General features: G+C 42.4%; 48 protein-coding genes, 1 tRNA gene, 1 other RNA gene and 1 CRISPR repeat array (2 of these 51 running past the window's edge). Of the genes, 9 read left to right on the plus strand and 41 right to left on the minus strand.

Annotation, left to right across the window (positions count from 1 at the left end):
• From JNG37_RS00745 to JNG37_RS00760, 4 genes are all read right to left on the minus strand, one after another.
• Positions 1–554, minus strand: partial view of an amino acid ABC transporter permease gene (locus JNG37_RS00745; protein WP_158454587.1) — the 5' portion only. The gene continues 88 nt to the left of window position 1, outside the view; the window shows 554 of its 642 coding nt (coding positions 1–554); it begins with the start codon at positions 552–554; its stop codon lies off the left edge, out of view.
• Positions 555–699: 145 nt separating this feature from the next.
• Complete coding sequence (glmS, locus tag JNG37_RS00750) at positions 700–2,514, minus strand: glutamine--fructose-6-phosphate transaminase (isomerizing) (RefSeq protein ID WP_158454585.1); 1,815 nt, start codon at positions 2,512–2,514, stop codon at positions 700–702.
• Between the two features lie 187 nt (positions 2,515–2,701).
• Positions 2,702–3,247 (minus strand): signal peptidase I, encoded by a 546-nt coding sequence (gene lepB / locus JNG37_RS00755; RefSeq protein WP_158454583.1) that lies wholly within the window; start codon positions 3,245–3,247, stop codon positions 2,702–2,704.
• Between the two features lie 66 nt (positions 3,248–3,313).
• Positions 3,314–3,931: a DUF459 domain-containing protein gene (locus tag JNG37_RS00760; protein ID WP_158454581.1), complete on the minus strand. Its 618-nt coding sequence runs from the start codon at positions 3,929–3,931 to the stop codon at positions 3,314–3,316.
• A 76-nt stretch (positions 3,932–4,007) separates the two neighbouring features.
• Here JNG37_RS00760 and JNG37_RS00765 point away from each other — a divergent pair, with 76 nt between their 5' ends.
• Positions 4,008–5,123, plus strand: coding sequence for an NAD(P)/FAD-dependent oxidoreductase (locus JNG37_RS00765; RefSeq protein WP_158454579.1), 1,116 nt, complete (start codon positions 4,008–4,010; stop codon positions 5,121–5,123).
• Between the two features lie 98 nt (positions 5,124–5,221).
• Here JNG37_RS00765 and pyk read toward each other — a convergent pair whose 3' ends face one another.
• The 3 genes from pyk to JNG37_RS00780 form a co-directional block, all read right to left on the minus strand.
• Positions 5,222–6,727 (minus strand): pyruvate kinase, encoded by a 1,506-nt coding sequence (gene pyk / locus JNG37_RS00770; RefSeq protein ID WP_158454577.1) that lies wholly within the window; start codon positions 6,725–6,727, stop codon positions 5,222–5,224.
• 63 nt (positions 6,728–6,790) lie between these two features.
• Positions 6,791–7,801 (minus strand): 6-phosphofructokinase, encoded by a 1,011-nt coding sequence (gene pfkA, locus JNG37_RS00775; RefSeq protein WP_158454575.1) that lies wholly within the window; start codon positions 7,799–7,801, stop codon positions 6,791–6,793.
• Positions 7,802–7,882: 81 nt separating this feature from the next.
• Positions 7,883–10,993, minus strand: coding sequence for a DNA polymerase III subunit alpha (locus tag JNG37_RS00780; RefSeq protein WP_158455312.1), 3,111 nt, complete (start codon positions 10,991–10,993; stop codon positions 7,883–7,885).
• A gap of 147 nt (positions 10,994–11,140) precedes the next feature.
• Between JNG37_RS00780 and JNG37_RS00785 the strand changes: the two genes are divergently transcribed.
• The 3 genes from JNG37_RS00785 to JNG37_RS00795 are packed head-to-tail and all read left to right on the plus strand — an operon-like array spanning position 11,141 to position 13,001.
• Entirely contained in the window at positions 11,141–11,515 is a 375-nt protein-coding gene (locus JNG37_RS00785) for a GntR family transcriptional regulator (RefSeq protein WP_158454573.1), read from the plus strand.
• The gene (locus tag JNG37_RS00790; RefSeq protein ID WP_158454571.1) at positions 11,508–12,218 is read left to right on the plus strand and encodes an ABC transporter ATP-binding protein; all 711 of its coding nucleotides are present in this window, start codon (positions 11,508–11,510) and stop codon (positions 12,216–12,218) included. The genes JNG37_RS00785 and JNG37_RS00790 overlap by 8 nt, the downstream gene beginning before the upstream one ends.
• Before the next feature lie 15 nt (positions 12,219–12,233).
• Entirely contained in the window at positions 12,234–13,001 is a 768-nt protein-coding gene (locus JNG37_RS00795; RefSeq protein ID WP_158454569.1) for an ABC transporter permease, read from the plus strand.
• A gap of 42 nt (positions 13,002–13,043) precedes the next feature.
• Here JNG37_RS00795 and add read toward each other — a convergent pair whose 3' ends face one another.
• From add to ssrA, 3 genes are all read right to left on the minus strand, one after another.
• Positions 13,044–14,060, minus strand: a complete 1,017-nt coding sequence (gene add / locus JNG37_RS00800; RefSeq protein ID WP_158454566.1) for an adenosine deaminase — start codon at positions 14,058–14,060, stop codon at positions 13,044–13,046.
• 118 nt (positions 14,061–14,178) lie between these two features.
• Positions 14,179–14,266: transfer RNA gene (locus JNG37_RS00805), tRNA-Ser, on the minus strand.
• 2 nt (positions 14,267–14,268) lie between these two features.
• Positions 14,269–14,616, minus strand: a transfer-messenger RNA (tmRNA) gene (ssrA, locus tag JNG37_RS00810).
• Positions 14,617–14,722: 106 nt separating this feature from the next.
• Between ssrA and JNG37_RS00815 the strand changes: the two genes are divergently transcribed.
• On the plus strand, positions 14,723–15,316 hold the full coding sequence (locus JNG37_RS00815) for a TVP38/TMEM64 family protein (protein ID WP_158454563.1): 594 nt from the start codon (positions 14,723–14,725) through the stop codon (positions 15,314–15,316).
• 29 nt (positions 15,317–15,345) lie between these two features.
• Here JNG37_RS00815 and JNG37_RS00820 read toward each other — a convergent pair whose 3' ends face one another.
• From JNG37_RS00820 to dnaG, 10 genes are all read right to left on the minus strand, one after another.
• The gene (locus tag JNG37_RS00820) at positions 15,346–16,617 is read right to left on the minus strand and encodes a transglutaminase domain-containing protein (RefSeq protein WP_158454559.1); all 1,272 of its coding nucleotides are present in this window, start codon (positions 16,615–16,617) and stop codon (positions 15,346–15,348) included.
• Between the two features lie 37 nt (positions 16,618–16,654).
• A complete protein-coding gene (aguB, locus tag JNG37_RS00825; RefSeq protein ID WP_158454556.1) occupies positions 16,655–17,530 on the minus strand; it encodes an N-carbamoylputrescine amidase in 876 nt (291 codons plus the stop codon).
• 106 nt (positions 17,531–17,636) lie between these two features.
• Positions 17,637–18,740, minus strand: coding sequence for an agmatine deiminase (gene aguA / locus JNG37_RS00830; protein WP_158454553.1), 1,104 nt, complete (start codon positions 18,738–18,740; stop codon positions 17,637–17,639).
• Positions 18,737–19,864, minus strand: a complete 1,128-nt coding sequence (gene nspC, locus JNG37_RS00835) for a carboxynorspermidine decarboxylase (protein WP_158454549.1) — start codon at positions 19,862–19,864, stop codon at positions 18,737–18,739. Before nspC ends, aguA begins: the two co-directional genes overlap by 4 nt.
• Entirely contained in the window at positions 19,865–21,124 is a 1,260-nt protein-coding gene (locus tag JNG37_RS00840; protein ID WP_158454546.1) for a saccharopine dehydrogenase family protein, read from the minus strand. It abuts the gene before it with no gap.
• The gene (speE, locus tag JNG37_RS00845; protein ID WP_044687998.1) at positions 21,124–21,981 is read right to left on the minus strand and encodes a polyamine aminopropyltransferase; all 858 of its coding nucleotides are present in this window, start codon (positions 21,979–21,981) and stop codon (positions 21,124–21,126) included. The genes JNG37_RS00840 and speE overlap by 1 nt, the downstream gene beginning before the upstream one ends.
• A gap of 2 nt (positions 21,982–21,983) precedes the next feature.
• Positions 21,984–23,432, minus strand: a complete 1,449-nt coding sequence (locus JNG37_RS00850) for an aminotransferase class I/II-fold pyridoxal phosphate-dependent enzyme (RefSeq protein WP_158454543.1) — start codon at positions 23,430–23,432, stop codon at positions 21,984–21,986.
• A gap of 520 nt (positions 23,433–23,952) precedes the next feature.
• Positions 23,953–24,276 (minus strand): metal-sulfur cluster assembly factor, encoded by a 324-nt coding sequence (locus JNG37_RS00855; protein WP_158454540.1) that lies wholly within the window; start codon positions 24,274–24,276, stop codon positions 23,953–23,955.
• A gap of 633 nt (positions 24,277–24,909) precedes the next feature.
• On the minus strand, positions 24,910–26,028 hold the full coding sequence (gene rpoD / locus JNG37_RS00860) for an RNA polymerase sigma factor RpoD (RefSeq protein ID WP_158454537.1): 1,119 nt from the start codon (positions 26,026–26,028) through the stop codon (positions 24,910–24,912).
• 2 nt (positions 26,029–26,030) lie between these two features.
• On the minus strand, positions 26,031–27,818 hold the full coding sequence (gene dnaG / locus JNG37_RS00865; protein ID WP_158454534.1) for a DNA primase: 1,788 nt from the start codon (positions 27,816–27,818) through the stop codon (positions 26,031–26,033).
• Between the two features lie 176 nt (positions 27,819–27,994).
• Between dnaG and mscL the strand changes: the two genes are divergently transcribed.
• The gene (gene mscL, locus JNG37_RS00870) at positions 27,995–28,354 is read left to right on the plus strand and encodes a large conductance mechanosensitive channel protein MscL (protein ID WP_105108426.1); all 360 of its coding nucleotides are present in this window, start codon (positions 27,995–27,997) and stop codon (positions 28,352–28,354) included.
• A gap of 87 nt (positions 28,355–28,441) precedes the next feature.
• On the opposite strand, the gene galE is transcribed toward mscL, so the two are convergent.
• The 7 genes from galE to hemW form a co-directional block, all read right to left on the minus strand.
• On the minus strand, positions 28,442–29,455 hold the full coding sequence (gene galE, locus JNG37_RS00875) for a UDP-glucose 4-epimerase GalE (RefSeq protein ID WP_158454531.1): 1,014 nt from the start codon (positions 29,453–29,455) through the stop codon (positions 28,442–28,444).
• A 104-nt stretch (positions 29,456–29,559) separates the two neighbouring features.
• A complete protein-coding gene (gene rpsU, locus JNG37_RS00880; RefSeq protein ID WP_000048054.1) occupies positions 29,560–29,736 on the minus strand; it encodes a 30S ribosomal protein S21 in 177 nt (58 codons plus the stop codon).
• 81 nt (positions 29,737–29,817) lie between these two features.
• Complete coding sequence (locus JNG37_RS00885) at positions 29,818–30,444, minus strand: TIGR01906 family membrane protein (RefSeq protein WP_158454529.1); 627 nt, start codon at positions 30,442–30,444, stop codon at positions 29,818–29,820.
• Entirely contained in the window at positions 30,434–31,207 is a 774-nt protein-coding gene (locus JNG37_RS00890; RefSeq protein ID WP_158454527.1) for a TIGR01457 family HAD-type hydrolase, read from the minus strand. Before JNG37_RS00890 ends, JNG37_RS00885 begins: the two co-directional genes overlap by 11 nt.
• A gap of 9 nt (positions 31,208–31,216) precedes the next feature.
• A complete protein-coding gene (locus tag JNG37_RS00895) occupies positions 31,217–31,834 on the minus strand; it encodes an NUDIX hydrolase N-terminal domain-containing protein (RefSeq protein ID WP_158454525.1) in 618 nt (205 codons plus the stop codon).
• Positions 31,821–32,561: an acyl-ACP thioesterase domain-containing protein gene (locus JNG37_RS00900; RefSeq protein ID WP_158454523.1), complete on the minus strand. Its 741-nt coding sequence runs from the start codon at positions 32,559–32,561 to the stop codon at positions 31,821–31,823. Before JNG37_RS00900 ends, JNG37_RS00895 begins: the two co-directional genes overlap by 14 nt.
• A 124-nt stretch (positions 32,562–32,685) precedes the next feature.
• A complete protein-coding gene (hemW, locus tag JNG37_RS00905) occupies positions 32,686–33,813 on the minus strand; it encodes a radical SAM family heme chaperone HemW (RefSeq protein WP_158454521.1) in 1,128 nt (375 codons plus the stop codon).
• 196 nt (positions 33,814–34,009) lie between these two features.
• Between hemW and JNG37_RS00910 the strand changes: the two genes are divergently transcribed.
• The gene (locus JNG37_RS00910; protein ID WP_238336213.1) at positions 34,010–34,483 is read left to right on the plus strand and encodes a VanZ family protein; all 474 of its coding nucleotides are present in this window, start codon (positions 34,010–34,012) and stop codon (positions 34,481–34,483) included.
• Between the two features lie 23 nt (positions 34,484–34,506).
• Here JNG37_RS00910 and JNG37_RS00915 read toward each other — a convergent pair whose 3' ends face one another.
• The 12 genes from JNG37_RS00915 to cas9 all read right to left on the minus strand — a co-directional run bounded on the left by JNG37_RS00915 (position 34,507) and on the right by cas9 (position 52,470).
• On the minus strand, positions 34,507–36,771 hold the full coding sequence (locus JNG37_RS00915; protein WP_158454516.1) for a glycogen/starch/alpha-glucan phosphorylase: 2,265 nt from the start codon (positions 36,769–36,771) through the stop codon (positions 34,507–34,509).
• A gap of 215 nt (positions 36,772–36,986) precedes the next feature.
• The gene (locus JNG37_RS09790; RefSeq protein WP_248027386.1) at positions 36,987–37,244 is read right to left on the minus strand and encodes an HIRAN domain-containing protein; all 258 of its coding nucleotides are present in this window, start codon (positions 37,242–37,244) and stop codon (positions 36,987–36,989) included.
• 154 nt (positions 37,245–37,398) lie between these two features.
• The gene (gene deoD / locus JNG37_RS00925) at positions 37,399–38,112 is read right to left on the minus strand and encodes a purine-nucleoside phosphorylase (protein ID WP_158455311.1); all 714 of its coding nucleotides are present in this window, start codon (positions 38,110–38,112) and stop codon (positions 37,399–37,401) included.
• Positions 38,113–38,185: 73 nt separating this feature from the next.
• Positions 38,186–38,890: a LemA family protein gene (locus tag JNG37_RS00930; protein ID WP_158454514.1), complete on the minus strand. Its 705-nt coding sequence runs from the start codon at positions 38,888–38,890 to the stop codon at positions 38,186–38,188.
• 9 nt (positions 38,891–38,899) lie between these two features.
• On the minus strand, positions 38,900–39,709 hold the full coding sequence (locus tag JNG37_RS00935) for a purine-nucleoside phosphorylase (RefSeq protein ID WP_158454512.1): 810 nt from the start codon (positions 39,707–39,709) through the stop codon (positions 38,900–38,902).
• Positions 39,710–39,720: 11 nt separating this feature from the next.
• Entirely contained in the window at positions 39,721–40,077 is a 357-nt protein-coding gene (locus JNG37_RS00940) for an arsenate reductase family protein (protein WP_158454510.1), read from the minus strand.
• Positions 40,077–41,288, minus strand: coding sequence for a phosphopentomutase (locus tag JNG37_RS00945; protein ID WP_158454508.1), 1,212 nt, complete (start codon positions 41,286–41,288; stop codon positions 40,077–40,079). The genes JNG37_RS00940 and JNG37_RS00945 overlap by 1 nt, the downstream gene beginning before the upstream one ends.
• Before the next feature lie 81 nt (positions 41,289–41,369).
• A complete protein-coding gene (gene rpiA / locus JNG37_RS00950) occupies positions 41,370–42,044 on the minus strand; it encodes a ribose-5-phosphate isomerase RpiA (protein ID WP_158454506.1) in 675 nt (224 codons plus the stop codon).
• A gap of 129 nt (positions 42,045–42,173) precedes the next feature.
• Positions 42,174–46,364: direct repeats of the CRISPR family, unit length 36 nt; unit sequence GTTTTGAAACCATTCGAAACAACACAGCTCTAAAAC.
• 98 nt (positions 46,365–46,462) lie between these two features.
• The gene (gene csn2 / locus JNG37_RS00955; RefSeq protein ID WP_158454504.1) at positions 46,463–47,128 is read right to left on the minus strand and encodes a type II-A CRISPR-associated protein Csn2; all 666 of its coding nucleotides are present in this window, start codon (positions 47,126–47,128) and stop codon (positions 46,463–46,465) included.
• 1 nt (position 47,129) lies between these two features.
• A complete protein-coding gene (gene cas2 / locus JNG37_RS00960) occupies positions 47,130–47,462 on the minus strand; it encodes a CRISPR-associated endonuclease Cas2 (RefSeq protein WP_024381495.1) in 333 nt (110 codons plus the stop codon).
• Positions 47,459–48,325: a type II CRISPR-associated endonuclease Cas1 gene (gene cas1 / locus JNG37_RS00965; protein WP_158454502.1), complete on the minus strand. Its 867-nt coding sequence runs from the start codon at positions 48,323–48,325 to the stop codon at positions 47,459–47,461. Before cas1 ends, cas2 begins: the two co-directional genes overlap by 4 nt.
• A complete protein-coding gene (cas9, locus tag JNG37_RS00970; protein WP_187321586.1) occupies positions 48,325–52,470 on the minus strand; it encodes a type II CRISPR RNA-guided endonuclease Cas9 in 4,146 nt (1,381 codons plus the stop codon). The genes cas1 and cas9 overlap by 1 nt, the downstream gene beginning before the upstream one ends.
• Positions 52,471–53,191: 721 nt before the next feature.
• On the opposite strand from cas9, the gene mnmE reads away from it, so the two are divergent.
• Both mnmE and JNG37_RS00980 read left to right on the plus strand, forming a co-directional pair.
• Positions 53,192–54,565, plus strand: coding sequence for a tRNA uridine-5-carboxymethylaminomethyl(34) synthesis GTPase MnmE (gene mnmE, locus JNG37_RS00975; RefSeq protein ID WP_158454500.1), 1,374 nt, complete (start codon positions 53,192–53,194; stop codon positions 54,563–54,565).
• A gap of 92 nt (positions 54,566–54,657) precedes the next feature.
• Positions 54,658–55,740, plus strand: a complete 1,083-nt coding sequence (locus JNG37_RS00980; RefSeq protein WP_158454498.1) for a hypothetical protein — start codon at positions 54,658–54,660, stop codon at positions 55,738–55,740.
• A gap of 156 nt (positions 55,741–55,896) precedes the next feature.
• Here JNG37_RS00980 and JNG37_RS00985 read toward each other — a convergent pair whose 3' ends face one another.
• Positions 55,897–57,351, minus strand: a complete 1,455-nt coding sequence (locus tag JNG37_RS00985) for a flotillin family protein (RefSeq protein WP_158454496.1) — start codon at positions 57,349–57,351, stop codon at positions 55,897–55,899.
• A 30-nt stretch (positions 57,352–57,381) separates the two neighbouring features.
• A protein-coding gene (locus JNG37_RS00990; RefSeq protein ID WP_158454494.1) for a LemA family protein crosses the window boundary here: on the minus strand, positions 57,382–57,671 show its 3' portion. It continues 238 nt past the right edge of the window; the window shows 290 of its 528 coding nt (coding positions 239–528); its start codon lies off the right edge, out of view; the stop codon is at positions 57,382–57,384.

The following is a 57,671-nucleotide window of genomic DNA, read 5'->3' on the forward strand; positions in this document are numbered from 1 at the left end:
AACATTGGCGCCAAGCTGGCATCACGGTTGGCAGCCGTTCGACTAGCCAACAAGAGATCACTTACGCCCAAGGCATAGACCAGAGAAGTATCTTTTACCAAGGTGATCACTTCATTAAACACGCTCGGAAGAACGATTTTGACAACCTGTGGTAAGACGATAAAACGAATGGTCTGAAATGGTGTAAACTTCAAGACTTTTGCAGCTTCATATTGACCCGCAGGAATGGCTTCAATTCCTCCTCTAAAAATCTCAGAGAAATAAGCTGCGTAGTTCAAAGTAAAGGCGATGATGACCGATGGCATCCGATCAAAGGTCACTCCAACACTTGGCAAGACATAATAAATAAAAATCAATTGCAAGAGCAAGGGAGTGCCTCGCATAATCAACACATAGAACTGCAAGAACCAGCGTAAGGGAGTAAACTTCATTTGCATCAGGAAGGCCAAGACAGCTCCCAAGGGAAGAGACAAGACCAAGACAAATACAAACACTTGTAAGGATACCAAAGCCCCATCTAACAGGCTAGGTAAAATTTCAAAAATGTAAGACATAGTCCCTCCTCTTGTGATAGTTAGATACTAGTATATCAAAATTCCTCTTAGAAAACAAAGGATTATTCAGAATTTTTAATAAATTTCAGCATTTTTTTGCAATTTTCACGAAAAAAGGACTGGGTTGCCCCAAATCCTTTCATTTTTATTCAACCGTAACCGCTTTTGCCAAGTTACGAGGCTTATCGACATCCAAACCACGTTGGAAGGAAGCATAGTAGGCAATCAACTGTGTTGGGATAACCATGGAGATAGGTGACAAGAATGAATGCACCTTGTTGACCACGATATCATCACCTTCACGATCCAAGCCCTCTTCCACCATAATCAAGGTATTGGCACCACGAGAGACAACCTCTGCAATGTTACCGCGGGTGTGAGCTGCAACTTTTTCATTGGCAGAAAGCAGAGCAATTACTGGAGTACCGTCTTCAATCAAGGAGATGGTTCCGTGTTTCAATTCTCCAGCCGCAAAGCCTTCTGTCTGAATATAAGAGATTTCTTTCAACTTAAGAGCCGCTTCAAGTGTCACATAGTAGTCATTGCCACGGCCGATATAGAAAGCATTGCGAGTCGTTGCCAAGAGTTTTTCAACCTTTTCAGCAATCAAGTCTTTCTCAGAAAGAGTCGCTTCGATAGACTGGGCAACAATTGACAATTCATGTACCAAATCAAAGTCGATTGCCTCTTGCTTGCCATTGGCTTCACCAACTGCCTTAGACAAGAAAGCAAGAGCTGCTATCTGAGCCGTGTAAGCCTTGGTTGAGGCAACAGCAATCTCAGGACCAGCATGGAGCAACATTGTATAAGTCGCTTCACGTGAAAGGGTTGAACCAGGAACGTTTGTAATAGTCAAACTTGGAATGCCCAATTCATTGGCACGCACCAAGACCTGACGGCTATCCGCAGTTTCACCTGACTGGGTCAAGAGGATAAAGAGTGGCTTCTTGCTGAGGATTGGTAAGTGGTATGCCCACTCAGATGCCACCCCCAATTCAACAGGGGTATCTGTCAAGGCTTCAATCATGTTCTTAGAGGCGAAACCTGCATTGTAAGAAGTCCCTGCCGCCAAGATGTAAATACGGTCAGCATCCTGAACGGCTTTCACAATCGCAGAATCAACCGTCATCTTACCGTCCGCATCTGCATAGGTTGAAATCAATTTACGCATAACGGTTGGTTGCTCGTCGATCTCCTTGAGCATGTAGAACGGATAAGTTCCCTTACCGATGTCTGACAAGTCAAGCTCAGCCGTATAGCTACCGCGTTCAATGACATTGCCCTCGTAGTCTGTCACTTGAACGCTATCTTTGGTCACGATAACCAATTCTTTGTCGTGGATTTCCATGTATTCACTGGTTTCACGAATCATCGCCATAGCATCTGAGCAGACCATGTTGTAACCATCGCCCAAACCAATCAAAAGTGGAGATTTGTTTTTGGCAACGTAAATCGTATCAGGATTTTCGGCATCAATCAAGGCAAAGGCATAGGAACCTTGGATGATATGAAGAGCTTTTTTGAAGGCTTCCAATACAGACAAGCCATCTTCTTCAACAAATTTGCCGATCAAGTGTACAGCGATTTCCGTATCTGTTTGACCCTTGAAATCATGACCAGCCAAGTAGTCATTTTTCATCTCAAGGTAGTTTTCAATCACGCCATTGTGAACAAGGACGAAACGACCTGTTTGTGAGGTATGTGGGTGAGCATTATCCTCAGTTGGTTTGCCGTGAGTTGCCCAGCGAGTATGACCAATTCCTGTTGTACCCTCGGTCGTATCTCCCACTTTTGCAGACAGCTCTGCAATGCGTCCAACAGCCTTAACCAAGTGGGACTGGTCGCCACCAGTTACGAAAATACCTGCTGAATCATAGCCACGGTATTCTAATTTTTCAAGTCCTTGAATCAAAATATCAGTTGCGTTTGCATTTCCTACAACACCAACGATTCCACACATACAGTTCACCTTCAATTTCCAGAGAAATTGAACTTTCTTACATTTTTCTTAAAATTGGTATAGTCAACTCTATCTTCTAAAAGAGCGATAAACATAGTATATACAAACATTTGTCATCTGTCAATCAAAAAATTGGTCTAGTCAACTTCAGATGTTTTTTCAACAAAAAAATACCGATTGCTCGGTATTATTGTTGGACAATTCCAGTATCGATAAAACCAAATTCAGATAAGGGACTGAGACGGAAGGTCAGCCGCCCCACAACCTGGTCTTGTGCAATCAGACCAAATGTTCGGCTATCATCAAGGTTGGTTCTGTCATCATTGAGAATGAGATAGTGCTTGGCAGGAATAGCTTGGTACTCCCCATTGGTCAGGGTTGCGATTGAAAAATCTTGTGTATAGTATTCTTGGAAATGGCTGCCAGACAGGTAAGCCTCTTCTACGACTGCTTCATTGCGGTAAAAGACATCATCCATGTAAGTCACGGTATCATTTTCTTTGGCAATGAGTCGCCCGACATATTCTTTATTGTCCACCTTGTAAAGGACAAAGTCTCCATAGCTCAGATCAGCGTCCTTGACAGCGACAATCAAATCTTTTTCTTTCAAATACGCGTTGGCCATCGATGATTGAATGGTCACAGGCTCAAAGAAATAAAAACGAACAGCCAGTAAACCACACAAAAGAGAAGCCAGTAAAATCACATTCTTGATTAAATCTCTTTTTACCATAAAATCTCCTTATACTGCTTACTAGTATAGCATATTTCAGCCACAAAACGAAACTTTCAGCATGGCTTAGGAGGTGATTTTCCGATAAACTTCATCAGCCAACAATTGATTGCCAAGTGGGGTCAAATGCAAGCCGTCACTATAATATTCAGCATGTCCTTCTGTCAAGGGATAAAAGTTGATCCATTCCAGACCATATTCTTCAGCCAAACGGGGAATCATCTCTTGTAGGACCGTCTTGATAATCTCGTTGTTCAAACCGAAACGACTGGTCGGAACATAGGGTGGCACCATGACAATGACATCCGGTTGGCTATCCAAGTTCAGGTAGGTTTCAATCATTTGACGGTATTCCTGTTCAAATCGCTCCTGATTCCAATAAGGTGCTCGGCTATCATTGCTACCAATCATTATCAAGACCAGATCTGGTTGATAGTCTAGGGATAATTGGGCATTTTTTTCTTTGAAATAAGGATAGTCAGCCGTTGATTGCAAGGAACGGCCGCTAAGACCAAAATTCGCCACTTGATAGGCATGCCCCAACCTCTCAGCTAAAATGCAAGGGTAGGCATGATTGAGGCGGTCCTCCAGTCCATAGCCATAGGTCAAACTATCGCCAACTGTCGCAATGCGAATGGATCCTGACCCGACTGTCAGAACCTCTGGATACATAATATCAGACATAATTTCTCCTTTTTTCTATTGTATCATGCACAAAAAAATAAATAAACCCAAGCGAATTTGTGATATAATGAACATTATGAAGAAAGAAATTATCATTATCGGTGGAGGCATTGTTGGCTCCACAGCAGCCTATTACTTATCCAAATCCCCTGATCTGTCCATTCGCTTAGTTGATGAAGGCATCGGTACTGCAACAAGGGCGGCAGCTGGCATTATCTGCCCCTGGATGGCCCAGAAGAAAAACAAAGACTGGTATCGTCTAACCTCCTCAGGGGCCAGTTTTTATCGACAACTGATGGCAGATTTAAGAGCAGATGGCATCAATGACTTGCCCTTCCAGGTGACTGGAACCATCGGCCTAAAGAGTCGGAAGGACTTGATTGAAAAAGTCGAGAAAATTGCCCTGGATAGACGTGAAGATGCTCCTGTCATTGGTCAGATTCAGCAACTGGAAAAAGAGGAACTTCTGGGCTACCTCCCGCTTTTAAAGGATGAATTTTTCGGTCTTCATCTAGAAGGCGGTGGACGAGTGGATGGTGGTAAACTCTTGGATATCCTCCACCAACAATTTCTTGAAAATGGTGGGCAAATCTTCCGTCAAAAAGTTGGTTTGAAGGATGAACAGACTGTCTTAGTTGGTCAAGAAGAATGGAAAGCCGACCATATCCTCCTAACTGCAGGTGCATGGTTACCCGATTTATTGGAACCAATTGGCTACCAAGTGGATGTCCGCCCACAAAAGGGACAACTCTTTGAATTGGACACACACTTTGACACTGAAAATTGGCCAGTCTGCATGCCTTATGGTGAAATTGATATCTTGCCATTTTCTCAAGGACGTATCATCGTTGGTGCAACTCATGAAGATGATATGGGCTATGACCTCGAACTAGATCACGATAAAATCCAGGCCATGCGTGACCGCTCTCAGGAATTCATGCCCCAATTAGCAGATTTTCCAATCGCTCGCACCCGCATCGGTACCCGCGCCTATACTTCAACCTACTCGCCATTCTATGGACAAGTCGCTGATCAGGACCATCTCTGGGTAACAAGTGGACTCGGTTCAACCGGCCTGACCAACGGTCCTTATATCGGTTGGCAAATTGCGATGGAAATTCTTGGAAAAGAAACAAACTTCGACAGAACTGCCTACACACCAGACAACTACATCACAAAAGTCAAGAACTGATCTTGGCTTTTCTTTTTACTTCAAACTGCCCCAAAACAAAAAAGAAAACCTATTGAACAAGGCAGAAACGTTGCTACAATAGGCTTTTTTCTTATAAATTATTTTACAGTGCGAACACGCATTGTGTTTGTTGAACCAGCAACACCAACTGGGACACCAGCTACAATGATAATGTCATCACCAGCTTCAACCAAGCCTTGCTCTTTAGCAACGCGCTCAGCCAATTCAAACATATCATCAGTTGATTCAGGTTTTTCAGTCACAACTGGAATGACACCCCAGTTCAACATCAATGATTTTTGAACTTTTTCAGTGAAGGTTACTGCCAAGATGTCTGAATCTGGACGGTATTTAGAAATAGCACGTGCTGAGTAACCAGTTTCAGTAACTGTTACAACCAACTTGATGTTCATTGAGTGACAAGCGTCTTTTACTGCAGATGCAATAACTTCTGTTTTAGATGCACGGTTAAAGTGATCAGAGTTCAAACGACCATATTCATTAAGAAGAGTCTGTGCGTTTTTAGCGATAGTTGCCATTGTACGAACTGATTCAACTGGATATTTACCGTTTGCAGACTCACCTGAAAGCATTGTTGCATCAGTACCGTCGATAACTGCGTTGAATACGTCTGATACTTCTGAACGAGTTGCACGTGGTTTTTCAGTCATTGTTTCCAACATGTTTGTTGCTGTGATAACTGCTTTACCAGCTGCATTCACTTTAGTGATAATCATTTTTTGGTAAACTGGAACCATTTCAAATGGTACTTCGATACCCATGTCCCCACGAGCAATCATGATACCATCAGCTGCTTCGATGATTTCATCGATGTTGTCGATACCTTGTTGGTTTTCGATTTTCGCAAACAATTGAACATGATCGTTACCAGTTTCTTTACAGATGTTACGAACAACTTCAACGTCTTTTGCAGTACGTACAAATGAGATTGCGATGAAGTTCAAACCTTGCTCCAAACCAAAGCGGATGTCCGCATTATCACGGTCTGCAAGTGCTGGGAAAGGAATTTTAGTGTAAGGAATGTTCACACCTTTTTGTTTTGCGATAACGCCATCGTTTTCAACCAAAACAACAAACTCACGATTTACAGCATCTTTTTCAACAACAGTCAAGCCAAGTTTACCGTCGTCAACAAGGATTTGTTTACCAACTTCAACATCATCAAAGACATCCAAACCACCTGCAACGTTCAAAGCAATCACTTCTTTTGTTGATTTAATACCTTGTTTTGTTGCAACACGTAATTTGTCACCAGTTGAGTAAGCGTACTCTTTTGCATCGTCTTCAAACAATTCTGTACGGATTTCTGGACCTTTTGTATCCAACAAGAAACCAACTTTTTTACCAGCGATTTCTTCTGCACGACGTACAGTTGCCATACGGTCACCTTGCTCTTGGTGATCACCGTGTGAGAAGTTGAAACGGAAAACGTTAGCACCTTCTGTAATCAAGGCAGCAATTTTCTGTGCTGATGCTTCAACATCCAATTTTTCACCCCAGTAACCATCGTCACCGAATTTTTTACCGCCACGGATTTCTACCGCAGGACCAAGGGTTGCAACAATTTTTACACGTTTGTTCATCTTAACAAAACTCCTTTATATTTTACTGGTCTTATGACCCTAGAAACGAATGATGTGCTCTGATTAGAAAGAAATTTCTCTGTTCAATGTAGCAAGACCCAAGTCTGCCTTGTGTGGGTTGTTGACAATAATCTTGCCATCTTCTGCCAAACTGAACAATGCGCCTTCTTCAGCAGTTCCAAGGATTGGGTTTTCAACCATTTGCTCATTGCGGATACCAACAGCAAGACCACCGCGGCCTTCTTTGAGCAATTTAACAGCGTGTGCACCCATACGAGATGCCAAGACACGGTCACGAGCAGTTGGTGAACCACCACGTTGAATGTGACCAAGTTCTGTTACACGAAGATCGCTCACATCACCTGCTGCTTTCAATTCTTCAGCGAATTTAGCAACTGGCATCACACCTTCAGCCAAGACAACGATACTGTGCTTCTTGCCTGTTTCGTAACCTTGTTTGATTTTTGCAACAACATCTTTGATGTCGAATCCTTCTTCTGGGACGACAATCACATCTGCACCTGCAGCAATTCCTGACCAAAGTGCGATATCACCAGCATGGCGACCCATTACTTCGATAACAAAAGTACGGCGGTGACTGGATGATGTATCGCGAATTTTATCGATGGCATCCATAGCAGTTGTCACAGCTGTGTCAAAACCGATTGTGAAGTCCGTACCAACGATGTCGTTATCGATTGTACCAGGAACACCAACAGCTGGGAAGCCATGTTCCGTCAAACGCATTGCACCGTGGTATGAACCATCACCACCGATAACAACGACGCCTTCAATGCCATGTTTTTTCAACTGCTCAATCCCTTTCAGTTGGCCTTCCAACTGAGCAAATTCTGGGTAACGAGCAGAACCTAGGAAAGTACCACCACGAGAGATGATGTCTCCAACTGATCGAATTGTCAACGGTTGGATTTTCCCAGCTACCATACCTGCGTAGCCTTCGCTAATCCCGTAAACTTCCATTCCTTCTGAAATTGCTTGGCGAACAACTGCACGAATAGCAGCATTCATACCAGGGGCATCTCCGCCACTAGTCAAAACACCAATACGCTTCATTTCATTTGCTCCTTTTATTTTCAAATTAACTGCCTTATTATAACACACTTAGAGCGAACTTGCTTGACTTTTTGCGATTTTTTACCGAAAAACCGTTTTCATCACATAGTCAGCCAATTCTGCTTCTAAATCTAGTGTTTTTTGGACATAGATTCCCTGTAATTGAAGGGTCCGATTTTGATCTTGATAATGGACAATGACTGGAATTGTCCCTGGATATTTTTTCAAGATACGGGCAATTTGCTGATCAAAAGATGAGCCTGCTAACTGCAACCAACATTTTTCTAAACTAGCTGGTTGGATGTGTTCTACAACCAATTGTAGCTTGTCATCCCGCTCCTGTACTTTTCCACTAATATACAGCAAGGCGCCAGTTGTTAAAAAATGGCCAAATTGTTGAAAGGCTTCTGGAAAGATAGTCACTTCTAGACGATCTTTGGTATCAGAAACCTGAAGGAAGGCCATCTGCTGCCCAGATTTTTTCGTGCGAATAACTCGAACAGATAGGACCTCGACGAGGATGGTCGCACGGTTGCCTACTAGCAAATCCGACAGGCTATCAAGTTTGAAAGAGCTGGCTTTTCGAATAGAGACCAAGGGATGGGGGCTGATTCCAACACCAAGCAAGGCCTGCTCCATCTCAAACTTTTCACTGTCTGAATAATCATCTGATTCTATCCATCTGTAGGATTCTTCTGCAAAAAAGGAGCCAAAGGCTTCTGCAAAAACAAAGAGATTATCCAAATTTTCTACTATTTTCTTACGGTTGGGTTCCAAATCATCAAATAAGCCCAGCTGAATAATCGGCAACAAGAGATCTTTTTTCTGATAGTTTGCTGGCAGACGGAGGATAAAATCTTCTACTGAATGGAAGGGACGAGCCTCCATCAACCAAAGGGAGAAATCCTTGGCAAGACCCTTGATTTGTTTCAAGCCCAGGTGAATCTGCCCATTTGCGATTTTATCATGATAGGGTATGGTGTTGAGGGTGGGCTTGGCGAGTTTGAAGTCCATTTGCAAAGCATCTGTAATGTAAGAACTGCTAGAATCATTCAACATCACATCAAAGAAAACATCTGAATAGTGGGTTTTAAAATAAGCCATCTGAAAAGCTAAGGCCGAATAGGCATAGGCATGGCTACGGTTGAAACCATATCCTGCAAATTTAGCCATCATAGCAAAAATGTCCTTGGCTTTTTCCTCGTCATGCCCCTTAGAACGAGCTCCCATCACAAAGGCTTCTTCCATGGCTTGCATCTCTTTGGCGTTTTTCTTTGACATGGCCCTCCGTAGCAAGTCAGCTTTTCCAAGAGAAAAACCTGCATAGACTTGGGCAATCTGCATTACTTGCTCTTGGTAGAGCATGATGCCGTAGGTTGGCTGTAAGATGGGTGCAATCGATGGATCAAGCAAATCCACTGCTTCTTTACCGTGCTTTCGTTTGACAAAGTTTTCAGAATAATCGCTGGCCCCTGGTCGATTGAGACTAGTTGTCGCAACAATTTCTTCAAAGCGATTGGGTTTGACCCGTTTCAAGAGACTGATGGCGCCAGGTTGTTCAAATTGAAAAATCCCCTTGGTCTTACCAGCTGCAAAGAGTGCCAGCGTTGCTGGGTCTTCTAAGTCAATACTTGCAATATCAATCTCTTTTCCATAGCGATCTGCCACTTTTTCTGCCATTTTTTGAACAAAGGTCAAATTCCGAAGCCCCAAAAAGTCCATCTTCAACAAACCATTGGCTTCAACTGCGTGCGCATCGTACTGGGTGATGAGCATGTCCTCTCCAGCTTTTAGAGGAATAGTGTCGGTCAGGTCTTGGTCACTCATCACAAGGCCTGCTGCATGAATGGAGGTTTGGCGTGGTTGACCTTCAATTTGTTGGGCAATGGCAAATGCTTTTTGATACTCCAGTTTGCTGTTAATCAGCTGACGAAATGAGGCATTCCCCTGATAGGCTGACGACAAATTATCTCTGAATGAGATTTTTTTAGTCAAGGCAGATAATTCATATTCCGGTGTTCCAAAACGCTTAAAGACATCGCGAATGGCCTGCTTAGCTCCAAAGGTTGAGAAAGTCACAATCTGCGCAGCATGCATGGTTCCGTAGCGGTCACGAACATAACGAATAAAGTCTCCACGGTGAATATCTGGAATATCAATATCAATATCCGGCATGGTGTAGCGTTCGCTGTTTAAGAATCGTTCAAAGAGTAGGTGATGGCGAACTGGATCGATACCTGTAATGTTTAAAGCATAGGCTACCAAGCTTCCAACAGCTGACCCCCGTCCCATTCCCATATAATAGCCTTGACTGCGACCAAACCGCAACAAATCCCAAACAATCAGGAAATAATCATCAAAGCCCATCTCATGAATGACACTTAATTCGTGCACCAAACGTTTCTGATAGTCTGGTAGCCAAAGGTCCTTGTTTCTCAGCCCTGCTTCTGCCTTCTCACGCAGTTCTTCAACTGCTGGTCTTTCCCTATTGAAGCGTGGCAATTTCAAGCTAGCATCAATCTCATAGGCAAGACCTTTGACCAACTGATCTAAATTCTCTAAAGCACTTGGAAAACGTTGGGCAAAGGCCTGTCTGATTGAACGAGCCTCTACTAAAGACTGGTTTCTAGCCAAATCCTCTACTTGATTGAGCGTCAGATTGTCTCGGATGGCATGCAGAACCTGTAAGGCTTCAATTTGCTGACTGGAAAAATAACGAACCTGATGGAGGGGAATCAGAGGACGACCAAACTCCTTCTGGGGTGTATCCAAAGAAACTCCGATATAAAAATCACATCCCAAGTCTAGCCGTTCAACACCTGGAAAATAGGGCACAATAAGTGCAAGATCTTCTAAGTGCCAATCGGATAACTGCAAGACCTCTTGCCCCATCATACTAGCCGTCGATAATTTCATCAACTGTTGGTAACCCTTGGTTGAAAGAGCCAAAAAGAGAATGGTCAACTTGTCCTGCTCTTCCTCCAGTCTCCACTCCATCTCACATCCAATCAAGGGTTGCAGACCGACTTTTTGACAGCATTCAAGAAAATGAAAGGCACCATACAGGTTTTGTTTATCCATCATTCCAATGGACTGATATCCGAGTTCCTTTGCTTTTTCGACATAGGCCTCAATGGTCACCATACTATCCATAAAACTATAAACGGTTTTGGTATCTAGCTGGGCAAACATGGCATCCTCCTTCATTCATTTCTTCTATTATATCAAAAATTAAATCAATAAACTTTTTAAACAAAATACTTGCATTTTATTTCATGTTGTTGTATTATGTATATAGAACAAAGATACAGGTGAGCAATTGCCTAGAAAGGAAACAGTATGGCCTGGAAATTCGACAATAATGTCCCCATCTATATTCAGATAACCAATACCATAAAACTTCAGATTGTTACCAACCAACTCAAACCTGGTGATAAGTTACCGACCGTCCGTGATTTGGCAGAAACTGCTGGTGTCAATCCCAATACTGTACAGCGGGCCTTGTCCGATTTAGAAAGCGAGGGCTTCGTATACTCTGTTCGTACAACAGGACGTTTTGTAACCGACAATCTTGAATTGATCCAAGAAACCCGCCTAGCCTTAGCCCAAACAGAACTGGAAAATTTTGTAACCAACATGGTTGATTTAGGCTTTGGTCAAGACCAATTGGTACAGCAGTTGGACGACTATTTGAAAGGAGATTTAAATGAATAACACAAACCTTACACTTTTGGAATTTCAACAAGTTTCCAAATCTTACGGTGGCGTTGTAGCTCTGAACAATGTAAACTTCAAACTTTCTGCTGGAAAAATTATCGGACTCTTGGGTCCAAACGGTTCTGGTAAAACGACACTAATCAAGCTTTTGAACGGCTTATTACAGCCTGAGTATGGTCAAATCCTGATCAATGGCCGCACCCCTTCTCCTGAGACCAAGGCTATGGTGTCCTATCTCCCAGATACGACCTACTTGGACGAAAATATGAAGGTCATCGAGGCAGTTGAATTGTTTAAAGATTTTTATGCAGATTTTGACCAAGCGCGTGCCCTTCATCTTTTAGAAGATTTGCAGATTAACCTAGCCAGTCGTATGAAACACCTCTCCAAAGGAAACAAGGAAAAGGTGCAACTCATCTTGGTTATGAGCCGTCAAGCACAACTATACGTCTTAGACGAACCAATCGGCGGAGTCGATCCTGCGGCGCGTGATTACATTTTGAAAACAATCGTGAGCAACTATTCTCCGACTGCTTCTGTCATCATCTCAACCCACTTGATTTCTGATATCGAATCCATCTTGGATGAAGTCATTTTTTTGCAGAATGGTAGCATCGTCCGACAAGGCAATGTTGATGACCTCCGTATTGATTCTGGTCAATCAATTGATGAACTCTTCCGTTCAGATTTCAAGGCTTAGAGGAAAGGAAAAGATATGTTTGCAAAACTGTTAAAATATGAATTTAAATCCGTCGGAAAATGGTACCTGGCTTTGTACGCCCTGGTCTTAGCCATTGCCATTGTCGTTGGTTTCTGGTTACGTTCCAATGTCATCCGTGCAGAAACGAGTGAAATCAGTAATGCAGAAGCAACCCTTTTGGGCTTTGTCATGTTTGCCTTTGCTGCCATCCTCATTACCATCGGAATTTCGACACTCTTTTTGATTGTCAATCGCTTCCGCCACAACATTTATGGTCGCCAGGGCTATCTTACCATGACCCTGCCTGTTTCAGCCCATCATTTGATTTTGTCAAAATTGGTCACAGCCCTCTTATGGAGCTTGCTAGCAGCTATTGTTGCAATCTTGAGCCTCTTGGTTGCCTTCAGTATTTCAGGGATTGATGAGTTCTTTGGTGCCTATACATTTGTAACAGAATTAACAGATATTCCAAGTATTCTACAATATGGATTTGCCCAATTTGTTTCTACTGTTCACTCAATTTTACTAATTTACTTCTCTATCTCCATCGGCCAATTGTTTAAAGACTACCGCACCTTGATGGCCTTCATTGCCTACTTCTCCATTTCATCTATCGTAGGCATCATCAGTTCCCTCTTCTACCTCTCAGAATTGGAAACACTCTATGGTTCTAGCTTTTCTATCTTGCCGAATCCAATTCTCACATTCCTCTCCATCTTACTAGCTTTTGGCTACTATTTTGGAACCCACTATATTATGAGTAAGAAACTCAATTTACAGTAAGAAAAAAAGCTCCAGGACCACTCGGTCAAAGAGCTTCTTTCTTTACTTTGATTGATAATTCGCTTCCAGTTGCTTGCGCAGGATCTCTTTTTCTTCAACAGAAGCAAAGGAGGCCTCAATAGCATTGCGATTAAACTGATAAAAATCGTCCTTACTGGTCTGAAAATACTCTTGAAAAAGACTGTATTCTCTTGTCAAGGTTGTATTGGATACCGTACGATTATCTGTATTAATTGTAAGCGCAGCTCCTGCCTGATAAAGAGCTGGATAGGGAAACTCCGCCAGGCTAGCAACAGCCCTGGTTTGGAGGTTACTCGTCAGACACATCTCAATGGTTGTACCTGCCGCAAGAACCTGGTTAATAACCTCTGGACTTTTTCCAAGTGCTGTTCCGTGACCGATGCGTTTAATGCCCAATTGCACAGCATAAGCGACATTGGCAGAACAACCACATTCGCCAGCATGAAAGGTCATAGGCAAGCCTAAAGCCTGGCAGTCTTTTATGGCCTTCTCCATCTGCTGGGTCGGGAAATCCACCTCATTTCCGGCAAAATCAAATCCAGCTAATCCAGAATCAGCAAGGGAAACCACCTCTTCAAAGACAGCTTGGTTCAACTCCTCTGGGGATTGTTTCAAACCACAGACCAAGGCTTTGGCGAGTATGCCAAACTCCTCTCGAGCAGCATGTAGACCTGCTAGCACAGCTTGAACAACTTGAGCAGCTGACAGGCCTTGATCCATGGATAATTCCGGTGCAAAACGAACTTCCAGATAGATAACACCATCTTGCGCAGCTTGGCGGGCAACATCATAGGCTGCAAGCGACAAGGCTTCTCTCGTTTGAAGCAAGGGCCTCACGAATGAAAAGACTTTAAGATAGTCATTCAAACTCTCCACGTTCTCAGGTGCTTGTAAGCATCCTTGCAATTCCTGATCGGACTGAGGCAAGTCAATCTTGGCAAGTCCTGCCAATTGACGAACCACCTCAAGCGACAAGGACCCGTCAAGATGACAATGGAGTTCAACTTTAGCCAGTTGATTCAATTCTTCTAAGTGCACTGGGAACCTCCTAAAACGATATTGTTCCTATCTTAGCACAATTCATTTATATTTCAAGAAAAATTTGAAAAAAGAACACAAAAAAAGAACAATGCCGAACATTGTCCTTTCTATCATACGGAAGACATGGGATTCGAACCCACGCACGCTGTTACACGCCTACCGCGTTTCCAACACGGCCTCTTGAGCCTCTTGAGTAATCTTCCATATATGGAGCTGGTGGGAGTCGAACCCACGTCCAAACACCTGCTAACTTATTCGTCTACAACCATAGGTTATGTCTTGCTTTAACTTGGACTCGATACATAACTCAAACCTAGACCAAGCGAGTCAGTAAATCTCTTTTGGAACTGCCTGACTCAATTCCAACGTAGCTTGTTGTTTTAAGACCAATCAGCAAACACAAGCAATTCGCGACTGGTCACGCAGGCAGGTTATTAAGCTGCTAATGCGTAAGTGTTTGTATTTTTTGCAGTTATATTTAACTGGCATTTTTACATCTGCCGATGAGTTGCAGAACAAGCCTCATAATGCCTGTCGAATCCGTAACAACCCCGAGGTTGAATACGGGAATTATTATAGCAAAGTATCAAACAAAATGCAAGACTTTTTTAGAGATTATTAGTATTTGGAAAATAAAAGAAAAATGGTAAAATAGTATTATGTATAAATTTTGGCAGAAAACCATTCAGGTACTCAGCATTTTAACCCTGATTGCATCCTTCTTTTTTGTAATTTGGCTTTACCGTATCGGAATTCTAAATGATCAGAATGTCCTGACAGACATGATTAAAAGTCACGGTACTTTTGGCAGTCTATCCTTTCTTGGCATTCAAATTCTTCAAGTTGTATTTCCGATTATTCCTGGGGGGGTTACTACGGTTGTCGGCTTTTTGGTCTTCAATTTTTGGTGGGGCTTTTTCCTGAACTATGTCGGTATCTCAATCGGCAGCATCCTCCTCTTCGCCTTAGCAAGAAGATATGGAAAAAAATTCTGCCTGCTCTTTATGAATGAAGAAACCTTTGAAAAGTATGAAAGTAAGATCGACAACAAACGAGGCTATGAACTCTTCTTTATCTTCTGCATGTTGTCACCGATTTCTCCAGCAGATATTGTCGTTATGATCACTGGTCTAACTTCCATGTCTTATCGGAAATTCATTCTCATCACCCTCTTGTGCCGTCCTGTCTCAATCATTGCATATAGCTACTTTTGGATTTACGGCAGCCAGTGGCTACAAAATCTTCTTGGATAAACAAAAAAGGAACGCTCAGGTTCCTTTTTTTATTGCTTAGTGAGTTGAATACTATAAACATAAGGGTCATGAGAATATCCAATGGACGAACTTCCAAATTCATCAAAATAGAGGGCACTAATCTGTGAATCCGACCGAGCTACATCCTGTAAGACCTGGTCAAAAAGAGATTTGTCAGCAAACTGCAAGCTGATCGATCCTTGTCCTGCGGCAAGCGATTGGCGCAAGCGCTCTACAACTTTGCCCATATCCTGACCCTCCATATAAGTTCCATCCAAAGAATGTTGGTTCAAGGAATTGTCATCATAAGTTGGATAGGTCAAATCGGGATCGTTTTTAGAAGAGATTTCCATCTGATAAGCTTCCAACAAGCGAGAAACTGGACGGTGACTTCTTTCCAAAATCGTAGCCGGAATACACAGATAATCATAGTTAATCGCCGGTAGGTTCTCATCCTGACCATTTGACATGTAGGCTGGATCTCCCCAAGTGGTATCCACTCCATAGTATTTTCCATCAATTTTAACCAAATTCCAAGCGTGATAGGTATTGGCAAACTCAAATTCTGGTCCCAATTCCAAAAATCCTGTGACATAGATGGATTCAATGCCTGCTAATTGACATAAAAATTGAAAAGTTCGGCTGTAACCACCACAGACTGACAGCCCATTAAGCAAGACGGAGTCTATGGCTTGGTTTTGGAAAGAAAGAGCATCATCTGCCAAAGCTGCATGATTATACTCCGTATGGAGAATTACATAATCATAGATAGCCTTAACCTTGTCAAAATCGTTGGTTTGCGGTAGCTGACTGACAATATTTTTTCCCATTTCCAACATGGTAAAATAGTCTTCAATTTGCTGGTCTGTCAGATTTGGAGTATTGTTTTCCATGGCATAGGCACCTGCTCCAAACCAATAAAATTCAGGGAAATCATTGGACAAGGAATGATGGACACGGTAGGTCGAAAGATCCGACATTCTCGGCATTTCATAATAGTCCTTAGTAGTGACAGCTGCTCGAGAATTAAGGTAAAGCGTCATGTAAGCTTCCTCTTCCTTCTCATTATTCAAGGAAGAGAAATAAAACTTATCTGCCAATTCTTCCCTAAGAGCTGGAAACTGCTTCTCCAACTCAGCCTGTTTGGCTTGCTTTTCTGCTTTTTCCTTGGCCAAGCTTTCTTGCAGTTTCGTTGCCATTTCCATATTTTGAAAGGCTTCTGATCCTGTTACACCTAAATAAAGGCCAACTCCAACTGCTAACAAAACCAATACCGAAACAATACGACGTAAACTTTTCATGTCTCACCTTTCCACACAATCTCTTTCTATTGTACCATTATTTTGTGATTTTGTGATACATGTGCGGTCGACGGTCTCTAAAAAGTCCCCAATCCAAACGCTCACGCGCTCCCTTGTCCAAATTATAAGTAGCAAGCAGGACAGCTTCCTCCTCACGCCCTGCTTTCTCAATCAATTCACCTGTCTCATCCGTCAAGAAAGAGGAGCCATAGAAACGCAAGCTAGACGATTGACCGCCATTTTCTTCAGAAGGCTGCACTTCTTCCAAACCGATACGGTTGGCCGCAATGACTGGCATGATGTTGGCCGCCGCATGGCCCTGCATTGTCCGCTGCCAATGACCTTGGCTATCCGTATCCAAAATCGGCTCCGAACCAATAGCTGTTGGATAAAAGAGCAATTCTGCTCCATTCAGTGCCAAACAGCGAGCTGTTTCTGGAAACCATTGGTCCCAGCAGATGCCAATGCCAATCTTAGCGTAACGTGTTTCCCAGACCTTGAAACCAGTATTTCCAGGCGTGAAGTAAAACTTCTCCTGATAATAATGGTCGTCAGGGATATGGGTCTTACGGTAAACTCCCAAAACACTACCATCCGCATCAATGACCGCAATGGAATTGTAGAGGCTATTTCCATCTTTTTCATAGAAGGAAATAGGCAAGACAACTTGCAATTCCTTGGCAATAGGAATAAAGTGCTGAACAGCATCATTCTCATCTACAGACTTGGCATAGTTATAATAATCATACTGGCGTTCTTGACAAAAATAAGGACGCTCAAAGAGTTCAGGCAGGAGAATAATCTGCGCTCCCTGACCAGCAGCCTGTCTGACCAAACGCTCTGCGGTCGCCAGATTTTCCCGAAGGTTCTGACTACACTGCATCTGAACAGCTGCTACAGTAACATTTCTCATATTATTTATCCTTTTCATAAATTCTTTATGGGAGATAGAATGTACCTGAGATAAGGAAAGGCGGTACAGGCTATACTAGAGTATGCCAAACCGACTTGACGCTATATCAGGGACATTTAGCCCCATAAAGTGGAATTTGCTGGGTGATACAGTGTATATTCCCACCTCCTAGCAGGATGTCGCGGGCTGGTATGCCGACGACTTTTCTGGTTGGAAAAAGCTGCGCTAAGAGATGCAGTGCCTGCGCATCATGCTCATCATCAAACTGGGGCACTAAAACCGCACCGTTGCTGACGTAAAAATTCACATAGGAAGCCGCCAAGCGTTCTCCAACAGTCCTTTCTTCCTCCCCCGCTTCATAGACATAGCCTGGCAAATCCTCTTCTGTTATTAGAATAGGATGTTTGGGAATAGGCAGTTTGTGAATGGTCAACTTTCTACCTTTGGCATCTACTTGCTCTTCCAAGTAGTCCCAATCTGCCTTGGACATGGCATATTGGGAATCCAACTCATCATCAGTCCAAGCTAAAACTATCTCAGCTGGACCAACAAAGGCCGCAACATTGTCCACGTGCTCATTAGTTTCATCATTGAAAATTCCGTATGGAAGCCAGAGAACCTTTTCAGCACCTAGACTATCTAGAAGCACTTGCTCAATCTGGTCCTTGGTCAGATGAGGATTGCGGCCTGGGCTCAGTAAACAGGATTCTGTCACCAAGATGGTTCCCTCACCGTCGCTATGGATGGCTCCTCCTTCTAGGACAAAGGGATGGACATCGTGTACTGGCAGACCGATGGCCTGACTGAAGCGACTAGCCACCTGATCATCTGCCTCATAATCCTGATAAAGACCATCATAGCTTCCGCCCCAAGCGTTAAAGGCCCAATCAACAGACAAGGCTCTGCCATTTTCATGAACCAAAACCGTCGGACCTGTGTCACGTGCCCAAGCGTCGTTTGTGGGGATGTCCAGATAGGTTACACCATCACCCAGCATGGTTTGGGCCTCCTCACAGTGTGCCTCATCGACCAAGAGATAGACTTGCTCGCTTTCAGCAATGGTTTTAATGACCTGGCTAAAGGCTTTTTTTGCCCCCTGACCATCAAAGGGCCAGGATCCTGGGCGGGTCGGCCACACCATTAGGGTACCGTGATGGGGCTCATACTCAGCAGGCATACGGTATCCCGCTGCTTTTGGACTTTCTATCATGACAACCTCCCTTTGAAATCTTCATAGCCAAAGCTTTTGATAATTCGACAGTCGCCTGTCTGATCCATCAAGACCAGACTTGGTAGACCGATACCATTAAAGGTATTGTTTTTTACAAAGGAATAGATAGCCATATCTTCAAAGTAGAGCTTGTCACCAATCTCCACAGGCTTTTCAAAGGAATAATCGCCGATGATGTCGCCCGTCAGACAGGTATTGGAAGATAGTCTGTAAGTAAATTCCTTCTCTCCAGCCTCAAAGCCATTTCGCAACGGTGGACGATAGGGCATTTCCAAGACATCTGGCATATGGCAAGTAGCCGAAGCATCCAAAACCAGCGTCTCAATGCCATTTTCAACAATATCCAGAACCTCTGTCACCAGATAGCCCGCGTTGAGGGCGATGGCCTCACCAGGCTCAATGTAGACTTCTAATCCATAGGTTTCCTGCATGTGCTGGATAGAGGAAATCAGCAAATCTAGATCATAATCTTCTCTGGTCACATGGTGGCCTCCGCCCATATTGAGCCATTTAATGCGGTGGAGGTAAGGGCCGAACTTGGCCTCGACAGCATCCAAGGTCGTTTTCAAATCATCCGAATTTTGCTCACAGAGGGTGTGAAAATGCAGACCATCCACCAAGTCCAGCAGGTCTTCTGAAAACTGGTCAATGCGAACACCAAAACGAGAACCCGCTGCGCAGGGGTCATAGAGGGCATGGTCCCCTTGGGTCGAACATTCTGGATTGATCCGCAGACCCACACTAACTCCAGCTGCTCTGCATTTGTCCACATGCTTGCGGAGTTGTCGCTCTGAATTGAAAACGATATGGTCTGCAATTTCCAAGATTTGATCCAAATCCGCATCCTTAAAGGCAGGGGCGAAAACATGGACTTCGCTCCCAAACTCTTCACGACCGAGCTTAGCTTCATAGAGTCCTGATGCAGTTGTGCCAGCCAGATACTGCCTGATTAGCGGATAAGTGGCATACATGGAGAAGGCTTTTTGGGCCAAGAGCACCTTGCAGCCTGTTTGGTCTTGGACAGACTTGAGAATTTCTAGATTGTTTACCAGCTTTGCTTCGTCAATGACATAAGCTGGTGTTGGGACTTGTTCTATCTTCATCTAGTCCACCAAAACAGGATTTTCTACTACTTGCCAAGGCAATCCATATTGGTTGAGCAAGTCCATAAATGGATCTGGATCCAATTCTTCCAAGTTGTAAACGCCTGGTTTTTTCCAAGTTCCGTCCATGACAAGCTTGGTTCCAATCATAGCTGGCACGCCAGTTGTGTAGGAAATAGCCTGGGAACCGACCTCTTTGTAGCACTCTTGATGGTCACATACGTTGTAAATGTAGATGGTCTTCTCCACACCGTCTTTGACACCTGTGAAAATACAGCCGATATTGGTTTTCCCAACAGTACGTGGACCAAGGCTGGCAGGGTCTGGCAAGAGAGCTTTGAGGAATTGGATTGGTACCACTTCTTGTCCGTTAAAGTTGATTGGATCAGTCCGCAAGAGTCCAACATTTTCCAAGCATTTCATGTGAGTCAAGTAGGATTGACCAAAGGTCATAAAGAAGCGAATACGTTTGACACCTGGAATGTTTTTAGCGAGTGATTCGATTTCTTCATGGTGGAGGAGGTACATATCTTTCTGACCAATTTCTGGGAAGTCATATTCTCGCTTGATAGACATGGCTTCAACTTCCACCCATTTGCCATTTTCCCAGTAGGAACCTGGGGCAGAAACCTCACGCAGGTTGATTTCAGGGTTAAAGTTGGTCGCAAATGGATAGCCGTGGTCTCCACCGTTACAGTCTAGGATGTCGATATAGTGGATTTCATCAAAATAGTGTTTCAATGCGTAGGCTGAGAAAACGCTGGTCACGCCTGGATCAAATCCGGATCCCAAAAGGGCTGTCAGCCCTGCTTTTTCAAAACGCTCTTTATAAGCCCACTGCCATGAGTAGTCAAAGTAAGCCGTAAAGCCCTCTTCAGCACAGCGTTTTTCGTAGATGGCCCGCCATTCAGGGTCCTCGGTATCCTCACACTCGTAGTTGGCCGTGTCAATATAGTCCACGCTAGTCGCCAAGCAGGCATCCATGATGGTCAAGTCTTGGTAAGGCAGGGCAACGTTCAAGACAGCTTTTGGCTGGTAGCTTTCAATCAAGGCAATCACTTCTTCTACCTTGTCCGCATCCACTTGGGTAGTTTCAATTTTTACGGAAGTTTTTCCTTCTAAGGCAGCCTTCAAATCATCACATTTGGACTTGGTACGGCTGGCAATCATGACTTCCTTGAAGGTATCTTCTGCCTGGCAAACCTTGCTGATGGCAACTTGGGCAACTCCGCCACAACCAATAACTAACAAACGACTCATTATTTTTTCTCCTCTTCTTCTAAAATATCTTCCACATATCGAGGCAAGAGAAATGCTCCGATGTGGAGGTTAGCGGTATAGTATTCTGTGAAAAGCTGGCGCGCCTTCCATTTTTCCTTGTCGAAATCTTCAATAGGATGGTATTTTTTAGAGGCAAAGCCAAATAACCAATAACCCGCTGCAGATGTCGGAATATGGGCCTGATAAACACGGCTGATAGGGAAGGATTGGGTAGCCTTCCGATGCATGGAACGAAAGGCGGACTCATCTTCGTCATAAAATGGCGAACCATGTTGATAGACCATAATGCCATCTTCCTTCAAAGCCCTGTATGCATTACCGTAAAATTCCTTGGTAAAGAGCCCTTCCGTATGTCCAAATGGATCAGTCGCATCATTGATGATGATGTCATACTCATTTTCACAGTTGCGCAAGAAACGCAGGCCATCTTGTAAATAAACCTCGACTCGCTCATCTTCCAAGCCAGAGGCATAGTCTGGGAAATACTGACGACAAACTTCCACAAGGAGTTCATCTGGCTCTACAACGTCAATACGTTCGATTTCAGGATACATACTGAGAACTTGGGCAACACCACCATCTCCTCCACCTAAAATCAAGATTTTCTTGGGATTGGGATGAACTGCCATGGGCACATGAACGGCCATTTCGTTGTAAACAAAATCATCTGCATCTGAAAAGAGAACCCGACCATTAAGGGTCAAAATCTTTCCAAATGCTGGGGAATCCAAGACTGCAATATCTTGATATTCACTCTTGCCAGCATAGAGCTGCTGGCTGGTGCGAATGGATAACTTGACATCCGGCGTTTGGACTTCTGAAAACCACATTTCCATGACTAGACCTCCTTAATGACATTGATGAAGTTGACATCTGGATCTTCTGTCCCTTGGACGGAGCAACCGCGCTCCTTGGCGAAAATGATGTAGTCAACAATTTCCTGGGTCACTCGTTCACCTGGAGCCAAAAGCGGAATGCCAGGTGGGTAGCACATAACAAATTCCCCACAGACCTGACCAACTGCTTCTTGCAGGGAACGGCTTTCACGCTCTGCATAAAAGGCCTCCTGCGGTGACAAGACCAGCTGCGGCTGGATGTACTCACCTGAAATCAGGTCCGAACCATCTCGTGAGTAGAGTCGCTTGATGTCTGCCAGAGCTCCCACCAGCCGCTCGATGTCCTGCAAGCGGTCACCGATTGAAATATAGGCCAGGATATTGCCAATATCGCCAAATTCAATCTGGATATCGTACTCATCCCGCAGCAAATCATAGACTTCAATCCCTGTCAGACCAATGCCCTGCGTATAGATAGATAGCTTGGTTACATCAAAATCATGCACCGTTTTGCCATCAATCAATTCTTTAGAATAGGCATAGTAGCCACCGATGGTATTGATTTCACGACGAGCATACTCAGACATTTCAATGACTTTTTCAAAAGACTCTTTCCCACGAAGGGCTAGATTTCTCCGTGAAATATCCAAACTAGCCAGCAAGAGATAGGAAGCGGATGTCGACTGGGTCAGGTTGATAATCTGACGGACATACTCCACATTCATATCTGGACCGACCAATAAAAGTGAGCTCTGGGTCAGACTACCACCTGACTTATGCATGGAAACAGCTGCCATATCAGCCCCCACATCCATAGCCGCCTCTGGCAATTTGTCCGAAAAATGCAAGTGCGCACCATGTGCCTCATCTACCAAGACCTTCATGCCCGCTGCGTGAGCTTTTTCAGTCAAGCTACGCAGGTCCGAGCAGATGCCATAATAGGTCGGATTGTTGATCAAGACAGCCACCGCATCAGGATGCTCTGCAATAGCCCGTTCAAAGGCTTCGTTTTCCAAGGCAAGAGCAATGCCAATCCGTGGCTCCACGCTCATATCCACATAGACAGGGATGGCGCCACAAAGGACAAGGGCATTGAGGGCTGACTTGTGGACATTTCGTGGAAGGATAATCTTATCGCCCGCCTTACAGGTCGCCAAAATCATGGTCTGGACTGAGGAGGTAGTTCCTCCAACCATAAGAAAGGCATGGCTAGCACCAAAGGCTTCTGCTGCCAATTCCTCTGCCTCTCGAATAATGGAGACAGGATGCCCTAGATTATCCAAGGACTTCATGGAATTGACATCAATCCCCACGCATTTTTCTCCTAACAGTTCGACCAACTCTGGATTGCCCCGGCCCCGCTTATGTCCAGGCACATCAAAGGGAACAATCCTTTTTCGGCGTAACTGTACCAATCCCTGATAAATAGGGGCTTGGTGTTGATTTTTCATATTGAAAAACTCCTTTGCTTGATGGACTCCCACCCTTTTTTAAACAAGTAAAAAGAGCAGGGTTCATCCTGCTCTACAATCCAAATTGACGTTTTTTATTCTTCTCTTGAGTTTATGTGCCTACCGTTTCCTACTCTCCAGTGCAAATATATACGTACTTTATTGACCGTTTCACAAGATGACGTGTGCTTTCACCACACTGACAAAACTAGAAATTAGGAAATCCTTCCTAACATCAACTTATAAAATGTAGGCTTTTAACCCTATCAATAATGTGGCTTACGCCACGCTTCGGCATTCGACCCGCCTGTCCGTAGGCTTTGGTTATGATCAATAGCAGAGCTACTCATCCCATATAGGTCTGATATTTGCTAGAATAGGTATAATAACTTTTCCTAGGCATGTTAAGTTTACCATCATTCCAACTATTTAGCAAGAACTTTTTGATGATTTTAACAAAAAGTCATCAAAATTCCGTACAAAAACAGAAAAAACAGTCTCATCATTCGAGACTGTTTGTTTATTTGATTCCAAGGGCAATACGAGCATAGCGACTCATTTTTTGAATGGTCCAGGCTGGTGACCAGACCAAACGCACATCTACTTCTGTCACTTCTGGTACAGACTTCAACACATCATGAATCTGATCTGTAATCAAGTCAGCCAAAGGACAGCCCATGGTTGTAAGGGTCATATCAATTTCTGTCCGTCCATCTTGGAAACGGATATCATAAATCAGACCAAGATTGATAATATCAATCCCCAATTCTGGGTCAATCACTTCTTCCAAAGCGTGGAAAATTCGCTCCTGAATTTCCTTTACTTCTTCTTCAGAATAGGCCATTTTCAATTCCTCTCTGGATCATATAATTTTTTTCAAACGGGGTCCACTGCGTGCACTTTCTCAGCTCCGATTAAAACACCACTTGCTCAGCCTGCTTTCATTTTTCTGGGCAGGCGTTAGAAAGGTACGCAGTACCTTCGCTCGTTTCTAATTTTCAGCGAGCGGTTGATTTTGTCTCCCAGACAGCCTGCTCTCTTATTTTCAAGCAGGCTTCAACAGTCCGGGGGGGCTGTTGAAGGTTGGAGATGACACAAACGACGTTTGTGTCAAAAAGTCCACTTGGCGCTCCCTTTCTCATTTCAAGGGGAGCGGTTAAAAAGGTTCCCCGAACCTTGTCCGCTTTCGTGTTTCTAGGCGAACGTTGAGAAAGCCTATCCGTAGGCTTATTCCTCGCTTTCCTATTTCTAGGCTCGGGTTAAAACACCACTGGATTAGCCTGCTCTCTTATTTTCAAGCAGGCTTCAACAGTCTGGGGGACTGTTGAAGGTGGGAAATAGGACTGACGGAAGTCAGTACCCTTTTAGTCCACCGGACCTCGCTCGTCTCCAGTTTTCAGCGAGCGGTTGATTTTGTCTCCCAGACAGCCTGCTCTCTTATTTTCAAGCAGGCGTTAAAAACGTCCACTGGACGTTTTTAATCCTCTATAAAATCTCTGAGTGGTTTGCTGCGGGATGGGTGGCGGAGTTTGCGGAGGGCTTTGGCTTCGATTTGGCGGATGCGTTCGCGGGTTACATTGAAGACCTTACCGACATCTTCGAGTGTCCGCATTTTTCCGTCGTCCAAGCCGAAGCGGAGGCGGAGGACATTTTCTTCGCGGTCTGTCAAGGTATCCAATACCTCGTCGAGTTGCTCGCGGAGAACGACACGAGTAGTGTAGTCAACTGGATTTTCAATCACTTCGTCTTCAATGAAATCTCCTAGATGACTGTCATCTTCTTCACCAATTGGTGTTTCCAGAGAAACAGGCTCCTGAGCAATCTTGAGGATTTCACGAACCTTGTCTGGTGTCATGTCCATACGCTCTGCGATTTGTTCAGGTGTTGGGTCTTGCCCCAATTCTTGCAAGAGATTACGTTGTTCACGGACCAATTTGTTAATCGTTTCCACCATGTGAACAGGAATCCGAATGGTACGAGCCTGGTCCGCAATAGCACGAGTAATGGCCTGACGAATCCACCAGGTTGCATAGGTTGAAAACTTGAAGCCTTTGGAGTAGTCGAACTTGTCAACAGCCTTCATCAAGCCCATGTTTCCTTCTTGAATCAAATCAAGGAACTGCATACCACGGCCAACATAGCGTTTAGCAATAGATACAACCAGGCGCAAGTTGGCTTCTGCCAAACGTTGCTTGGCTTCTGGATCGCCCGCTTCGACCGCCAGAGCCAACTCCTGCTCTTCTTCGTTGGTTAAGAGTGGCACAACCCCAATTTCTTTCAAATACATGCGGACAGGGTCATTGACCTTGGCAGAGTTGCTACCTAGCAATTCTTCATCCGATAGTTCCGGTTCCTCTTCTACCTGCATAACACGAGCAGAAGGATTTCCTTCCTTATCAACAATGGAAATTCCCGCATCTTGAATCCGTTGCAACAAATCATCAATACCGTCAGCATCCAAGGTAAAAGGAATAATCAACTGGTCATTAATGACATCATCAACCGCTGTCCCTTGTTTTTTGTGATTGCGGATAAATTCTGCAACTTGGACATCAAAGGTGGTCACTTCTGTTTTCTTTTCTTTTTTACTTGCCATGTTTACTCCATTTTTCTTTTTTGTGCGATGAGTTGTGCTAACTCATCAAGGGCAGCAGCATCATTTCCCACATGGGTTTGTTCACGAATGGTCCTAGACTTGACTTGATTTTCACGTCGCATCCACTCCCTTTGCCTTCTAGCTTCTAATTCCTCAAGTTCATCCTGTCCAACATCCGCTGGCAACCGTTCTTCCATGACGCGGTACCAGGCACGCTGAACAGATTCCTCCATCTGGGCCAGCTCGTAACTGGAAACTTCTCCCTCAGCCTTGAGAACTTGATATAAGGTTTCCAATTCAGGGGTATAGAAATGAAAATCTTCCCTCAAACGGTAATCATTCAAAATGTAGGCATGCTCTTGCATCCGATACAACAAATGATTTTCAGTCCGAATCAATGGGCTAATCTTTAGTTGCTGTGGTATTTCTCGAACAAGGGGAGGAGCCATTTCCTGCCTCGAAACATCTCGACTCCTTTCCTGCCTTTGATGAAGGCGAACCGCATTGACAGCCAATTCCACCTGACTGTAATCAAAGTCAGACAGCAAATCGGCCACCTTATAGATATAAGTGTTCTGAGCCGTAATCGACTTGGTATTTGCGATAATTGGAGCGATTCGGTCCACAAAATCAATCTGCATCTGCAGATTATCTGGATTCTCTGGCCTCAAGTGATGAATCAAAAACTCCACCTGACTCATACGAGATTTGTTCAGGATATCCTGCAGGGCCTGAGGTGAATTTTTTGAAAGAAACTCATCTGGGTCCATTCCATCAGGGAACCGTACAACCTCAACTTGAAACTGGCCCAATTCTTCCAAGGCCTTGGCAGTTGCAGCCTGACCAGCCTTATCGCCATCATAGGCTACCACAACCTTTTGACAAAACTTAGCCAAATGCTGGACTTGTTCTTTGGTCAAAGCTGTTCCCATAGAAGCTACTGCATTTTCTACACCTGCCCGATGGGCCGCAATAACATCCATATAGCCTTCCATCAGATAGACTTCTCGCTGCTTCTTAATCGAAGCTTTGGCCTGATCCAGATGATACAGTTCGTAACTTTTATTAAAGATCTCCGTTGACCGAGAATTCTTGTACTTGGCAATCTGTTTGTTTAGGCGGTCGGATTCTGTCCAAATCCTCCCCGAAAAAGCAACAATTTGCCCCTCTTCATCTGTCAAGGGAAAAATAATCCGCCCCTGAAAAGCATCATAGACCATATTGGTATCTGCAGTATTAAAGAGTCCAGATTGCAAAAGGTCGTTTTCCGAAAACTTTTTGGAAAGAGACTGGAAAAGAATATTGGGATCCGATGGCGACAAGCCAATCTGAAACTGCTTCAAATCCTGATCTGTCAATCCGCGTTCGTGAAGGTAATTCTTGGCATCTTCTCCCATCTTGGTGGTCATCAACAAGGCATGGTAGAATTTGCCTGCCTCGGCATGAATATCCAGCAAAACTTGATGCGGATGATGGGATTTTGGACCTTGCTGAACCGGCACAATATCCACTTGAAAACCGGCCTGCTGTCCCAACTCTCGAACTGCATCTAGGAAGCTAAGCCCTCGCTGCTCCTCTAAAAACGTGAAGACATCGCCAGATTTTCCACAGCCAAAACAATGATAAAACTGCTTGTCCTCTAATACGTTAAACGATGGTGTTTTTTCACCATGAAAAGGACAAAGCCCTAAATAATTACGCCCTGCCTTGGTAAGGGCAACGGATTCTCCAATCACATCGACAATATTCACTGCCTGTTTGATTTCATTGATGAGTTCTTTTGTAATCACGTTGGCTCCTCCTTCCAATGCAGGGTCTAAGCACAGTTTAACAGATTATATTATATCACACTCCTTGTCGTCATGTAAATTTTTGAAACAAAATTTTCAAACATATCTCTTGTAATTTTTTTGTAACATGTATATAATGGACAATGTAAAAAATTATGAAAGGACATATTTAGGATATGTTGAAAGATTTAAAAGCGTTTTTGTTCCAAGGTAATGTAATTGACCTTGCTGTTGCAGTAATTTTTGGTGCGGCTTTCAAAGCCATCATCGATTCATTTGTTGCTGACTTGATCACTCCATTGTTGCTTACACCAGCTTTGAAAGCTGCTGGCGCAGACAAAATTGCTGATTTGAGCTGGAATGGTGTTACTTACGGTAACTTCTTGAGCGCTGTTATCAACTTCTTGATCATCGGTACTGTTCTTTTCTTCATCGTTAAAGCTGCAGAAAAAGCAATGCCTAAGAAAGAAGCTGCTCCTGCAGGTCCTACTCAAGAAGAATTGCTTGCAGAAATCCGCGACTTGTTGAAAAAATAATCAATAAGACAGTAAAACAGGCTCTGTGCCTGTTTTTCTTTTACACTATGACAAAAAGAAGATGTGAGCTAACACTCACATCTTTTCTTATCCTTCATATCCATTTGGATTTTTAGACTGCCAGTTCCAGGTGTCGCGGCACATGTCTTCAATAGTTTTTTCGGTTTTCCAATTGAGTTCAGCTAACGCCTTGTCTGCGTTGGCATAGCAAGTTGCCACATCGCCAGGACGACGGTCAACAATCTTATACGGTACAGGCACACCATTAACTTTTTCAAAGGCTTGGACCAATTCCAGTACACTAGTTCCTTGACCAGATCCGAGGTTATAGGTATGCACACCTGAGGTTGTCGAAATTTTTTCCAAGGCCTTGATGTGGCCAAGTGCCAAGTCAATGACGTGAATGTAATCACGAACACCCGTTCCATCTACTGTGTCATAATCCGAACCAAAGACACTGAGTTCTGGACGCTTACCTACGGCTACCTGTGCCACAAATGGCATGAGGTTGTTTGGAATGCCTGCTGGATCTTCACCGATTAAGCCTGATTCATGGGCACCGATTGGGTTGAAATAACGGAGAAGGGCAACACTCCATTCCTTATCTGCTACTTCCACATCACGCAAGATTTGTTCCAACATGACTTTTGTATAGCCATAAGGATTGGTTGCACTAGTTGGCATGGTTTCCACCAAAGGAGATGGGTTGTTAAGACCGTAAACCGTTGCACTGGATGAGAAGACAATCTTTTTGACACCAAACTCTGCCATGACTTCTACTAAAGCTAGCGTGGACATGATGTTGTTTTCGTAGTACATGACCGGTTTGGCTACGGACTCACCAACAGCCTTATAGCCTGCAAAGTGAATTGCAGCCTCAATGTTTTCTTTTTCAAAAACCTCATGCAAAGCTTCCTTATCTGCCACGTCTAACTCATAGAAAGTTGGGCGTTTGCCTGTGATGGTTTCAATGCGATCCAAAACCAAGATGCTAGAATTGGATAGATTATCTACGATAACAACATCTTTCCCTAATTTCAACAATTCCACAACGGTATGGCTACCAATATAGCCTGCTCCGCCTGTTACTAAAATACTCATAGAAAACTCCTTTTCTGCCTTTCCGAACGTTATATAATATATTATATAGGAGCTTTGTTCAAAAGTAAACAAAAAAACAACCCTAGGGCTGTTTTCTGATTCAATTAGAATTTTTTACGCTTGCGAGCTGCTTCTGATTTACGTTTACGTTTTACAGATGGTTTTTCGTAGAATTCGCGTTTGCGTGTTTCTTGAAGAGTACCAGCTTTAGTAACCGCACGTTTGAAACGACGAAGAGCATCATCAAGTGATTCGTTCTTGCGTACTACTGTTTTTGACATTATTTTCACTCCCCTCAATTTCAAAGTCTTAATCATTTTACTGTAAAACAAATCGATTGTCAAGACTTTTATTGGCATTTCCTATCGAATGTCACATTTTTTTATGATAAAAAACCAAATACCGCAAAAAACTTCATAGAGGATGAAAAATAGGATGAAGCAATGAAGGAAAAATTCCTGGGGAAGTATATAAATGACCGGATCTTTCAAGGGGTCAAAGAGCCAAGTCGAATCACCTGGAAAAAGCAGATGATGGAAGAGAACAAAAAAGCTATCAAAACCAATCAGCAAGCCCACTAGTGCAATAAGTAAAGGAGCTAGTGCCATCCACATAAAAACAGTTCGATAGAGCTTGCCATATCCTTTTCGCACCACTTCTTTCCAAAAATAGAAAACTGCAGGCAAACTAACCAAGAAAATAACCTGTGCCAGATGAAAGAGACCTTTCACATCCGCAAAATGTTTCAGACCATCAGCTGAGGATGAAAAATTTGGCATGTCTAAAACACTTGCAAATGGATTGGTCAGATAGTTCATCAGGATATTGAAATTATAAGAAATATCTGCCGCCTTCATGTAGACAATCTTCTCCAAACCTAAGAAGGAAATTTCCAATGGATAAATTAACCAAGCAAGATAAATGGTTGCTAAAATGGCTGCCGACAAGGTAAAAAATACTGTTCCAACAAGCTGTAACTTAGTTCTCATCAAAACTCCATTCATCTAAACTATCAAGGACATGGGTTGGAGCCAGAGGTAAGTCTGCTACTTCTTCTGGCTTGGTAAATCCAGTCAGGACTAAAAGAGTTGGAAATCCATTGTCAATCCCTGCGCGAATATCCGTCAGGTAATTATCTCCCACCATAACCGTTTGGCTACGTTCTGTGCCTAAAATCTCCAGGGCTTTGTCCATGATAATGGCTTCAGGCTTACCGATGAAGGTCGGCTCTACTCGGGTTGCAGCTTTCAAAAGCGCAATAAGTGAGCCTGCTCCTGGCAAATGACCTCTTTCCGTCGGGATGTTCAAATCAGGGTTGGTACCGATAAAGGTCGCTCCCTTTTGAATAGCCAAGGTGGCAATGGTCAGTTTTTCATAGGTCAACTGAGTATCCAAACCGACAACAACATAGGCTGGATTTTCCGTATCTTCCACATAGCCTGCCTCAAAAATGGCAGACTTGAGCCCGTCTTCTCCAATGACATAGACTGTCTTTTCCTTGCCTAAATCATTCATATAATCTACTGTCGCCAGACTGGCTGTATAAATTGTTTCAAGCGGTGTCTCAATGTTAAAGTTTTCAGCCAACATAGCCTGCACCATCTCAGGACGGCGGGTGGTGTTGTTGGTCACGAATAAATAGGGAATCTGACGTTCTTGCAAGCGATGAATAAAACGTTCACCAGCAGGAATCCGCTTTTTCCCTTCATAAATCGTACCATCCAAATCAATCAAATAGCCTTGATAGGTCATACTTTCTCCTTAATCAAATCGTGTTTCCCAATGCTCAGATCGACTAGCTTCCAAGCAAAGTGCTAGTTGCTCAGCTGTATTTTTCCCAAGTGAGAGCGGTGGTAAGCCATCTAGACTGAAGAAGCCACTGGCAACTGTTTCCGAATTGGGCTGAAACTCCCCGCCAAGGAGACGACATAGAATGAAGACCTTGGTAACGCGGTGGGCTGACTTGGCAGGATTGTTCTTGTGCTTGTCCAAAATTGCCACCACACGCTGAGCCTCCACATCCAGCCCCGCTTCTTCCTTGACCTCCTTGACAACATTGTCCTTGACCGACTGGTCCACATCGCACCAACCACCTGGCAAGGACCAGAGCCCATCATTTTCCTGTACTAGCAGGATTTTATCCTCTTGGAAAATAGCTGCGCGGGTATCCAGCTTGGGTGTCTGATAGCCAGTTTCATTGCAAAACAAGTCTGTCACCACTTCCAAGGGCTGTCCAGATGGCTCTACCAACATTTCCGCCGCAATCTGTCTGATTTCCTCAAATCGTTCCATGTCATAAACATCTTTTCCATAGGCCAAGCCTGTCTGAGCCAAGGCTTGTAAACGTACGGCCCATTCCAACCACTTATCCTGCGACATGACTTTCCCTCCATTCTATGACAGCTTGCGCATGGATATGCCCATCTACCACAATCTCATGCTGACTAACACCAGCTTCTGCCACCATGCGTGAACTCACCAGGCTAGTCGCCTCTACTTCCTTAAGATACTTGAGTTGGATTTTTTTAGGGACATGGCAGAGCAGAAAATCATAGCCCAGTGCTTCATACATCCATTCCAGGTACTTGCCATTATTGACATGCCCATTCATATCCAAGTCAAAATAGCGAACAGGAAATTCTTGAACTGATGGATTTTCCAAGAGCTGATACTTGGGAGCCCGAGGCAATTTCTTGACCTGCTCAGACTGATAAGGAGCAATCAAATCTTCTGGCACAGGCGCCACCTTGCGAGTCTCAAAATCAATCAGGACAAAATAACAAAGAATGTCCAACAAAAGATTGCCCGCTTCATCGTAGATATAGAACATCCGATGACAGAAAAACTTGTTGTAGGCCACCGCTTCTGTTTTAATGACAATGGTTTCATTGTACTTGGGTAGGCGTTGAATAGTTAGTTCATAATCAGTCACCACCCAAATCAAGCCAAATTCCTGAAAAACATAGAGGTCACTGCGACCCAGTTCTTCCGACTGCCGACCTGACACACCAAGACAGTAGGAAATAAAGTCAGGCAGTTTGATTTCTTGTTTGACATCCACCATATCAAAGGGAATGGTGAACTCTTCTTGGTAGCTTAGTCCCATAATTCTAATCTTTCTAGTCTTAAAGTATAGTCTTTCAGTTTGCTTTTAGTACTAGGCAACGAGCTGCAGACAGTACTGGAGTACGGCAAAGCGAGTTAACGAAGTAATAAAACAAACTGAATGACTATATGAAACGCTCGGCAACTGTATCACCCAGGAAGAGACCCTTTTTGGTCATCCGAAGCCAACGGTCTTCTTCTTGCAAGAGACCTTCATTTTTCAAGTCTCTGACCACCTGACCGTAGCGGTCTTCAAAGGAGATACCAAACTTTTCCTCGAATCGCTTGATGGACACGCCAGTTTTTTTCCGTAAACCTAAAAACATCTCTTCTTCCATCTGCTCGGTCTGGCTGAGGAATTCTTCGTGTAAGCGGGAATGGCCTTTTTCGCGGATGGATTTGAGGTAGTGCTGAATGGGGCCGCGGTTGCGGTAGCGCATGCCGTCGATGTAGCCAGATGCTCCAGCTCCTAGACCATAGTACTCCGAGTTGTCCCAGTACATGAGGTTGTGGCGACTTTCAAAACCAGGCTTGGTGAAATTGGAAATTTCGTAGTGCTCGAAGCCGTTTTTCTCCAGCTCTTGAAGAATGTAGTCGAACATATCGGACTCCACATCTTCGTTGGGCAGATGCAGGTTGCCGCGGCGTTGGCGGTTCATGAAGACCGTGTGGTTCTCCAAAATCAAGCTATAGAGGCTCATGTGGGGAATGTCCAGCTCCAAGGCCTTGGCGACATTGTCCACCACCTGCTCCATGGTCTGACCAGGCAGGGCATAAATCAGGTCAATGGAAATGTTGTGGAAACCCGCTTCCTTGAGGGCTGCAATGGTTTCATAAATCTGGGCCCGGTTATGGCTGCGACCGATTTTTTTCAGCATACGGTCATCAAAGGTCTGAACGCCAAGCGACACTCGATTGCACTTGGATTTTTTCAGAACCGCAATCTTATCCGCCGTCAAGTCACCTGGATTGGCCTCAATGGTGAATTCTTCCAGCTGTGACAAGTCCAGCAAGTCCTCCAGATTGGTCAAAAGGTAGTCCAGCTGGTCTGCCGAGAGAGCCGATGGTGTTCCGCCTCCGATATAAAGCGTGCGGAGGGCTGGCAGGTCGTAAAACTTGACCTCTTCCATGAGGGCTGCCAAATACTCGTCAACAGGCTGGTTCTTAATAAAGACCTTAGAAAAATCACAGTAGTAACAAATCTGGGTGCAAAATGGAATGTGGATATAGGCTGATGTCGGTCGTTTTTTCATACCAACTATTATAGCACACTGTCACTAAAAATATTTTTTACAGCCTTTACCCCCCCTCAAATAATGATATAATAAAAAAAGGAGGTCCTCTATGAAAAAAGAAATTTTCTACGATTGTATCAACTTGATTCTATCATTTCTACTTTGCCGTTGGCTCTTTATGACTTTTCTTTTTTACCAGTTCTCGACCATTTTCATGACGGTTGATTTTTTACCTAGTCTTACAGCAATACTATTGATGACTGGGGTTTGCTTTACTCTCTTTCGACTGGTCTATCAATCAGGAATTTCCCGATGGACTCTTTGTTTTTTCTATGGATGCTATGGCTTTCTGCTGCTCTATCTTCTCTTTTTCAAAAGCATGGGCGTCAGAGGTATCAACTGGGATCTCCTTAGCACCTTTTCTCAAGACCTATTTCTCAATCCTGCTATATTGGTCTTTAACCTCTTACTCTTTTTACCACTTGGGTTGCTTTTTTCATTTTCTTGGAAAAAACTTTCTCTCTTTGTAGGGGCTATATTGCTAGTTGAAGCCTGTCAATTCTTCTTTTCACTGGGCTTCTTTGACCTTGGCGACATCTTACTTAACTCCTCTGGCTTTGCCCTTGGAAACTTCTTGGGACAATCCGCAATCGCCCACTCTTTCAAAAATAGAATACAGAAAAAATGACCCCGAAAGGTCATTTTTATATGCTACGCTTCCAAATGCCAGATGTCTTCGTTGTACTGTTGAATGGTACGGTCTGATGAGAAGAAGCCTGCTTTAGCAATGTTGACGATGACCTTATCCAACCAGCTGTCGCGGTCTTCATAGTCTGCCAACATTCTTTCCTTAGTTGCAATGTAGTCTTCCAAGTCTAGCAAGGTCATGAAGTGGTCATTGTGCTTAAGGTTGTCCTGCAAACGCCAGAGTCGTTCATCGATACCACCTGCATGACGAATAGTGTCAGAAGTGATGAAATCAATCAATGGACGGATAGCTTCGCGCTCGTAGAAGGCATACGGATGGTAGGTTCCATTTGCATAGTGGTCAATAACAGTCTGGCTATCTTGACCGAAAATGTAGATATTTTCATCACCAACTAATTCATGAATTTCCACATTGGCCCCATCATCAGTACCGATGGTCAAGGCACCGTTGAGCATGAATTTCATGTTACCTGTACCAGAAGCTTCTTTAGATGCAAGAGAAATCTGCTCTGAAATATCTGCCGCTGGAATGATGAAGCTGGCTTCCGTTACGTTGTAGTTTTCAATCATGACCAACTGCAAGTGTGGTGCTACTTCTGGATCATTTTTGATAACCTGTGACAAGACCAAAATCAAGTGGATAATATCTTGAGCCGTTGTGTAGGCTGGGGCTGCTTTTCCTCCAAAGAAGACTGTCAATGGACGAGTTGGGATGTTGCCTGCCTTGATATCCAAATACTTGTGGATGACATAGAGAACATTCATCTGTTGACGCTTGTACTCGTGCATACGCTTGATTTGCACGTCAAAGATAGACTCTGGATTGACCTCCACACCTTGCGTCTTAGCAATATGACGTTGCAATTTCCGCTTGTTGTGTTGCTTGGTTTCTTCCAACCAATTCTTCAATTCTTTGCTGTCTTTGTGGTCCAAGAGTTTTTCTAACTCGCTAGCATCATGGTGGTAGCCATGTCCAAGTAAGCCATCAAGGTAGCTAGCTAGGCTTGGGTTGGCATGCATGAGCCAACGGCGGAAGGTGATACCATTAGTCTTGTTGTTAAACTTCTCTGGGTAAAGCTCGTAGAAGGCTTTCAACTCAGATGTCTTCAAAATCTCAGTATGGAGGGCTGCCACACCGTTGATAGAATATCCATAGTGAATATCCATGTGGGCCATGTGGACACGACCATGCTCATCGATGATATTAACTGCTGGGTCATTTTTCACTTCTTTGGCACGACGGTCCAACTCTTCGATAAATGGTACTAAGTGAGGCACCACACGGTTCAAGAAGTCAAGCGGCCATTTTTCAAGGGCTTCAGACAAGATAGTGTGGTTGGTATAGGCAGTCATTTTCTTGACAATTTCGATTGCCTCATCAAAGGAAATGCCACGAAGTTCCAAGAGACGAATCAATTCTGGAATGACAAGGGATGGGTGAGTGTCGTTGATTTGAACCACCGCATAATCAGGCAAGTCATGAAGATTTGAACCTTTAGCAACCGCTTCATCAATCAAGAGTTGAGCTGCGTTAGATACCATGAAATACTGCTGGAAGATACGGAGAACTTTACCCTCGTCTGTCGAATCATCTGGATAAAGGAAGAGGGTCAAATTACGGAAAATATCTTCCTTGTCAAACTCAATGCCATCATAAATAATATTGTCATCAACTGAACCAAGGTCAAACAAACGCAAACGGTTCTTCCGCTCAGTCTTATAACCTGGCACATCGATATCGTACAACTTAGAAGTTAAGGTAAAGTTAGCAAATGGCACTTGGTAAGAAATTGGGGATTCTGTCAACCAAGAACGTGGTGTAATCCATTCATTTGGCACTGCAGATTGTTGGTGGTATTCGAACAACTGACGGAAAAGTCCGAAGTGGTAGTTCAATCCGACACCATCTCCGTTGAGACCAAGGCTAGCAATGGAATCAAGGAAGCAGGCGGCCAAACGACCCAAACCACCATTTCCTAGTGATGGCTCCATCTCCACATCTTCAATAGCAATCAAGTCTTTACCTGCTGCTGCAAGCTGGCTCTTCACCTCATCATAAACACCCAAGTTGATCAAGTTATTAGACAAGAGTTTACCAATCAAGAACTCAGCAGAAATATAGTAAACTTTCTTCTTTTGTTGATTAGTATATTTTGCTTCGCTCTGCTGTTTGGTAAATGCTAGAAGAGCATAATAGAGTTCATAGTCAGAACAATCCTCGATACGTTTGGCATACATAGCCTGAACAAAATGTTGTAAATTAATCACGGCGATCTCCCCTTGCAAATTCATTTGTGTAAACATTCAAAAATATTTCATAAACGCTTTTGTAAACGCTTTCTAATTTGATTATACACTAAAATATAAGAAAAAACAAGCCCAAATTAGTTTTTGTCGCATTTCTATCATTGAAAGTAGATTGAAATGATTTATTGTTCTGAATCCTAGCAAAAAACAGAGCTAAACAGCTCTGTTTTTCTATATCATTTACGAAAATCTTTGAATTTTACAACCACACGAAGTTGACGTTCCGGGTGTTCTGTTAAATCTATCATTTGAACTCTGGCTTCAAGGATCTCACCATGTCCATAGAATAACAATCGGCTAATTAGGCTATTTTTATGCTTGGGAATATAACCCAATTTTTTCCCTTGAAATAGAATCACAACTGCTTCTGAATCATAAGGGTTAGCTGGTTCCGCAAGCATTTCTAAAGAAGTACCAAGTTTTAATTCTTTCACTAATCGCTCCCTTATCGTTTTCAAGGAGCGAGCTCATACAGTCCACTGGACTGTATGACTAATAAGCAAATCCAGCTAAATGAAAATCTTCAATGTGACGTGTTGGTTCAAAATTTGCAAATGACATAGAATTCTCCTTACGAATAATCAATATCTATTCAGCAATCAAGGTTTCCAAACCAACCTTCATCATGTCCGTGAAGGTGTTTTGACGCTCTTCTGCTGTCGTATCTTCGTCTGGGTTGACCAAGCTATCAGAAATAGTCATGATTGCAAGTGTTTCAACACCGAATTTAGCACCCAAATAATAAAGGGCTGCAGCTTCCATCTCAACTGCCTTGACACCAATTTGACCAAGTTCCAAATTACGACTGAAAAGTTTAGGCGAGTAGAAACTGTCTGAAGACAAGACATTGCCGACATGCGTTGTCAAATTAAGGTCTTTAGCAATATGATATGCCTTGTCCAAAAGGTTGAAACTTGCAATTTGTGGCAAGTCATATTCTGGCCAATCAATATTGATCATACGAGAGTTGGTTGCAGCTGCTTGCGCCAAGACCAATTCACGAACATGAACATCAGCACTCAGTGAGCCTGCTGTTCCAACACGGATCAATTTTTTCACACCGTATTCATTGATCAATTCATGAGCATAGATAGAGATGGATGGCATTCCCATACCTGTTCCCATGACAGAGACACGATGCCCCTTGTAGGTACCTGTGTAGCCGAACATATTGCGAACTTCGTTGAAGCAAACGGTATCTTCAAGGAAGTTTTCAGCGATAAATTTAGCACGAAGCGGATCACCAGGAAGCAAAATCTTATCAGCAATTTCGCCTGGTTTTGCGGAAATATGGATACTCATTTTTTTCACAAAGGGCTACTAGCCCTTCCTTTCTTTTCTCTATTTATGTAACCCAGATTTCAAATTGACTTGGTTACATATAGGCTTGCTCCTTGAAACCAAGTGTCCCTCTTAAGAAGGCAAATGGCAAGGCATAGATTGATTTATTGTATTGTGAAACTGTGTCGTTGTAATACAGGCGTTGGTTGGTCACCAGAGCTTCAGCTTCTTTGATTTCTCGCATTAAATCACGCAGACTATCATCAGCCCTTCCTTTTGTATCCCGTTCGATCCGTTCCACCAACTTTGTAACTTTTTCAGAGTGTTGCGACAGATGGTCATGGAAATTGTTTGAACCCGAATTGGAAGTGAATTTCTTCTTGGTCTGATGATGATTGGCATCGTTTCCTTCTGCAGTCAAACGGTCTGACTGCTTCTCCTCTTCAATCAACTCGGAAAAGGTATTCTTCACAGACATTTTTAACTCGTGATCTACAATTTTATCCGTCACTTCTTGCAGTTGGTCCAACAACTTTGTAACATGTAGTTGTTTAATCTCTATTGCATTGTAAGAAGTGGTAATCTCCTCTTTTAAGTGAACAACCTTATTATATTGCAGTATAAATAAAATAATCAGATAGGAAATTACTGCACAAATAATCGAAGCACCATTGAAAGGCTCGTAGTTGGTGTTAGAACCACTCGTATCAATAGCTGCAAAGAAAACCAACCAGACTATTGTAAGTAGCGCAATAATGCCTATCCCTTTCAGAACACTGAACCAGGGTTTGTTGGTCATTGATCCCTCCTACAACTCAGCCAAGATAGCTTTGACCAAGCCTTTGAAGTTGCCCTTGATTTGCTCGGTTACTTCTACGACTTCTTCGTGGTTGAGTTCAGATTGGAAACCAGCCGCAAAGTTTGTGATGGCAGAAATACCCAAGACTTTCATACCTGAGTGAGCTGCAACGATAACTTCTGGTACTGTTGACATACCGACTGCATGGGCACCCATAGTCTTGAAGGCCAAGATTTCTGCAGGTGTTTCATAGGTAGGACCTGTCACGCCGAGGTAGACACCATTGTCCAACTTGATACCCAATTTTTCTGCAACGGCATGGGCTTTCTCACGGTATTCTTTGGTGTAGGCATTGGACATATCTGGGAAACGTGGACCAAATTCTTCCAAGTTTTCGCCAATCAATGGATTTTGACCAGTCATGTTGATGTGGTCTGTAATGGCCATGAGGGTACCTGGACCGTAGCCGATACCACCTGCGGCATTGGTCACAATCACGCCTTCACAGCCAAGAGCTTTCATAACGCGGACTGGGAAGGTCACTACTTCCATTGGATTGCCTTCGTAGAAGTGGAAACGACCTTGCAAAGCCAAGACCTTGCGGCCTGCCAAATCACCGTAAACCAACTTACCAGCATGACCTACAACTGTTGACTTACCCCAGTTTGGAATATCTGCATAATCGATTACGATAGCATTTTCTACTTCTTCCGCTAATTCGCCCAAACCTGAGCCCAAAATCAAACCAAATTCTGGCTTGACCAAACCTTTTTCTTCTAAGAAGTTTTTTGTTTCATTGATTTTTGCAAGTAAACTCATATTTTCTCCTTTTATAAATAATCCGACCAGTCATATTCTGGCATTTTTTCCTTGATGATGTCGAGCGGACGACAGAGAAAGGCTGTCTGTTCTCGCTCGATAATGGGACGGTTGAGAAGAGCAGGCTCTTCCACTAAACGCTCAAAGAGTTGTTCTTCTGACAAACCTGCTCGCTCTTCTTCTGTCAAACGAATGACTGCAGAGGGCTGGCTGCCCATTTTTTTCAAAAGAGCTGTCAATTCTACCTCTGTCAGTGGATTTTCTAGGTAATTAACCCACTTGATGTTCAGGTCCTGACTAGGTAGTAAGATTTTCAATTTCTTACATTTGCTGCAGTCGGGATTGTAATAGACCGTCAGTTGTTCCATTAGACCAGGACCCCTAAGAAGCTCTCGCCAATCATGGCTTTTTCGACACCGAAGTTTTCAGCAATAGTCGCTGAAATATCCGCAAAATGTCCGACTGGCAAAACGCCACTGCCGGTGAAGGATTTGCTGTAGGCCAAGAGTGGCACATACTCACGGGTATGGTCTGTACCTGCATAGGCAGGGTCATTTCCGTGGTCAGCTGTAATCAAGAGCAGGTCATCCTCACGCATAGCAGCGATAATTTCTGGGATACGAGCATCGAACTCCTGCAAGCAATCGCGGTAGCCTTCGATGTCACGACGGTGACCATATACAGCATCAAAGTCAACCAAGTTGGTAAATGAGAAACCTTTCTCAAAGTCAGCCAACTGCATGGTTTCAAGAAGGACATCTACACCGTGAATGTTTGACTTGGTGTGGCCCATGTCGTTGGTGATACCTGATGCGTTGAAAATATCGCTGATTTTGCCGACAGAATAAGTTGGCACGCCTGCATCCGCAAGCTTGTTGAGAACAGTTGCTTCAAACGGCGATACCGCATAGTCATGACGGTTGGCAGTCCGTGAGAAATTACCTGGCTCACCAACGTATGGACGGGCGATGATACGACCGAGAAGAGCTGGACGTTCAAGGGTAATGGAACGAGCGTACTCACAGATACGGTACAATTCATCCAGTGGAATAATGTCTTCATGGGCTGCAATCTGAAGCACAGGGTCTGCGGAAGTATAGACGATCAACTCCCCTGTTTCCATTTGGCGAGGACCAAAGTCATCAATAACAGCTGTACCAGAATACGGCTTGTTTGCCTCACGGATGATTTTACGGCCTGAGAACTCTTCGATTTTTGTCAAAATCTCTTCAGGGAAACCATCCCAGAATGTATCAAATGGCTCAGTAATATTGAGACCCATAATTTCCCAGTGTCCAGTCATGGTATCCTTGCCGAGCGATACTTCTTCCAACTTGGTCACGTAGCCAGTTGGATGACTTTCAGCAGGAACAGTCGCAAGGGCTGTATCACGAGGGATGTTTCCAAGACCGATTTTCGCCATGTTTGGCACAGCAAGACCTGCTTTTTCAGAGATGTGGCCGAGGGTATCAGACTCCGTGTCCGCAATCCCAGCGTTGAAAAACTTGTCTGCATCTGGTGCCGCACCGATTCCGACAGAATCCATGACCACCAGGTGAATACGTTTAAATTTAGACATAAGAACTCCTTTATAATGTTCGTCTTTTCATTATACCACAAAAAAGCTCCCCATTAAATAAAAATGAGAAGCGTTTTCAATTTATTTCTTTTCAAGTATTTCTGGTCCTTGTGGTGTGCCAACAATGACCTTAGAAATCAAGCCGATAAAGAGACCATGCTCGACTACTCCCACTGTTTTGTCCAGCTCGTCCGCCAAGGCCTCCGTATCCTCGATGCGGTGCAGATCAAGATCGATAATGAAATTCTTCATATCGGTCACGTGCTTCTGGCCGTCAGTCATCCGAAAACTTGGTCTGTAGCCTTTGGCCTCAAAGTGTCGGAAAAGGTTCTCCGCACCGTACTGCACGACTTCCACCGGCAACTTGAAGGCACCTAGGGTTTGCACCACCTTAGACTCATCGACGATCCAGATGCAGTCCTTGCTGTTGACCGCGACCACCTTCTCCATGAGAAGCGCCGCTCCGCCACCCTTGATACCATTAAAGGCTCCGTCCACCTCATCGGCTCCGTCCACCGTCAAGTCCACGTGATCGACCTCGTCGATGTTTTTTAGGGGAATCCCGAGGGACGCAGCATGCTCAGCCGTGGCATGAGAGGTCGTTACGCCTGTGATTTGTAAGCCCTCCTCTGCAACCCGGCGGCCAATCTCCTGCACGAAATAGTAAGCCGTCGAGCCAGTCCCTAGCCCAACAATCATGCCGTCAGCCACAAACTCCGCCGCCTTAATCCCAACCTGCTCTTTTAGGTTTGTCATCTTTATCTCCTTTGAAGTAAAACGATTACATATAGTATATCATGGAAAACTTTGAATGGACAAGAGGGAGTTAGAAATCTTGGAGGAAAATTGGATGTTGTTAATCGTCATTTGAACTTTGAAAGTTTATGTTTGAAACCATTCGAAACAGCACAGCTCTAAAACGGAAGGAAACCAATCATCTGTGTGATAGGGTTTTGAAACCATTCGAAACAGCACAGCTCTAAAACGATAAGACAACCATCACAATCACATATCATGTTTTGAAACCATTCGAAACAGCACAGCTCTAAAACAATGTACAGATGGTTGATAACCACGAATAGGTTTTGAAACCATTCGAAACAGCACAGCTCTAAAACGATGTTGGTGTTTGGTTTTGTGTAATGGTGGTTTTGAAACCATTCGAAACAGCACAGCTCTAAAACCCACCGCTAAAGCTAGCCGATAGACCAAAGTTTTGAAACCATTCGAAACAACACAGCTCTAAAACTTGAATGCTGACACCTTCACACCTACGGTAGTTTTGAAACCATTCGAAACAACACAGCTCTAAAACACGAAAACCGTTTACATTGTGCCAGAAAACGTTTTGAAACCATTCGAAACAACACAGCTCTAAAACCTAGGTGTCGAAGAAGCCCATTTTCTGAGAGTTTTGAAACCATTCGAAACAACACAGCTCTAAAACAGTGACTGTTGGAGTTTCGCCCCCTCACTCGTTTTGAAACCATTCGAAACAACACAGCTCTAAAACTTAACTGAACACACGGTAACATATATTTCTGTTTTGAAACCATTCGAAACAACACAGCTCTAAAACTCCTTGTAAGTCTCAAGGCTTGACAAGCGAGTTTTGAAACCATTCGAAACAACACAGCTCTAAAACTAGTGTAAAAGGATTTCCTTTCCTTTCTCAGTTTTGAAACCATTCGAAACAACACAGCTCTAAAACGACCAAATTGAATATTTGTGCTCGTTCCCGGTTTTGAAACCATTCGAAACAACACAGCTCTAAAACCACGGCTAGCAGTTAGATACTGGCTTGCTCGTTTTGAAACCATTCGAAACAACACAGCTCTAAAACTTGTTGTTTTCGTCGTTCCATTATTAGTTTGTTTTGAAACCATTCGAAACAACACAGCTCTAAAACGGGGCTTAATCCATGAAGTATTCTGGTAAAGTTTTGAAACCATTCGAAACAACACAGCTCTAAAACTCTATGCTGTGTGTCTTGTGGGTGTCTAACGTTTTGAAACCATTCGAAACAACACAGCTCTAAAACTCGCAGCAATCGAAGAGAGCGCGCAGGCCGGTTTTGAAACCATTCGAAACAACACAGCTCTAAAACTGTGGTTGGTGCTTTTTTTGTTGCATTGAAGTTTTGAAACCATTCGAAACAACACAGCTCTAAAACATTACTCCAATAGTTGTTAATACTAATTTAGTTTTGAAATCATTCGAAACAACACAGCTCTAAAACAACGTGACTAAGATTGGCGTCTACCACGTTGTTTTGAAACCATTCGAAACAACACAGCTCTAAAACTGGGGTAATGCGATTGACTATATGTCTAACGTTTTGAAACCATTCGAAACAACACAGCTCTAAAACCTTGGATATGACTATAAAGATGGATTATACGTTTTGAAACCATTCGAAACAACACAGCTCTAAAACGCTCTTATTATATCATAAGAGAGGAGAAAAGTTTTGAAACCATTCGAAACAACACAGCTCTAAAACCAAGGAGACGGTGAATATTGCGATCAGTCTGTTTTGAAACCATTCGAAACAACACAGCTCTAAAACGACGGTATCATCTCACTAGTGACGTCAGCCGTTTTGAAACCATTCGAAACAACACAGCTCTAAAACTTCGGAACTTTCAAATAGATTTTCAGCCCAGTTTTGAAACCATTCGAAACAACACAGCTCTAAAACATCAGCTACTGTTACACGTTTAAGCCGTGCGTTTTGAAACCATTCGAAACAACACAGCTCTAAAACCTTCTGTCTCTGCAGAAACATTACGAAGACGTTTTGAAACCATTCGAAACAACACAGCTCTAAAACAGACGTGCATCATCTACCGCTACGAATGTGGTTTTGAAACCATTCGAAACAACACAGCTCTAAAACGCGGGTCCAGGAGCACCATCTCTACCATTAGTTTTGAAACCATTCGAAACAACACAGCTCTAAAACAATGCTCGTGCGAGCAAAGACAAACTTGAAGTTTTGAAACCATTCGAAACAACACAGCTCTAAAACACAATAACATAAGGAAACGCATAAGCGTTAGTTTTGAAACCATTCGAAACAACACAGCTCTAAAACAAAGCTTCTGTGAAAGTAGCATTTGCTTCAGTTTTGAAACCATTCGAAACAACACAGCTCTAAAACTAACAGCATAAAAATTTCCATAGGCTTGTAGTTTTGAAACCATTCGAAACAACACAGCTCTAAAACTGTCACCCTTAACGTCCTTGACTTTCAAGCGTTTTGAAACCATTCGAAACAACACAGCTCTAAAACGGAGGGTATGTTAAGAATATAGAAGATGTTGTTTTGAAACCATTCGAAACAACACAGCTCTAAAACACGGAGACTGAACAGTCCTGGTATGACTATGTTTTGAAACCATTCGAAACAACACAGCTCTAAAACTGTATACATGGGTTAAATATGCCGATAACGGTTTTGAAACCATTCGAAACAACACAGCTCTAAAACCAGCAATCAATCCAACTGCCACAGCGATAGGTTTTGAAACCATTCGAAACAACACAGCTCTAAAACAAGGCCTCAAGTGCCCCAGTTAGACTGTCAGTTTTGAAACCATTCGAAACAACACAGCTCTAAAACAGTAAGACGCAGTGTTGTAACCTCTTGATGGTTTTGAAACCATTCGAAACAACACAGCTCTAAAACATCTTTTCCTTTATTGACAGTGATGATCAAGTTTTGAAACCATTCGAAACAACACAGCTCTAAAACGTAGAGCCGTTAGAATCAGAAGTCCTGAGAGTTTTGAAACCATTCGAAACAACACAGCTCTAAAACCATAAGTTGAGTCTTTGTTGAGATAGACAGGTTTTGAAACCATTCGAAACAACACAGCTCTAAAACGCTGAGAATGGCTTCGATTGTTTTTGGATAGTTTTGAAACCATTCGAAACAACACAGCTCTAAAACACAAGTTGAAACACATGAGAACCGTCTTATGTTTTGAAACCATTCGAAACAACACAGCTCTAAAACCACCGAGTACAATTTTCAACGGAATCATACGTTTTGAAACCATTCGAAACAACACAGCTCTAAAACGGTTTCAAACCAACTGCACACCTTATTATCGTTTTGAAACCATTCGAAACAACACAGCTCTAAAACTTAAACACGTCAACATCTTCATCTTTAACAGTTTTGAAACCATTCGAAACAACACAGCTCTAAAACGAAATTTCTTTCTCTAAAAAAGATTTTTTCGTTTTGAAACCATTCGAAACAACACAGCTCTAAAACTAGATGTAGATGTTTGATAACCTTGAGCCAGTTTTGAAACCATTCGAAACAACACAGCTCTAAAACCGAGATTATCGGATTTTTGATTTTCGCCTTGTTTTGAAACCATTCGAAACAACACAGCTCTAAAACTAGTGAATTTCAGTAAAGGTGTTATAATCTGTTTTGAAACCATTCGAAACAACACAGCTCTAAAACAACTGTTTCGTTACTGTATCAAATGTGATAGTTTTGAAACCATTCGAAACAACACAGCTCTAAAACTATCGTGGGAAGCGTATCAACGTGATGTGGGTTTTGAAACCATTCGAAACAACACAGCTCTAAAACGTTGCTCTGGCGGATAACAGGAAGTCGTCAGTTTTGAAACCATTCGAAACAACACAGCTCTAAAACACAATGAAACAAGCTGAAGAGACAATGATGGTTTTGAAACCATTCGAAACAACACAGCTCTAAAACATATGACAATCTATAACTTCGGTGATATGAGTTTTGAAACCATTCGAAACAACACAGCTCTAAAACTCTGCTTTTTCAGCGATTTTAAAAGGGTAGTTTTGAAACCATTCGAAACAACACAGCTCTAAAACACGTAATGCTAACAGTGATATGAAGAATATGTTTTGAAACCATTCGAAACAACACAGCTCTAAAACGGGCTAACCAGGTCAAGACCGAGGCTATCGGTTTTGAAACCATTCGAAACAACACAGCTCTAAAACGTGCGTTACTATCACGTTCATAATCTTTGAGTTTTGAAACCATTCGAAACAACACAGCTCTAAAACCTCGTAGACTATTTTTTGCCACAAAATTTCGTAATCGCACCATTCGTCTCAGCTAGACTTCAGTTTCGAATAGTTTCTAATATTTGTACTATATGTACTTATTTTACAATATTTTCCGATAGTAAGAAATAGTCTTTATCCAAAACATACTGAGGGAAATCTTTTCTTTTTCTCGGTTCTAGAAAAAGAACATCCATATTGGAAAGTTCAATATACTCCCTAGTTTTCTGAATTTCATCCACTGTCAAATAAGATAATACATTGATAAAGACAAGAAATCTCTTCTTATTCAAAAATTGATAAACTTGTAAAATCTCGAAAATTTTATCAAAAATCGTATCACTGATAGTTTCAATTTTGACCCCTAACGCCTTTATCAACTCCAAAACCGTAATCTCATCATACTCCAAATCAAGCTCATTCTCTAAACATTCATAAGAGATTAGTTCAGTAATAGAATTTGCTAATTTTTCAATAATTGATTTCACTTCTGGTTTTTCATTTAATTGATTTTCTAAATCAGCATGGATGAGCTTCAGTATTGGTGCAGCATTAATGTCATATCCTAAAATATCTGTCACCACCATCAGCTCGGAATCTTTAATGGACCTAAATTGTTCGTCGAAAATTTTTAATTCCGATCCATCTTTATATTGATATAAATTCCTAACCAGTCGAGAAAATACTGTCGTATCCTCTACAACAAAAATAGTTGCTTTCTCGACCGTCAGAGCTTCGTCTAGTAACGGAAAGTTCAATTTCATATCAAATCTCCTCTCCTAAAAAGACTATTCGAGAGTCCGTATTTCCTATACAGTCATCTCGCTGACCATGGAGATAAATCATACGAGCAAATTGTTTTTCTGTAACTGTCAGAAGTGTGATATTACCCTTCTTGGGATTATTTGCCTTTAGTCGCTCCAACATAGCATTACTGGCTGAATTGTTCAGGAGTAACTTGCTATAGACTGAAAATTGATGCATAATAAACCCTTCGTTGATTAAAAATTTACGGAATTTACGATATGCCTTTCTTTCATCAACTGTTTCTGTAGGCATATCAAACATCAATAGCATTCTCATATACCGGTAACTCATATCCTAAATTCAGGAACTCCTTTCCCTTTATTATTGAGCGCCTTAATCACTTTCTTCGTATAATCGCTAACAATATTGGTCAGGTACATTTCCTTATTGTTGTATTGAAACGTATCCGAGAAAATTGTAAACAATTCACGCTTAATTTTCACAAAACTATGATTTCGATTTTCGTAAACAATCTGATCTATGATAGGTCGAAAAGGTTCCATAATATCACTTGCAAGATTAAACTGATTGAATTGGTTAGCGTGTTTTAAACCAAATTGTGTCATACAACCAGAAAGAACAACCTCACGCGCAAACATACTAAGCAACAGGGTATAGCCATAATCTAGACTTGCGTTGATGTCATTATCAAGTTCTCGATTAAAATCGTTTCCAAATAAAGTATTAAAGTAAATCCTCGCAGAATGTCCTTCACGATTACTAGGGTCAAAGAGCTCCAAGCTATGGTACAAATTCATGACGGATTGAGATTTTTCAATGAATCCACACTTACTGAGATAGATACTTTGGTTTAGTATTTTCTGGGAAATGATATGTGTCCAAACTTCAGCTTTGATTGCTTCTTCCCAGTCAATTTGCCTCGAAAGCTGTAAACTGGAGTCATGCCGAGCATAATAAGGCATCAAGTGTGCTGTTGGTAGTCGCTTATCATCACAAAAAATAACCAGAATGTTTTCATCTACTAATCGCTTGATTAACATCGTAGACAGCACAATATCAGTTGTTTCCAGCAATAAGATGTCAACCTCGGACAGATGAATCATTTCTGTCCGAGTAGCATCTTTAAAAATCAAATGATTATTTTTATATGATAGTTTGGAGTGTGTATTTACAATAACAGTCCGCCAACCCATTAGTCTCCTCCTAATTTGCTCAAATCAATACGTGTTTCGTAAAGACCAGTCACAGACTGATGAATGAGGGTAGACTTGAGAAGTGAAGATGGGGTGTAATCTCTATAGCGTGGGATTTTAGTGCCTAAAAATTCAAAATCAACAGCACTACCTAGGGCAGTTAGATTCAACAAGTTGATGAATGAATTGCAAAGTTCCTCAAGGTTATCAGTATCTTTTCTAGCTGAATATGCTTCTACAATCCGTTTTCCATTAGCTTTAGCTCCAACAATTTTTTCATTGTATTCGAGGATGTATGTCAGTAATTCATCAAAAACATGACGATGAGTTTCCACATATTTCTTATGTCCAGGCTCCAGCGTTCGATTTACTCTCATTGCATGGTAAAGTAAAGTAACAAATTTATCTGGCAGATACATCTCATTGCCCTTATGAATTTCTCCACGTTTATTATTTGTTGACAAGATGCTTGCAAGCATTCGTCTGCTGCCGTTTTCCAGTTCAAAAAGGCTATATTTTGGTAATTTAATAATGGATTTAATATCTTTATATCCAAGATTCAATAAATATTGTTTTGGATTTTTCTCAAAATCCTTCCTAGCTAGAATGGAGATGCCTTGAAACTCTGTTACTTCCGCTTTACTTTTCTTTTTCCCCTTCTCAATAATTCCATTCACTAGAACGGCATAAGAATTTGAAATGCCTGCATAGCCACCGTAACGCTTTGTATCAAAACTTTGTTTGGCAGGAACCAGATTTTCAACACTTCCTTCTTTAGGCCTTGGTGAAAGATTTGCATTATAGAAGCCTTTAGGTTTCCCTCTATCTAGACCATGGTTTTGAACCTCTGTCTTTTTAACAACATTCACTTGCGGATAAGATAAGACTTTTCTGACCGTTTTAAAATCTGATTTCTTATTCCAAACAATCTCCCCAGTATCCTTGTTCACTTCAGTTATTGGACGAATCCTTACCGCACCTGTTTTTGAATGTACAACAATTCGTTTGAAAAAGTTCATGATATTAGAATAAAATAAGACTCTCACGGTTGCTGACTTACGAGATTTGTAACTATTATACGTTGGATACTCTCCATACACAAATTCTGGTGCTAGTTTAGGATATTTCTTCAGCAAAGCTGTTGCTACTACTGCATTCAGATAAGCATCATGAGCGTGATGGTAATTGTTGATTTCACGTACCTTGTACAGCTGATAGTCTTTTCTAAATTGAGATACTAAGCTTGATTTTAAGGTAATAATATTGACTTTCGGATGACGAATCCTATTTCCAGCTTCATCCAACTTCGTATTAAAACGCGTATCTAAAATCCTAGCTACATGTTTTGTAATTTGTCTAGTTTCAACTAACTGCCGTTGGATAAATCTTGCCTTATCCTCATTGGTCAATCCACCTCGCTCCGCCTTGGTCAGGTTATCAAATTTACGTTGGGAAATGAGCTTAGACTTTAATAACTGTCTCCAGAAATATTTCCTATCATGAACAATTTCAATACTTGGTACATCGTCAGATTTCCCTCTGTTTTTAGCAGATTTTGTCAAAACTTTATTATCTAGTGAGTCATCTTTGATGAAAGCTTGAGGAATAATATGGTCAATATCATATTCGCTAAGGCTATCTATATCTAATTCCTCATCTGTGTACATATCTTTACCATTCTGAAGATAGTAGAGAAATAATCTGTCACTTTGTAAATGAATATTGTTGACTTTAGATACTCCATAAGGTTTCTGTTCTTCTAATATTTTACTTCCAAAATCCTTCAAGGCTTTCTCTAATCGATTTATACGCTGTTGCGAGTTACGGCGACCTTGATTCGTAAACTGATTTTCACGCGCCATTTCAACAACGATATGCTCAGGATCATATCCCATAACCTCTATCAATTCATCCACAATTTTTAAACTTTGTAGGATTCCTTTTTTTATGGCTGGGCTTCCAGCAAGATTCTGTACCTCTGTATGATAGTCTTCTATTTTACCTACCCTTTGAGCTAATCTTATTTCATCTACGAATGATAGGGTATCGTCATGAATCAATTGCATAAAATTACGATTACTTGTGCCATCATCTATTAGATAGCCCAAAATTGTTTTTCCAGTTACCTTATCTCGTATGCCGTTAATTAACTTAGCAGACAACCGACCCCAACCAGTATAATGGCGACGTTCCATTTTTTTGCGTTGCTCTTCTGTCAATACATCCTTATACTTCTCCAGGCGTTTTCTAATCATTTCTCTATCTTCGAATAGAGTTAAGGTCAGCACAATATCTTCAAGAATTTCTTGATTTTCTTCTGCATCCATAAACGCTTTATCTTGTATAATTTTAAGTAAATCATGATAAGTTGGAAGACTAGCATTAAACTGATCTTCAAGGCCTTTTAATTCAACCCCCTCGTAGCCATTGGAGTTTTCCAAATAAGATTTGATATCTTTGGCTGTGACTTTTCGCTTCGTTTTAAAGAAAGTTTTAACGATATCCTTTTTTTGTCTACTATCAAGGAATTGATAATCACGCATTCCTTCTGCTATAAATTTAACTTTTGTCAACTCATTATATACTGCAAACTTTTCATATAGCAGACTATGCTTTGGAAGAACCTTTTGATCCGGCAAGTATTGATCATAGTTTGTCATACGAGTGATGAAGTTTTCGGCGGAAGTTTCCTTATCAACCATTTCATCAAAATTCCAAGGCCTAATCTTTTCGTCTGATTTACGATTTAACCAAGCAAATTCACTATTTCCTCGTGCCAGCGGACCAACATAATAAGGAATACGGAAAGTTAGTATTTTTTCAATCTTATCCTGATTCTCTGCTAGAAACGGATAAAACTTAGCCTGTCTTCTAATAATAGCTTGCATCTCTTGAAGATGAATTTGATGTGGGATAGAACCATTATCAAAGGTACGTTGTTTTCTAAGGAAATCTTCTCTATCGATTTTATCAATGAAATAATCGCTTCCTTCAATCTTCTCTATTGCTTTTTTTATGAACCTATAAAAATTCTCCTGCGTCGTTTTGCCTTCAATGTAACCTGCATAACCATCTTTTAGCTTATCATTGAAAACTTCTTTATAGGAATCGGACAAATTCTGACGAATGAAATCCTTCAGTAAGGCTAAGTCTTTTTGATGCTCCTCATACCTATCAACCATTGAACTCGAAAGTGGAGCTTTTGTTGTAGAGTCAGTTGTTGACAAAATCCCTGCCAGCAATATCCCATCGTACAAGGATTTTGTCGCGATAAACAAGTCAGCATAATCATCTCCGATTTTACCTAATAACTCCTCCAAATCTTCTTCGTACGTTTCTTTTGAAAATTGGATTTTTGCATCTTCAGCCAGCTCGAAATTTGTTTTAAAATTAGGCTGTAACCCTAGGGCAAGTGCAAGAAAATTACCAAACAGCCCATTTTTCTTTTCGTTTGGAAAATAATGAAGAACATTTTCTAAACGTCTAGACTTGCTGACTTTTTCAACTAAAACATCTGCAACATCTGGTATATTCTCTGACAAATAGCTACCCTCAACGGTTTTGTCGAACATCTCAACAAAGTCATTAAATAAATGTTGAACATCTTTATTTTCAGATTTTAAATCCCCTTCATACAGAAAATGCCCTCTATACTTTATAATGTGAGCCAAAGCAAGATAAATTAAACGAATATCAGCTTTTTGAGAAGAATCTGCTAATTGTTTTCTTAAATGATAAATAGTTGGAAACTGTTTGTGGTACTCTTTTTCTTCCTGCAAGGTCCCGAAAATAGGGTGCTTGCTTCCTTGTTTATCCTCAACAATAAGAAACGAATCGTCAAGACGTTGGAAAAAACTGTCATCAATCTTATTAATTTCTTCTGCAAATATTTCTTGCAAGTATAAAATACGATTTCTGCGGCGTGTGTAACGTCTACGAGCTGTTCGCTTTAGTCTGCGACTTTCTGCTGTATTGCCTTCATCAAATAGTAGGGTACCTAGTAAATTTTTTTTAATGTACCCCTTTTCGGTATTTCCAAATACCTTCATTTTTTTGGAAGGCACCTTATAATCATCTGTAACAACAGACCAACCAACAGAATTGGTACCAATATCAATCCCGATGGCATATTTTTTCTTCAACATAGTTTTGCTCCTTTGTTTTTATTACTAATTTAATAATGTTGTTACTAACTCTACTATACTTTTAAGAAATTTAAAAAACTCTGTAAACATAATTAATTTTTTCTTCTTCATTTTTAAATCTCCTTAAATACAAATTAAAAATATAAGTATAATTGAATTATACACAACACTTTAGATAGATGCAAGAAATTATATATTTTATAAAAAGGATTTTGTTATTGCTGATAATTTTGTTATAATCAAAAGTGATTTGTATTTAGTTTTAGTACTGTGTTGGTTTAGAGTGCAACGATTTTTTATAAAAACTCTTGCAAATATTTGTAAGATGCTATATAATAATTTTGTTGGAACCATTCGAAACAACACAGCGAGTTAAAATAAGGCTTTGTCCGTACTCAATTTTGCGCACCGATTCGGTGCTTTTTTATTTCTGTTTTTATTATATCAAATTTTAAACCGTTTTCAATACATATCTTTGTATCAGCATCTCTAAAATGTGCTTTTTTCTTCATTCCATGTTAAACTTATAAGTAAGATTTGAGAACCTATATTCACAGTTCAGTACTTCCATCTAAGGCTAGTTTATCAGCTATTCATCGTTATTTTTTTCAAAATACAGTCAGCTTTCTCTCAAAAAACTGCCTTGATTTACAACAAACTACCTCTTATCTAAAAAATACTTTACTTGTGAATTCAGATTCTAGTTAGAAAGCACATTATTATGATTACCAAAGAATTCGACACTATTACCGCCATTTCCACTCCTCTCGGTGAGGGGGCCATTGGGATTGTCCGCCTGTCTGGGACGGATGCTTTTGCCATTGCCAGCAAGGTTTTCAAGGGAAAGGACCTAGCAACAGTTCCTAGCCACAGCCTCAACTACGGCCACATTATTGACCCTGCGACGGGGCAAGTGCTTGATGAGGTCATGATTGGGGCCATGCGTTCACCAAAGACCTTCACGCGCGAAGATGTCATTGAGATTAATACCCACGGAGGCATCGCCGTTACCAACGAAATTCTCCAGCTCCTGATTCGCCAAGGGGCTCGAATGGCTGAGCCGGGTGAGTTTACCAAGCGTGCCTTTCTCAACGGCCGTGTGGATTTGACCCAGGCCGAGGCTGTCATGGATGTTATCCGTGCCAAGACCGACAAGGCCATGCACAATGCCGTCCGCCAGCTTGACGGCTCCCTCTCCCAGCTCATCAACGACACCCGCCAGGAGATTCTCAACACACTGGCACAGGTCGAGGTCAACATCGACTACCCTGAGTACGACGACGTCGAGGAGGCAACGACAGAGCTGGTCCGCGAGAAAACCCTCCAGTTCCAAGCCCTGTTGGAAAATCTCCTCCGTACTGCACGTCGTGGAAAAATCCTGCGTGAAGGCATCGCAACCGCCATTATCGGTCGTCCAAATGTAGGAAAATCCAGCCTGCTCAATAATCTTCTCCGCGAGGAAAAAGCCATCGTTACAGACATCGCAGGAACAACCCGCGACGTTATCGAAGAATACGTCAACATCAAAGGCGTCCCCCTCAAGCTGATTGATACCGCAGGTATCCGTGAAACAGAAGACATCGTTGAAAAGATCGGTGTGGAACGGTCTAAAAAAGCCCTTGAGGAGGCCGACCTGATCCTGCTAGTCCTCAACGCATCCGAGCCCCTGACCGAGCAAGACCGCAATCTCCTAGCCATTTCCGATATGGCCAACCGTATCGTCCTACTCAACAAGACCGACCTGGAAGAGCAGATTGAAACAGACCAACTGCCCGAGGATGTCATCCGCATTTCCGTCTTGAAAAACCAGAATATCGACCAGATTGAAGAAAAAATCAACCAGCTCTTCTTTGAAAATGCTGGTTTGGTAGAGCAAGATGCCACCTACCTCTCCAATTCCCGCCACATTTCCCTGATTGAGCAAGCCGTCCAAAGCCTACAATCTGTCAACGACGGACTGGAAATGGGCATGCCTGTCGACTTGTTACAGGTTGACCTGACACGCTGTTGGCAGATTTTGGGAGAGATAACAGGCGATGCTGCACCAGATGAACTCATTACCCAACTCTTTAGCCAATTTTGTCTTGGAAAATAATTCAGTAGCAGATTTTTCTGCTATTTTTTTTGGTGAAATTCTTGCTTTTTTTGTCCTATTGTATTATTATGTTAATAGAAAGAGGTGGTTTTATGAAAAAGTTAATTGCTCTGATTATCACACTGATTATCGCCTGCATTGGCATTCTCTTTTGGAATTTTACCAGTTACAAGCAAGAGCCATTGCCGATCCAGGCAGATGCTGATTTCTACATCGTCCATACCAACGCTATCTCTGCCTATCGCTTAAATGGAGACACTATCGAGACGCTGAAATCAACAAAGATGTGGATTTCGGACCAAATTGCTTGGCGGTCAGCACGGACGGTCGATCAGCGCTACCTCATCATGTCAGAAGATGGTGTCAAGTCCTTTGGTGAATCCCTGATTAAGCTCGATTTTCAGGATGCTACCATACAACGCCGGGCAACCCGTCATTTTTCTCATGTAACAGGGACAGATGGCAAGTATTTCTATACCAATGATTACGGTCAATTGACTAAGTTTGATACCGACCTCAAGGAAGTCAAGGCTCATGTTTTTAAGGAAGACCATTTTCCTGAGCAAAACATCAATGTATACAAAGATAAGATTTACATGACAGGCTCCATCCGAACTTCAAAGCCTGGGGAAGATTGGAACGCCAAAAATGTTCTCTTTATTTTTGACAAGGAAAATTTGGATCTACTTGATACTGTCGAGATTGATCAAGACCTATCAACTATCAATAGCCAGATTGTGGGCGACAAACTCTACCTTCCAATTGCAGCTTATCAAGAAGACCAGCAAAACTTTATTCGCTCCTATGATATAGCAGTCTTTCAACTGGATACGCTTGACATGCAAAAAATTACTTTAGATACCCATAGCCCTGAGGTTATCCATCCAATTGAAGATCAAGACCTGCTTTTTATTGAACATAGTAGCTATGAGCACGGTCAGTTGCTCGCAACTATCTACGACACCAAAACGGGACAAGAATCGCTGCATGATTTTTCACAGTTTGACCCTGATGGTAGTTACTGGATTTCTTCTGTCAAACAGGTCGATGCGGAACGCTTGGTCATCACAATTGGCGACCATCTTCTACTCTACAACTGGAAAACAAAAACAGTACTTAGTCAAGTAAGGACCGAATTTGAAGCCATTAGTGGCCTTTGGTGGGCAAACAACTAAGTTTGTTATAAGTAAAATTTCCACGTATTTCCTATCTGTGGTAAATGAAACACCTAGAAAGTTTAAACTTTCTAGGTGTTTTTGCTTGTGTTGCGATGCAAATCCTCCACCAGTAAACTACAAGGTGGCTGATCGTGATGAAGATTTCACAGAGATTTATTTGTCTATTTTCTGATCTTCCTGACTAGCTAGTCCATTTGAGATAGCTCGGCCAGTCAAAGTCGCTGTGATCAAATCACGGACATTGAGTCCCAGTCCTTCTGTTGTTTTATCCATAGTCGTCATCAAGTCGCCCACCATCTTAGAAGCATTGCCTTCGCCATACATGGTAATTTTATCGACATTTCCAAGTGGAGCAGCGATATTCTTGGCGATTTCTGGAAGAACATTGACTACCATTTCTGTCACCGCTGCATCATTAAACTTAGCCATGGCATCTGCTTTCTTGCTGAGACCTTCTGCTTCGGCTTCAAGTTTCAATCTGATGGCTTCGGCTTCAGCACGTCCTTTGGCCTCAATCCCTGCTGCTTCTTGCTCCGCAGCATACTTAGCAGCTTCGGCACGCGCCTTTTGAGCCTCTGCTTCTTTTTGCGTTTCGTAGAGTTCAGCTTCAGCTTTTCGTTGGCGTTCAATCAAATCCGCTTCTGCTGCTTGTTGTCGAGCATATTTTTCAGCTTCGGCTTGCTTGCGGATGGTTGCAGATAGTTCTTGCTCACGGACTTTTACTTCTTCAGCCTTGACTTCTGCTTCTTTTTGTTGCTTGACGATATTGGCTTCCGCTGTCGCCCGTTCGATCTCCTTACGCTGTGCTTGTTCTTCAATGCCATAGGCTGCATTGGCTTGGGCTAGTTGGACATCTGCCTGCCGTTTGAGATTGGCTTGTTCGATGGCCAGTTCATTTTGTTTTTTTGCGATTTCCAAATCAGCGGCGACACGCGCATCGTTGGCTGCCTTATCTTCTCGGGCACGAACTTCCGCCTGCTCACGCTCTGCTTTTGCACGGGCATTTGCAGCATCTTTTTGGATGGTCACAATGTTGTCAATCCCTAGGTTTTTAATCACATCATTGTCGTCTGTGAAGGATTGGACGGTAAAGGCAATGATTTCTAGCCCCATCTTGGCAAGATCGGGAGCAGCATTTGACTGGACCTTTTCTGCAAAGGCTTGGCGGTTGTTGACCATGTCTCGCAGTTCCATCTGGCCGATGATTTCACGCAGATTTCCTTCCAAAACATCTTGAATGGATGCAGAAATGTCCGCCGTTTTCCAGTTAAGGAAGTTTTGGGCCGCTGCATTGAGTAATTCTTCGGTCACACCGACCTTGACTTTAACTACTGCATCTGCTTTGACGTTGATAAAATCAAGAGTAGGCACAAAGTCTGTTGTCTGAACATCTGTTGAAAACTGTTCAATGGAGACATAGGACCGCTTTTCAATAAATGGAATCATGAAACCAGAACGTCCAATTAAGGTTCTTGGCTTCCGCAAGCCTGTGATGACAATGGCTTCATTGGGTTTTGCTGAAACGTATCCTAGGGCAAACAGGATGATAAATCCGATAATCACCAATAGGGGAACAAAAATGGTCATGAGGGTTGTTACGATTTCCATAATCTTTCCTTTCTATTCTTGTCTGGTAAATCATTGAGGGTAATAGGCTTCCTCTTCCATCGAGCTGAGTGGAGTGAGGAGGTTTGTTGGAAATTGGCTCTTAAACTCCTGAAAAGCTTGAAGGCTTTGGTTGTAGCTACGTGCTGCCGCCTCGAGAGTGGTCGCTGACTCTGTAATGTCATCCGCCAGTTCCATGGCCTTGACTTCCATGACGGTCGCCGCCTCTTGGTCAACTGCTTGCGCTAATGAAACAAGACTTTTAGAAAGATCTGCACTTGCCTGCCAATAAGAGGCGCTATACTTTGGTGCTGCATTTTCAA

Source organism: Streptococcus suis (genome assembly GCF_016775005.1).
Taxonomy (GTDB): Bacteria; Bacillota; Bacilli; order Lactobacillales; family Streptococcaceae; genus Streptococcus; species Streptococcus suivaginalis.

Coding starts and splice junctions, on each gene's coding strand:
- glmS (WP_158454585.1), bottom strand. CDS start 2,514: ATGTGTGGAATCGTTGGTGTTGTAGGAAATGCAAACGCAACTGATATT.
- lepB (WP_158454583.1), bottom strand. CDS start 3,247: ATGGTAAAAAGAGATTTAATCAAGAATGTGATTTTACTGGCTTCTCTT.
- JNG37_RS00760 (WP_158454581.1), bottom strand. CDS start 3,931: ATGTCTGATATTATGTATCCAGAGGTTCTGACAGTCGGGTCAGGATCC.
- JNG37_RS00765 (WP_158454579.1), top strand. CDS start 4,008: ATGAAGAAAGAAATTATCATTATCGGTGGAGGCATTGTTGGCTCCACA.
- pyk (WP_158454577.1), bottom strand. CDS start 6,727: ATGAACAAACGTGTAAAAATTGTTGCAACCCTTGGTCCTGCGGTAGAA.
- pfkA (WP_158454575.1), bottom strand. CDS start 7,801: ATGAAGCGTATTGGTGTTTTGACTAGTGGCGGAGATGCCCCTGGTATG.
- JNG37_RS00780 (WP_158455312.1), bottom strand. CDS start 10,993: ATGTTTGCCCAGCTAGATACCAAAACCGTTTATAGTTTTATGGATAGT.
- JNG37_RS00785 (WP_158454573.1), top strand. CDS start 11,141: ATGGCCTGGAAATTCGACAATAATGTCCCCATCTATATTCAGATAACC.
- JNG37_RS00790 (WP_158454571.1), top strand. CDS start 11,508: ATGAATAACACAAACCTTACACTTTTGGAATTTCAACAAGTTTCCAAA.
- JNG37_RS00795 (WP_158454569.1), top strand. CDS start 12,234: ATGTTTGCAAAACTGTTAAAATATGAATTTAAATCCGTCGGAAAATGG.
- JNG37_RS00815 (WP_158454563.1), top strand. CDS start 14,723: ATGTATAAATTTTGGCAGAAAACCATTCAGGTACTCAGCATTTTAACC.
- JNG37_RS00820 (WP_158454559.1), bottom strand. CDS start 16,617: ATGAAAAGTTTACGTCGTATTGTTTCGGTATTGGTTTTGTTAGCAGTT.
- aguB (WP_158454556.1), bottom strand. CDS start 17,530: ATGAGAAATGTTACTGTAGCAGCTGTTCAGATGCAGTGTAGTCAGAAC.
- aguA (WP_158454553.1), bottom strand. CDS start 18,740: ATGATAGAAAGTCCAAAAGCAGCGGGATACCGTATGCCTGCTGAGTAT.
- nspC (WP_158454549.1), bottom strand. CDS start 19,864: ATGAAGATAGAACAAGTCCCAACACCAGCTTATGTCATTGACGAAGCA.
- JNG37_RS00840 (WP_158454546.1), bottom strand. CDS start 21,124: ATGAGTCGTTTGTTAGTTATTGGTTGTGGCGGAGTTGCCCAAGTTGCC.
- speE (WP_044687998.1), bottom strand. CDS start 21,981: ATGGAAATGTGGTTTTCAGAAGTCCAAACGCCGGATGTCAAGTTATCC.
- JNG37_RS00850 (WP_158454543.1), bottom strand. CDS start 23,432: ATGAAAAATCAACACCAAGCCCCTATTTATCAGGGATTGGTACAGTTA.
- JNG37_RS00855 (WP_158454540.1), bottom strand. CDS start 24,276: ATGGCCTATTCTGAAGAAGAAGTAAAGGAAATTCAGGAGCGAATTTTC.
- rpoD (WP_158454537.1), bottom strand. CDS start 26,028: ATGGCAAGTAAAAAAGAAAAGAAAACAGAAGTGACCACCTTTGATGTC.
- mscL (WP_105108426.1), top strand. CDS start 27,995: ATGTTGAAAGATTTAAAAGCGTTTTTGTTCCAAGGTAATGTAATTGAC.
- galE (WP_158454531.1), bottom strand. CDS start 29,455: ATGAGTATTTTAGTAACAGGCGGAGCAGGCTATATTGGTAGCCATACC.
- rpsU (WP_000048054.1), bottom strand. CDS start 29,736: ATGTCAAAAACAGTAGTACGCAAGAACGAATCACTTGATGATGCTCTT.
- JNG37_RS00885 (WP_158454529.1), bottom strand. CDS start 30,444: ATGAGAACTAAGTTACAGCTTGTTGGAACAGTATTTTTTACCTTGTCG.
- JNG37_RS00890 (WP_158454527.1), bottom strand. CDS start 31,207: ATGACCTATCAAGGCTATTTGATTGATTTGGATGGTACGATTTATGAA.
- JNG37_RS00895 (WP_158454525.1), bottom strand. CDS start 31,834: ATGTCGCAGGATAAGTGGTTGGAATGGGCCGTACGTTTACAAGCCTTG.
- JNG37_RS00900 (WP_158454523.1), bottom strand. CDS start 32,561: ATGGGACTAAGCTACCAAGAAGAGTTCACCATTCCCTTTGATATGGTG.
- hemW (WP_158454521.1), bottom strand. CDS start 33,813: ATGAAAAAACGACCGACATCAGCCTATATCCACATTCCATTTTGCACC.
- JNG37_RS00910 (WP_238336213.1), top strand. CDS start 34,010: ATGACGGTTGATTTTTTACCTAGTCTTACAGCAATACTATTGATGACT.
- deoD (WP_158455311.1), bottom strand. CDS start 38,112: ATGAGTATCCATATTTCCGCAAAACCAGGCGAAATTGCTGATAAGATT.
- JNG37_RS00930 (WP_158454514.1), bottom strand. CDS start 38,890: ATGACCAACAAACCCTGGTTCAGTGTTCTGAAAGGGATAGGCATTATT.
- JNG37_RS00935 (WP_158454512.1), bottom strand. CDS start 39,709: ATGAGTTTACTTGCAAAAATCAATGAAACAAAAAACTTCTTAGAAGAA.
- JNG37_RS00940 (WP_158454510.1), bottom strand. CDS start 40,077: ATGGAACAACTGACGGTCTATTACAATCCCGACTGCAGCAAATGTAAG.
- JNG37_RS00945 (WP_158454508.1), bottom strand. CDS start 41,288: ATGTCTAAATTTAAACGTATTCACCTGGTGGTCATGGATTCTGTCGGA.
- rpiA (WP_158454506.1), bottom strand. CDS start 42,044: ATGACAAACCTAAAAGAGCAGGTTGGGATTAAGGCGGCGGAGTTTGTG.
- csn2 (WP_158454504.1), bottom strand. CDS start 47,128: ATGAAATTGAACTTTCCGTTACTAGACGAAGCTCTGACGGTCGAGAAA.
- cas2 (WP_024381495.1), bottom strand. CDS start 47,462: ATGAGTTACCGGTATATGAGAATGCTATTGATGTTTGATATGCCTACA.
- cas1 (WP_158454502.1), bottom strand. CDS start 48,325: ATGGGTTGGCGGACTGTTATTGTAAATACACACTCCAAACTATCATAT.
- cas9 (WP_187321586.1), bottom strand. CDS start 52,470: ATGTTGAAGAAAAAATATGCCATCGGGATTGATATTGGTACCAATTCT.
- mnmE (WP_158454500.1), top strand. CDS start 53,192: ATGATTACCAAAGAATTCGACACTATTACCGCCATTTCCACTCCTCTC.
- JNG37_RS00980 (WP_158454498.1), top strand. CDS start 54,658: ATGAAAAAGTTAATTGCTCTGATTATCACACTGATTATCGCCTGCATT.
- JNG37_RS00985 (WP_158454496.1), bottom strand. CDS start 57,351: ATGGAAATCGTAACAACCCTCATGACCATTTTTGTTCCCCTATTGGTG.